At 68.8% G+C, this 55953-nt stretch carries 57 protein-coding genes and 1 tRNA gene (2 of these 58 cut by a window edge); 24 read left to right on the top strand and 34 right to left on the bottom strand.

The window, feature by feature from the left end; translation table 11 throughout:
* From ACIA5H_RS02950 to ACIA5H_RS02970, 5 genes are all read left to right on the top strand, one after another.
* Position 1, top strand: partial view of a hypothetical protein gene (locus tag ACIA5H_RS02950; protein ID WP_397073524.1) — a 1-nt sliver only. The gene continues 425 nt to the left of window position 1, outside the view; just 1 of its 426 coding nucleotides falls inside the window; the start codon falls outside the window, past its left edge; only part of the stop codon is in view: it crosses the left edge, with 1 base visible at position 1.
* A gap of 77 nt (positions 2-78) precedes the next feature.
* Complete coding sequence (locus ACIA5H_RS02955) at positions 79-1719, top strand: replication initiator (RefSeq protein ID WP_397073526.1); 1641 nt, start codon at positions 79-81, stop codon at positions 1717-1719.
* A 14-nt stretch (positions 1720-1733) separates the two neighbouring features.
* Positions 1734-1940 (top strand): AlpA family transcriptional regulator, encoded by a 207-nt coding sequence (locus ACIA5H_RS02960; protein ID WP_062971012.1) that lies wholly within the window; start codon positions 1734-1736, stop codon positions 1938-1940.
* A gap of 59 nt (positions 1941-1999) precedes the next feature.
* On the top strand, positions 2000-2182 hold the full coding sequence (locus ACIA5H_RS02965; protein WP_397073529.1) for a hypothetical protein: 183 nt from the start codon (positions 2000-2002) through the stop codon (positions 2180-2182).
* The gene (locus tag ACIA5H_RS02970; RefSeq protein ID WP_397073531.1) at positions 2179-3153 is read left to right on the top strand and encodes a tyrosine-type recombinase/integrase; all 975 of its coding nucleotides are present in this window, start codon (positions 2179-2181) and stop codon (positions 3151-3153) included. Before ACIA5H_RS02965 ends, ACIA5H_RS02970 begins: the two co-directional genes overlap by 4 nt.
* 44 nt (positions 3154-3197) lie before the next feature.
* Here the strand turns inward: ACIA5H_RS02970 and ACIA5H_RS02975 are convergent.
* Positions 3198-3269: transfer RNA gene (locus tag ACIA5H_RS02975), tRNA-Cys, on the bottom strand.
* A gap of 113 nt (positions 3270-3382) precedes the next feature.
* On the opposite strand from ACIA5H_RS02975, the gene ACIA5H_RS02980 reads away from it, so the two are divergent.
* Positions 3383-3934, top strand: coding sequence for a MarR family transcriptional regulator (locus tag ACIA5H_RS02980; RefSeq protein ID WP_355073651.1), 552 nt, complete (start codon positions 3383-3385; stop codon positions 3932-3934).
* A gap of 125 nt (positions 3935-4059) precedes the next feature.
* Positions 4060-5091 (top strand): Hsp70 family protein, encoded by a 1032-nt coding sequence (locus ACIA5H_RS02985; protein ID WP_397073533.1) that lies wholly within the window; start codon positions 4060-4062, stop codon positions 5089-5091.
* A 38-nt stretch (positions 5092-5129) separates the two neighbouring features.
* On the opposite strand, the gene ACIA5H_RS02990 is transcribed toward ACIA5H_RS02985, so the two are convergent.
* The 6 genes from ACIA5H_RS02990 to ACIA5H_RS03015 all read right to left on the bottom strand — a co-directional run bounded on the left by ACIA5H_RS02990 (position 5130) and on the right by ACIA5H_RS03015 (position 11730).
* Positions 5130-5903, bottom strand: a complete 774-nt coding sequence (locus tag ACIA5H_RS02990) for an enoyl-CoA hydratase (protein WP_379252154.1) — start codon at positions 5901-5903, stop codon at positions 5130-5132.
* Positions 5900-6796 (bottom strand): 3-hydroxyisobutyrate dehydrogenase, encoded by an 897-nt coding sequence (gene mmsB, locus ACIA5H_RS02995; protein ID WP_397073536.1) that lies wholly within the window; start codon positions 6794-6796, stop codon positions 5900-5902. Before mmsB ends, ACIA5H_RS02990 begins: the two co-directional genes overlap by 4 nt.
* Entirely contained in the window at positions 6796-7860 is a 1065-nt protein-coding gene (locus ACIA5H_RS03000; RefSeq protein WP_397073538.1) for an enoyl-CoA hydratase/isomerase family protein, read from the bottom strand. Before ACIA5H_RS03000 ends, mmsB begins: the two co-directional genes overlap by 1 nt.
* 70 nt (positions 7861-7930) lie before the next feature.
* The gene (locus ACIA5H_RS03005; protein WP_397073540.1) at positions 7931-9070 is read right to left on the bottom strand and encodes an acyl-CoA dehydrogenase family protein; all 1140 of its coding nucleotides are present in this window, start codon (positions 9068-9070) and stop codon (positions 7931-7933) included.
* A 5-nt stretch (positions 9071-9075) separates the two neighbouring features.
* On the bottom strand, positions 9076-10575 hold the full coding sequence (locus ACIA5H_RS03010; protein WP_397073542.1) for a CoA-acylating methylmalonate-semialdehyde dehydrogenase: 1500 nt from the start codon (positions 10573-10575) through the stop codon (positions 9076-9078).
* 177 nt (positions 10576-10752) lie between these two features.
* Entirely contained in the window at positions 10753-11730 is a 978-nt protein-coding gene (locus tag ACIA5H_RS03015; protein WP_397073544.1) for a DUF2157 domain-containing protein, read from the bottom strand.
* 193 nt (positions 11731-11923) lie between these two features.
* Here ACIA5H_RS03015 and icmF point away from each other — a divergent pair, with 193 nt between their 5' ends.
* From icmF to ACIA5H_RS03030, 3 genes are all read left to right on the top strand, one after another.
* A complete protein-coding gene (gene icmF / locus ACIA5H_RS03020) occupies positions 11924-15142 on the top strand; it encodes a fused isobutyryl-CoA mutase/GTPase IcmF (RefSeq protein ID WP_397073546.1) in 3219 nt (1072 codons plus the stop codon).
* A 207-nt stretch (positions 15143-15349) separates the two neighbouring features.
* Positions 15350-16420, top strand: coding sequence for an amidohydrolase family protein (locus ACIA5H_RS03025; protein WP_397073548.1), 1071 nt, complete (start codon positions 15350-15352; stop codon positions 16418-16420).
* A 46-nt stretch (positions 16421-16466) separates the two neighbouring features.
* Complete coding sequence (locus ACIA5H_RS03030) at positions 16467-16580, top strand: DUF3224 domain-containing protein (protein WP_379252146.1); 114 nt, start codon at positions 16467-16469, stop codon at positions 16578-16580.
* Here ACIA5H_RS03030 and ACIA5H_RS03035 read toward each other — a convergent pair.
* From ACIA5H_RS03035 to ACIA5H_RS03045, 3 genes are all read right to left on the bottom strand, one after another.
* A complete protein-coding gene (locus tag ACIA5H_RS03035) occupies positions 16565-17362 on the bottom strand; it encodes a helical backbone metal receptor (RefSeq protein WP_397073551.1) in 798 nt (265 codons plus the stop codon). The two genes, ACIA5H_RS03030 and ACIA5H_RS03035, sit on opposite strands and share 16 nt — an antisense overlap.
* 281 nt (positions 17363-17643) lie before the next feature.
* Positions 17644-18411, bottom strand: coding sequence for an SWIM zinc finger family protein (locus tag ACIA5H_RS03040; RefSeq protein WP_397073553.1), 768 nt, complete (start codon positions 18409-18411; stop codon positions 17644-17646).
* Complete coding sequence (locus ACIA5H_RS03045) at positions 18408-21224, bottom strand: DEAD/DEAH box helicase (protein WP_397073555.1); 2817 nt, start codon at positions 21222-21224, stop codon at positions 18408-18410. Before ACIA5H_RS03045 ends, ACIA5H_RS03040 begins: the two co-directional genes overlap by 4 nt.
* Positions 21225-21373: 149 nt before the next feature.
* Here ACIA5H_RS03045 and ACIA5H_RS03050 point away from each other — a divergent pair, with 149 nt between their 5' ends.
* On the top strand, positions 21374-21736 hold the full coding sequence (locus ACIA5H_RS03050) for a hypothetical protein (RefSeq protein WP_355073623.1): 363 nt from the start codon (positions 21374-21376) through the stop codon (positions 21734-21736).
* Positions 21737-21740: 4 nt separating this feature from the next.
* On the opposite strand, the gene ACIA5H_RS03055 is transcribed toward ACIA5H_RS03050, so the two are convergent.
* A complete protein-coding gene (locus tag ACIA5H_RS03055; RefSeq protein ID WP_379252187.1) occupies positions 21741-22547 on the bottom strand; it encodes a sulfurtransferase in 807 nt (268 codons plus the stop codon).
* Between the two features lie 248 nt (positions 22548-22795).
* Between ACIA5H_RS03055 and ACIA5H_RS03060 the strand changes: the two genes are divergently transcribed.
* The gene (locus ACIA5H_RS03060) at positions 22796-23944 is read left to right on the top strand and encodes a benzoate/H(+) symporter BenE family transporter (RefSeq protein ID WP_397073979.1); all 1149 of its coding nucleotides are present in this window, start codon (positions 22796-22798) and stop codon (positions 23942-23944) included.
* A 326-nt stretch (positions 23945-24270) separates the two neighbouring features.
* Here the strand turns inward: ACIA5H_RS03060 and ACIA5H_RS03065 are convergent, their stop codons facing one another.
* Genes ACIA5H_RS03065 through ACIA5H_RS03075 form a run of 3 tightly spaced genes read right to left on the bottom strand, consistent with a single transcriptional unit; the run spans position 24271 to position 26271 of the window.
* Positions 24271-25077 carry an SDR family oxidoreductase gene (locus ACIA5H_RS03065; RefSeq protein ID WP_397073557.1) on the bottom strand — a complete coding sequence of 269 codons (807 nt, stop codon included), beginning with the start codon at positions 25075-25077 and terminating at the stop codon, positions 24271-24273.
* Positions 25078-25097: 20 nt separating this feature from the next.
* A complete protein-coding gene (locus tag ACIA5H_RS03070; RefSeq protein ID WP_397073559.1) occupies positions 25098-25736 on the bottom strand; it encodes an antibiotic biosynthesis monooxygenase family protein in 639 nt (212 codons plus the stop codon).
* Positions 25737-25779: 43 nt separating this feature from the next.
* Complete coding sequence (locus ACIA5H_RS03075) at positions 25780-26271, bottom strand: Lrp/AsnC family transcriptional regulator (protein WP_355073615.1); 492 nt, start codon at positions 26269-26271, stop codon at positions 25780-25782.
* Positions 26272-26419: 148 nt separating this feature from the next.
* Between ACIA5H_RS03075 and pdhA the strand changes: the two genes are divergently transcribed.
* Genes pdhA through ACIA5H_RS03090 form a run of 3 tightly spaced genes read left to right on the top strand, consistent with a single transcriptional unit; the run spans position 26420 to position 29924 of the window.
* Positions 26420-27532, top strand: coding sequence for a pyruvate dehydrogenase (acetyl-transferring) E1 component subunit alpha (pdhA, locus tag ACIA5H_RS03080; protein ID WP_397073562.1), 1113 nt, complete (start codon positions 26420-26422; stop codon positions 27530-27532).
* Positions 27529-28512: an alpha-ketoacid dehydrogenase subunit beta gene (locus ACIA5H_RS03085; RefSeq protein WP_379252137.1), complete on the top strand. Its 984-nt coding sequence runs from the start codon at positions 27529-27531 to the stop codon at positions 28510-28512. The genes pdhA and ACIA5H_RS03085 overlap by 4 nt, the downstream gene beginning before the upstream one ends.
* A 29-nt stretch (positions 28513-28541) precedes the next feature.
* Positions 28542-29924 carry a dihydrolipoamide acetyltransferase family protein gene (locus tag ACIA5H_RS03090; protein WP_397073564.1) on the top strand — a complete coding sequence of 461 codons (1383 nt, stop codon included), beginning with the start codon at positions 28542-28544 and terminating at the stop codon, positions 29922-29924.
* A gap of 12 nt (positions 29925-29936) precedes the next feature.
* Here the strand turns inward: ACIA5H_RS03090 and ACIA5H_RS03095 are convergent, their stop codons facing one another.
* Together ACIA5H_RS03095 and ACIA5H_RS03100 are read right to left on the bottom strand one after the other, a co-directional pair.
* Positions 29937-30359, bottom strand: a complete 423-nt coding sequence (locus tag ACIA5H_RS03095) for a thioesterase family protein (RefSeq protein WP_355073607.1) — start codon at positions 30357-30359, stop codon at positions 29937-29939.
* On the bottom strand, positions 30356-31309 hold the full coding sequence (locus tag ACIA5H_RS03100) for an AraC family transcriptional regulator (protein ID WP_397073566.1): 954 nt from the start codon (positions 31307-31309) through the stop codon (positions 30356-30358). The genes ACIA5H_RS03095 and ACIA5H_RS03100 overlap by 4 nt, the downstream gene beginning before the upstream one ends.
* Positions 31310-31695: 386 nt before the next feature.
* Here ACIA5H_RS03100 and ACIA5H_RS03105 point away from each other — a divergent pair, with 386 nt between their 5' ends.
* Complete coding sequence (locus tag ACIA5H_RS03105; protein ID WP_397073568.1) at positions 31696-33048, top strand: MFS transporter; 1353 nt, start codon at positions 31696-31698, stop codon at positions 33046-33048.
* A 71-nt stretch (positions 33049-33119) separates the two neighbouring features.
* Here the strand turns inward: ACIA5H_RS03105 and ACIA5H_RS03110 are convergent, their stop codons facing one another.
* From ACIA5H_RS03110 to ACIA5H_RS03130, 5 genes are all read right to left on the bottom strand, one after another.
* Positions 33120-33869 (bottom strand): hypothetical protein, encoded by a 750-nt coding sequence (locus tag ACIA5H_RS03110; RefSeq protein ID WP_379252133.1) that lies wholly within the window; start codon positions 33867-33869, stop codon positions 33120-33122.
* Between the two features lie 64 nt (positions 33870-33933).
* On the bottom strand, positions 33934-34338 hold the full coding sequence (locus ACIA5H_RS03115; protein WP_397073571.1) for a DUF5925 domain-containing protein: 405 nt from the start codon (positions 34336-34338) through the stop codon (positions 33934-33936).
* 100 nt (positions 34339-34438) lie between these two features.
* A complete protein-coding gene (locus ACIA5H_RS03120) occupies positions 34439-35851 on the bottom strand; it encodes an NAD(P)(+) transhydrogenase (Re/Si-specific) subunit beta (RefSeq protein ID WP_379252186.1) in 1413 nt (470 codons plus the stop codon).
* Between the two features lie 17 nt (positions 35852-35868).
* On the bottom strand, positions 35869-36183 hold the full coding sequence (locus ACIA5H_RS03125) for an NAD(P) transhydrogenase subunit alpha (protein ID WP_063023007.1): 315 nt from the start codon (positions 36181-36183) through the stop codon (positions 35869-35871).
* A complete protein-coding gene (locus ACIA5H_RS03130) occupies positions 36183-37388 on the bottom strand; it encodes a Re/Si-specific NAD(P)(+) transhydrogenase subunit alpha (RefSeq protein WP_397073573.1) in 1206 nt (401 codons plus the stop codon). The genes ACIA5H_RS03125 and ACIA5H_RS03130 overlap by 1 nt, the downstream gene beginning before the upstream one ends.
* A gap of 406 nt (positions 37389-37794) precedes the next feature.
* On the opposite strand from ACIA5H_RS03130, the gene ACIA5H_RS03135 reads away from it, so the two are divergent.
* The 3 genes from ACIA5H_RS03135 to ACIA5H_RS03145 are packed head-to-tail and all read left to right on the top strand — an operon-like array spanning position 37795 to position 39750.
* Positions 37795-38256, top strand: a complete 462-nt coding sequence (locus tag ACIA5H_RS03135) for an HIT family protein (RefSeq protein WP_355073595.1) — start codon at positions 37795-37797, stop codon at positions 38254-38256.
* Positions 38253-39089 (top strand): maleylpyruvate isomerase family mycothiol-dependent enzyme, encoded by an 837-nt coding sequence (locus ACIA5H_RS03140; RefSeq protein ID WP_379252130.1) that lies wholly within the window; start codon positions 38253-38255, stop codon positions 39087-39089. The genes ACIA5H_RS03135 and ACIA5H_RS03140 overlap by 4 nt, the downstream gene beginning before the upstream one ends.
* Before the next feature lie 7 nt (positions 39090-39096).
* On the top strand, positions 39097-39750 hold the full coding sequence (locus ACIA5H_RS03145) for a Type 1 glutamine amidotransferase-like domain-containing protein (protein WP_379252129.1): 654 nt from the start codon (positions 39097-39099) through the stop codon (positions 39748-39750).
* 367 nt (positions 39751-40117) lie between these two features.
* On the opposite strand, the gene ACIA5H_RS03150 is transcribed toward ACIA5H_RS03145, so the two are convergent.
* On the bottom strand, positions 40118-40627 hold the full coding sequence (locus tag ACIA5H_RS03150; protein ID WP_397073577.1) for a GtrA family protein: 510 nt from the start codon (positions 40625-40627) through the stop codon (positions 40118-40120).
* A gap of 60 nt (positions 40628-40687) precedes the next feature.
* On the bottom strand, positions 40688-41017 hold the full coding sequence (locus ACIA5H_RS03155) for a hypothetical protein (RefSeq protein ID WP_379252127.1): 330 nt from the start codon (positions 41015-41017) through the stop codon (positions 40688-40690).
* 225 nt (positions 41018-41242) lie between these two features.
* Between ACIA5H_RS03155 and ACIA5H_RS03160 the strand changes: the two genes are divergently transcribed.
* The 3 genes from ACIA5H_RS03160 (at position 41243) to ACIA5H_RS03170 (ending at position 43507) form a co-directional block, all read left to right on the top strand.
* Positions 41243-42601, top strand: coding sequence for an FAD-binding oxidoreductase (locus ACIA5H_RS03160; protein ID WP_397073579.1), 1359 nt, complete (start codon positions 41243-41245; stop codon positions 42599-42601).
* A gap of 46 nt (positions 42602-42647) precedes the next feature.
* Positions 42648-42932 (top strand): GNAT family N-acetyltransferase, encoded by a 285-nt coding sequence (locus tag ACIA5H_RS03165; RefSeq protein WP_379252125.1) that lies wholly within the window; start codon positions 42648-42650, stop codon positions 42930-42932.
* Positions 42933-43141: 209 nt separating this feature from the next.
* Complete coding sequence (locus ACIA5H_RS03170; RefSeq protein WP_379252124.1) at positions 43142-43507, top strand: hypothetical protein; 366 nt, start codon at positions 43142-43144, stop codon at positions 43505-43507.
* Positions 43508-43552: 45 nt separating this feature from the next.
* Here the strand turns inward: ACIA5H_RS03170 and ACIA5H_RS03175 are convergent, their stop codons facing one another.
* Positions 43553-43759, bottom strand: coding sequence for a DUF397 domain-containing protein (locus ACIA5H_RS03175; protein WP_379252123.1), 207 nt, complete (start codon positions 43757-43759; stop codon positions 43553-43555).
* Positions 43756-44640: a helix-turn-helix domain-containing protein gene (locus ACIA5H_RS03180; protein WP_397073582.1), complete on the bottom strand. Its 885-nt coding sequence runs from the start codon at positions 44638-44640 to the stop codon at positions 43756-43758. Before ACIA5H_RS03180 ends, ACIA5H_RS03175 begins: the two co-directional genes overlap by 4 nt.
* A gap of 296 nt (positions 44641-44936) precedes the next feature.
* Here ACIA5H_RS03180 and ACIA5H_RS03185 point away from each other — a divergent pair, with 296 nt between their 5' ends.
* A complete protein-coding gene (locus ACIA5H_RS03185; protein WP_397073584.1) occupies positions 44937-45395 on the top strand; it encodes a DNA-directed RNA polymerase subunit beta in 459 nt (152 codons plus the stop codon).
* 537 nt (positions 45396-45932) lie between these two features.
* Here the strand turns inward: ACIA5H_RS03185 and ACIA5H_RS03190 are convergent.
* The 7 genes from ACIA5H_RS03190 to ACIA5H_RS03220 all read right to left on the bottom strand — a co-directional run bounded on the left by ACIA5H_RS03190 (position 45933) and on the right by ACIA5H_RS03220 (position 53616).
* Positions 45933-47090, bottom strand: coding sequence for an acyl-CoA dehydrogenase (locus ACIA5H_RS03190; protein ID WP_355073573.1), 1158 nt, complete (start codon positions 47088-47090; stop codon positions 45933-45935).
* Between the two features lie 166 nt (positions 47091-47256).
* Positions 47257-47943, bottom strand: coding sequence for a TetR family transcriptional regulator (locus ACIA5H_RS03195; protein ID WP_355073571.1), 687 nt, complete (start codon positions 47941-47943; stop codon positions 47257-47259).
* Positions 47944-48179: 236 nt separating this feature from the next.
* A complete protein-coding gene (locus ACIA5H_RS03200; protein WP_397073587.1) occupies positions 48180-49223 on the bottom strand; it encodes a hypothetical protein in 1044 nt (347 codons plus the stop codon).
* 29 nt (positions 49224-49252) lie between these two features.
* A complete protein-coding gene (locus ACIA5H_RS03205) occupies positions 49253-50212 on the bottom strand; it encodes an RNA polymerase sigma-70 factor (protein WP_397073589.1) in 960 nt (319 codons plus the stop codon).
* 190 nt (positions 50213-50402) lie between these two features.
* Complete coding sequence (locus tag ACIA5H_RS03210; protein WP_397073591.1) at positions 50403-51602, bottom strand: NAD(P)/FAD-dependent oxidoreductase; 1200 nt, start codon at positions 51600-51602, stop codon at positions 50403-50405.
* 285 nt (positions 51603-51887) lie between these two features.
* A complete protein-coding gene (gene purE, locus ACIA5H_RS03215) occupies positions 51888-52403 on the bottom strand; it encodes a 5-(carboxyamino)imidazole ribonucleotide mutase (RefSeq protein ID WP_379252115.1) in 516 nt (171 codons plus the stop codon).
* Entirely contained in the window at positions 52396-53616 is a 1221-nt protein-coding gene (locus tag ACIA5H_RS03220) for a 5-(carboxyamino)imidazole ribonucleotide synthase (RefSeq protein ID WP_397073594.1), read from the bottom strand. Before ACIA5H_RS03220 ends, purE begins: the two co-directional genes overlap by 8 nt.
* A gap of 39 nt (positions 53617-53655) precedes the next feature.
* Between ACIA5H_RS03220 and ACIA5H_RS03225 the strand changes: the two genes are divergently transcribed.
* Positions 53656-54195 carry a GtrA family protein gene (locus ACIA5H_RS03225; protein WP_355073560.1) on the top strand — a complete coding sequence of 180 codons (540 nt, stop codon included), beginning with the start codon at positions 53656-53658 and terminating at the stop codon, positions 54193-54195.
* Between the two features lies 1 nt (position 54196).
* On the opposite strand, the gene ACIA5H_RS03230 is transcribed toward ACIA5H_RS03225, so the two are convergent.
* Positions 54197-55498 (bottom strand): HAMP domain-containing sensor histidine kinase, encoded by a 1302-nt coding sequence (locus ACIA5H_RS03230; protein WP_355073558.1) that lies wholly within the window; start codon positions 55496-55498, stop codon positions 54197-54199.
* Position 55499: 1 nt separating this feature from the next.
* Positions 55500-55953 carry the 3' portion of a response regulator transcription factor gene (locus ACIA5H_RS03235; protein ID WP_040865082.1) on the bottom strand. The gene runs 224 nt beyond the window's last position, so 454 of the gene's 678 nt are visible here — the last part of the coding sequence; its start codon lies beyond the right edge, outside the window — the gene reads right to left on this strand; the stop codon is at positions 55500-55502.

The following is a 55953-nucleotide window of genomic DNA, read 5'->3' on the forward strand; positions in this document are numbered from 1 at the left end:
ACCACACCCCAGCCCATCGGCACGGCACCGGTCGGTGCTGTCGCGCCGAATCGCCAAACCGCCGCCGAGCGTCGGGCAATGCCGGACCTGCGGGATATCGCCGAAGCTGTCGCCGAACAGCACGGCGTGTGCGCTCGCGTGGTGCCGATGCGCGCGTTCGACACCAACACCGGCCGCGTCTCCTACGTCGGTGCTCCATGCAAGGCCACCGTGGCATCAACCTGCCCGGCGTGCGCGAAGGCGAACAAGTACGTGCGCGTGACCCAGCTGCGGGAGGGCTGGTGCGCCGAACACGAACCCGTGCAACCGGAACCGGTGGTCACCGAAGCACAAGCCGAAGTGCTGGCCACGCGGGCCGATCAGTTCAACCTGTACCACGACGCTCGCCGCGAGGGCGATGACGAACTCGCTGAGGCCATCAAGGATTTGGTGGCCGACCTCGACGCCGAGCTTCGGGAACTCGGTGTGCGTGATCGTCTGCCGCCGTTGGATGCCAAGCCGCGTCGCAAGGCCAAGTCCACCCGTCGCCGTGACGACCTGCCGGACCTTCCTCGCAAGAAGGTCGCGCGCACCACGATCGGCACCGCCTACGCGGGCGGCAAGTATCGGCCATCGACGTTCTTCACCCTCACCGTGGGCTCCTATGGGCGTATCAACCGTGTCCGTGACGAAGAGACCGGGAAGATGGTGCCGGACGGCTCCCCGGTCGATCCGGACTCCTACGACTACGCTCGCGCTGCCCGCGACATCATGCATATCAAGCGGTTGTTCGACCGGTGGGTGCAGAACCTGCGTCGCGCGGTGGGCTGGAACGTGCAGTACTGGGGCAGCGTGGAACCGCAGAAGCGCGGGGCTCCGCATCTGCACCTGGCTATCCGGGGCTCGGTCCCGACCCAGCTGCTGTATCAGGTGACTGCGGCGACCTACGTCAACATCTGGTGGCCCCACTTCGACCGCGAGGTCTACACGGGTGACAACATGCCGGTCTGGGATCACGCGGCCGGCACCTTCGTAGACCCGAAGACGAAGCGGGCGCTGACCTATTGGGATGACGCCCTGGCGGTCATGGACGAGGTTGACGAACTCGATCCCGCGTACACGCTGCGGTTCGGTGGCCAGTCCAAGGCGGTTCAAATCCTCGCGGGCACACCGGAAATGGATCGCAAGGTCGGCTATCTTACGAAGTACCTCACCAAGTCCGTGGCCGAAGTCCTGGACTCCGACAGTCCGCGCGTGAACCGTCACTACGACCGGTTGCACGCGGAGCTCCAGCGCACCCCGTGCTCACCAACCTGCGCAGTATGGCTGCGCTACGGCATCGTCCCGAAGGGCGCCACCGAGAAGACCCAGCCGGGCCACTGCCGGGGCCGCAACCATCGCCGTGACCTGCTCGGCGTTCCTGGTAAGCGCTGCGTGACCTCCACGAAGTGGAGCGGCAAGACCCTCCCCGACCACAAGGCCGAACGCCTGGAGTTCGTACGCAACGAACTCGCCGCGATCGGCATCATCCCGCCGGACACCTCGCACCTGCGTATCACCCCGGTCCGCCCCGGCGACCAGGACGCGCCGCCGCGTTCGCATCTGGTCATGGCGCTGGTCTCGGCGCGGATCAGCCAGCACGCGCAATACACGATGGCCCGGCTCGCAACGACCGGAGGTCCACCGGGTGATGACGTTGCGGCACAACCAAATTCGTTCACACACCGAGTGGCGGCATAGGGAGGAACTGACCAATGAGTGAGAACGACACCTTTCTCCGGGCGAAGCAGTGCGAGGAGCTGACCGGCATCCCGGAGGCGACGTGGCGGTGGTGGGCGCACGTCGGTCGCGGCCCGGAATCGTTCAAGCTGGGTCCGCGTCGGCGGGTGTGGCGCAAGTCCGTCGTGCTGGCCTGGATCGCGGAGCAGGAACGGCTGACCGGCACGGGTGAGGCTGCCTGATGGCTACTCGGCGTAACCCGCGTTCCGGGATCGAGGATCGCTGGTATCCGACTGTGGTTGTGACTGACCCGGTAACCGGCGCGAAGTCCAAGAAGAAGGAGAAGTCAGCCGAACGGTTCGGCAAGGGCAAGCGGTGGCGGGCTCGCTATGTCGACCCGAACGGCGTCGAGCGCTCCCAGTCGTTTGACACCAAGGCCGAGGCCCAACGCTGGCTGGACAGCGACGTGACGACCAGGTCGTGACCGGGACGTGGGTCGACCCCGACCGTAGTGGCGTCCTGTTCTCGGTGGTCGCGGAGAAGTGGTTCGCGACGAAGAAGTTCCGCAAGCCGAAGACGGTCGCGGGCTACCGGTCCCTGCTGGATACGCTCGTGCTGCCGCAGTGGGGCTCGGTACCGCTGCGGGATATCGACTTCGAGGACATACAGGACTGGGTGGTGAACCTGTCGGAGTCGGGTAGTGCCCGGTTCAAGGGACAGGGCCTGTCGGCGTCACGGGTGATCCAGGCGTATCAGGTGCTCGGCCAGGTGCTGCGGTTCGCGGTGAAGTCCAAGCGGCTCGCGAGCAACCCTGCGGTCGGCGTCGAGCTTCCTTCGATGCTGGCCGGTGAGCGGCGGTACCTCACTCACCTGGAGGTCATGCGGCTCGCCTTAGCGGCGGGCCGGTTGCGTCCGCTAGTGTTCACCCTCGCCTACACCGGTATCCGCATCGGTGAGGCATCGGCCCTGCGGGTGATGGACGTGGACCTGGCGAATCGGCGGCTCCGGATAACCCGTTCAGCAACTCCGGTCGCTGGGAAGGGGACCGTGGTGACGGACACGAAGAACCACAATTCGCGGGCGGTGCCGATCCCGGAAACGTTGGCAAAGGATCTCCGAGACCTCATGGAGGGCCGCGCGTTGACTGCGCAGCTGTTCCCGAGCGAGAAGGACGGCGGGCTGCTGGAATACAACGAGTTTCGTCGGGTGTTCAACGAGGCCGCGAACTCGGTCGGGCTCCGTGGCCTGGTGCCGCACGGCCTGCGTCATACCGCGGCGTCGCTGGCGATCAGTGCCGGGGCCAACATCAAGGTCGTCCAGCGGATGCTCGGTCACAAGACCGCGATGCTCACGCTCGATTTGTACGGCCACCTATTCCCTGACGACCTGGATGTCGTCGCGGCGGGGATGGAGGCCGGTGCCAGGGCTGCTGCGGACGAATTGCGGACCGCATGACGCAAAACCTGGCTCCGACCTCCCAAAAACAGCCCTGACCATTGAGCGAGCGGCGGGAATTGAACCCGCGTAAACGGCTTTGCAGACCGTTGCCTAAACCACTCAGCCACGCCCGCCTCGCCCTAGATAGTGCCCGTGGGCGACGGGCCGGCCCACCATTGCGCTCACGGTGATCCGAAGCCTGGCCGGATGCCCCCGCCCTCCTGTGGTGGCATGGAATGATCGGAACATGTCTCGGCCACGCCCGCTTCCGAACGATCCGATCGAGGAAGCCCACCGCCAGTGGGTCGGCCACGGCTGGGGGGATGTCGCCGACGGCATGGCCGCGGTGACGTCGCTGGTTCGGGCTCAGCAAATCGTGATGGCACGGGTGGACGAGGCGCTGAAACCCACGGGATTGACCTTCTCTCGCTATGAGTTGCTCCGGCTGCTCAGTTTCAGCAAAACCGGCGCGCTGCCGATGGCGAAGGCCAGCGCTCGCTTGCAGGTGCACCCAACCAGCGTCACCAACACCGTCGACCGGCTGGAGGCGGCGAAGCTCGTCGAGCGGGTACCGCATCCCAGCGACCGGCGCGCTACCTTGATCGAAATCACCGACGCCGGACGCGAATTGGTGGCGAAGGCGACCGAGGAGCTCAACGCGAAAGTCTTCGCGCTCCCCGGACTCCCACCGGAACGACTGCACACCCTCCTGCAACTGCTCGCCGAATTCCGACATGCCGCGGGCGACTTCGAGACCGCGGAGGGAACGGCGCGCTGGTCGGCCACGGCCACAGACTGATTCGGCGTACCGGTCGGTCGCATACCGCTGCCGACCGACCGAGGGATGACATTCCGGCATCCAACCGGCGAATTACCGGGCACGCCGTCTTGGCAGCGGAACGGAAAAGGTCCACCATGGAGATCATGGTGCTGGTCTTGGGTGTATCGGCGGGCGCTGGCGGCGCTCACGCGATGCTGACACACTCCGATCAGCCACACCTACCCCCGATCGATAGCTGCGAAGTGCCGCGGCGGGCGGGCGGCGGCGTCGAGGAATCGGTCCTCGAGGCGATCCGCCGGATGAACGGCGCCGCCGACCGGCGCGACGAGCTGATCTCGGGCACGGCGGTGACGTGCCGCTGTCCGCTGCACGCCGACGCCATCCGCGCAGGCGTCGGCGGCCGTGACGTGACCATCATCGACGAACCGCTCGCCCAGCTGCGCTACCTGCGCTTCACCGGGCAACTGCCGGACAGCGGCACGGTGATCCTCTACGACCTGGGCAGCTCGGGACTGACCATCACCCACGCCGATTGCCGCACCGACACGATTCTGTCCAGCAAACGCAGCACGGTACTCGGCGGCGACGGCTACGACGCGCTGTTGCGCTGGCGCCTGGCCCGCGACGGCGTGCTCACCGACACGCCGACCATCCGGCGTCATCGCGAAGAACTGAGCGAGGCAAGGGTGGTCACCGCGATCGACGACGGCACCGGCGACCGGGCCGTTCTCACCCGCAGCGACCTGGCCGAACTGTGCGCGGCGGGCATTCATCACTCGGTGTCGTTCGTGCGGCAGATCATCGACGAGACCGGCGTGCGACCGGAGGCCATGGTGCTGCTCGGCGGCTGCACCCGCAGTCCCAGCATTCGCGCCGAGCTGGCCGAACACATCGACCTGCCGATCGTCTACGACCCCGAACCCGACTTCGTCTCCGCGCGCGGCGCCGTGCTGCTCGCCGCGGAACGACGAGGCGGAGACGTCCGGATGGCGCGGCTACGCGCCGGAGCCACCCTGGTCCCGGCCACCGTCGACCGGCGCAAACTCATCGCGGCGGCGGCGGTCACCATCGCGCTGGGCGCCACCATCGCCGGACTGCTCGCCACGAACGAGGACGCGCCCCCGCCGGAAGGGAACAAGGTGCCCGCGAAGATCGTCGCGCCCCCCACCGGATAGCCGCCCGGCCGAGCGATACGGCCGGGCGGAAACCGGTGTCAGCGGTTGGTGAACTTCGCCGGACGCTTCTCGACGAAGGCGCTCATGCCTTCCTTCTGATCCTCGATCGCGAACAGCGAGTGGAAGACTCGCCGTTCGAAGCGCAGCCCCTCGGCGAGCGTGGTCTCGAACGAGCGGTTCACCGCTTCCTTGGCGATCATGGTGACCGGCAGCGACATCCCCGCGATGGTCTCGGCGACCTCGAGGGCGGTGTCGAGCAGTTCCGCGGCGGGCACGATACGCGAGACCAATCCCGCCCGCTCGGCCTCATCCGCGTCCATGTTGCGGCCGGTGAGCACCAGATCCATGGCCTTGGCCTTGCCGATCGCGCGGGTCAGGCGCTGCGAGCCGCCGATGCCGGGGATGACGCCCAGCTTGATCTCCGGCTGCCCGAACTTGGCGGTGTCGGCCGCGAGCAGGATGTCGCAGATCATGGCCAGCTCACAACCGCCGCCCAGCGCGTAGCCCGCCACCGCCGCGATGGTGGGCTTGCGGAACTGCGCCAGCCGGTCCCAGCGGGCGAAGTAGTCGTTCAGGAACATGTCCATGTACGACTTGGGCTGCATCTCCTTGATGTCGGCGCCCGCCGCGAAGGCGCGCTCCGAACCGGTGATCACGATGGCCCCGATCTCGTCGTCGTGCTCGAGCTCGTCGAGCGCGGCGATGACGTCGTCGAGGACCTGCGCGTTCAGCGCGTTCAGCGCCTTCGGTCGGTTCAGCGTGATCCAGCCGACCCGGCCCTTGCGTTCCAGCAGAATCGTCTCGAAGCTCACTCGGCACCCTCTTGGTCGGAACGGTCACGGATATCGGTGACGATAGCCGAGAAGTCCCGTCCGGCATCCGTCTGGTTGAAACGGTCGTAGATCGTGGCGGCGAGCAATCCGAGCTGCCCGTCGACGTTGTTGTCGCGCAACGCGTTCGCGGCAAGGCCCAGGTCCTTCGACATGAGCGCCGTCGCGAAGCCGGGCTGGTAGTCGTTGTTGGCCGGACTGGTCGGCACCGGGCCGGGGACCGGGCAGTAGCTGGTCAGCGCCCAGCTCTGGCCGGAAGCCGTGGAGACCACGTCGAAGAAGGACTGATGGCTCAGGCCCAGCTTCTCGCCCAGCACCAGCGACTCCGACAGCGCGATCATGGACACGCCGAGCAGCATGTTGTTGCAGATCTTCGCCGCCTGGCCCACGCCGGAGCCGCCGCAGTGCACGACCTTGCCGCCCATCACCTCGAGCACCGGCAGCGCGTCGGCGAAGTCCGCGGCGGCGCCGCCGACCATGAAGGTCAGCGTGCCCGCCGCCGCGCCGCCGACACCACCGGAGACCGGTGCGTCCAGCGCGCGGTGCCCGGCGGCGGCGGCGCGTTCGGCCGCGACCTTGGCATCGGCCACGTCGATGGTGGAGCAGTCGATGAACAGCGTGCCCGGTGCTGCGACCGGAAGCAGCTCGGCGTACACGTCCAGGACGAGTTTGCCGTTGGGCAGCATGGTGATCACGGTCTCGGCCGCGGCGGCCTCGGTGGCCGCGTCCACCACGATCGCGCCGTCACGCCCGGCCTGCTCCCGCGCCGCGGGCACCGGGTCGAAGGCGAGCACCTCGTAGCCCGCCCGCACCAGGTTGGCCGCCATCGGCGCGCCCATGTGGCCGAGGCCGAGGAAACCGATTCGCTTGCTCATCACGCCACCTCCGGGGTCCGCAGACCCAGCTCTCGATCGCCCAACTCGGCGAAGTACGCGTCCACCTGCGCGTCCGTGACCGCATCGAGGGTCGCGGGCGACCATCGCGGATCACGATCCTTGTCGATCACCTGGGCACGAATGCCCTCGACCAGATCGTGCGACGACAGCGACGCGATGGACACCCGGTACTCCTCGTTCAGCACCGCCTCGAGACTCGGCGCGCTGCGCGCCGCCCGCAGCGAGCGCAGCGTCACCTTCAGCGCCACCGGGGATTTCGCCAGAATCTCGGTGGCCGCCGCCCGCGCGTCCGGCGCGTCGTGCGCTTGCAGCCGCGCGACGATCTCCTCCACGGAATCGGCTCCGTAGCAGACGTCGATCCAGTCCTGCCCGGCGGCCAGCGCGGATTCCGGTGCGTCCGTGGCGAATTTGGCGATCGCGATGTCGGCGCTCTCCGTGCGCAACGTCTCCAGCAGGGCGGGCAGATGCTCGGAGGCGACGAAGTAGTCCGCGAAGCCCGCGGCGATGGCATCGCCCGCGCTCATGCGGGCGGTGGTCAGCGCGACGTGCGTGCCGATCTCGCCCGGCGTCCGCGCGAGCAGGTAGGTGCCGCCGACGTCCGGGACGAACCCGATGCCCACCTCGGGCATGCCGATCTTGGACCGCTCGGTCACGACGCGGTGGCTGCCGTGGCCCGAGAGCCCGACACCGCCGCCCATCACGATGCCGTCCATGATCACCACGTACGGCTTCGGGTAGCGGCCGATCAAGGCGTTGAGGACGTACTCGTCGCGCCAGAACCGTCCGGTGGCCGAATCCGCCGTGTTAGCGCCGCTTTTCGCGTCGGCGTGGATGGCGACGATATCGCCGCCCGCGCACAGGCCGCGCTCCCCCGCACCGGTGACCACGACGGTGCGCACCGCGTCGTCCTCGGCCCACTCGCGCAACGCGTCGGTGATGGCGAGAGCCATCGAGTGGTTCAGCGCGTTGATGGCCTTCGGCCGGTTCAGCGTGATCAGGCCGAGCCCGTCGCGCTGTTCGAGCAATACTTCTGGTTCGCTCATGCTCTGTCCTTTCCGGCATGCGCGGGTCGTTGCGTGGTCACGCCGCGCTGCCTCTTCCAGGCCTGGCCGTTCATGCCGCTCCTACCAATGAGCGGGCGACGACCACCCGCATGATTTCGTTGGTGCCCTCGAGGATCTGGTGCACCCGCAGATCCCGGACGATCTTCTCCACGCCGTATTCGGTCAGGTAGCCGTAGCCGCCGTGCAGTTGCAGGGCCTTGTTGGCCACCTCGAAGCCCGCGTCGGTGGCGAAGCGCTTCGCCATGGCGCACAGCTCCACCTTGTCCGGCGCGTCGGCGTCCAGTGCCGCGGCGGCCCGCCACAGCAGCGTGCGGGCGGCCTCCAATTCGATGCGCATATCGGCGAGTTCGAATTGCAGCGCCGGATTCCGCAGCAGCGGCTTGCCGAACGCGTGCCGCTCGGCGAGATACGGCACCGTCTTGTCCAGCGCCGCCTGCGCGCCGCCGACCGAGCACGCGGCGATGTTGAGCCTGCCGCCGTTGAGCCCGTTCATCGCGATGCGGAAGCCGTCGCCCTCCGCGCCGAGCCGGTTGGCGGCCGGGACCCTGGCGTCGGAGAAGATCACCTGACGGGTCGGCTGCGCGTTCCAGCCCATCTTCTTCTCGTTGGCTCCGACGGAGATGCCGGGAGTGTCGGCGGGCACGATGAACGCCGAGATCCCGCGCGCTCCCGCGTCACTGGTCCGCGCCATGACGACGTAGACGTGCGTGGCGCCCGCGCCGGAGATGAACTGCTTGGCGCCGTTGAAGACGTAGTCGTCACCGTCGCGCACGGCCTTGGTGCTCAACGCCGCCGCGTCGGAGCCGACGCCGGGCTCGGTGAGCGCGTAGCTGGCCAGCAGTTCCATCGCGGTCAGCCGGGGCAGCCAGCGGTGACGCTGTTCGTCGTCGCCGTAGCGGTCGATCATCCACGTCGCCATGTTGTGGATGGAGATGTAGGCGGCGATGGCCGGGCAGCCGGTGGCCAGCTGCTCGAAGATGCGCACGGCGTCGAGCCTGCGCAGGCCCGAACCGCCCACGTCCTCGCGCACGTAGATACCGCCGAGGCCCAGCGGCCCCGCCTTGCGCAGCACGTCCACGGGAAAATGCTTCTGCTCGTCCCATTCCAGCGCGTTCGGGGCGAGGAATTCGTCGGCGAAGCCGCGCGCGGTGTCGCGGATCGCCTTCTCGTCGTCGTCGAGTGCGAACATCCGCGTCAGTCCATCGTCGGGATGACGAACGCGTTGCTCTCCTTCAGGCCCGCGGGCCAGCGCTGCGTCACCGTCTTGGTCTTGGTGTAGAAGCGGATCGAATCCGGACCGTGCTGGTTCAGGTCGCCGAAGCCGGAACGCTTCCAGCCGCCAAAGGTGTAGTAGGCGATCGGCACCGGGATCGGCACGTTGACGCCGACCATGCCGACCTGCACGCGCGCGGCGAAGTCGCGCGCGGTGTCGCCGTCCCGGGTGAAGATCGCGACGCCGTTGCCGTACTCGTGCTCGTTGGCCAGCCGCAACCCCTCCTCGTAGTCCTTGGCGCGGACCACGCTGAGCACCGGGCCGAAGATCTCCTCGCGGTAGATCCGCATCTCCGGGGTCACCTTGTCGAACAGCGTCGCGCCGACGAAGTAGCCGTTCTCGGCTCCCTCCACGACCAGGCCGCGGCCGTCCACCACCAGTTCGGCGCCCTCATCGACGCCGATCTGGACATAGTTGTTCACCCGGTTCACGCCGTCCTGACCGACCAGCGGGCCGTAGTCGGCGCCGGGATCGTCGGAGCGGCCGACGTTGAGCTTGTGCACCCGCTCGGTCAGCTTGGCCACCAGGCGGTCGGCGGTCTCCTCGCCGACCGGGACGGCCACCGAGATGGCCATGCAGCGCTCGCCCGCGGAACCGTAGCCCGCGCCGATCAGCTGATCGGCCACGTCGTCGAGGTCGGCGTCGGGCATGACGATCGCGTGGTTCTTCGCGCCGCCGAAGCACTGGGCGCGCTTGCCGTTCGCGGTGGCGGTCTCGTAGATGTACTGCGCGATGGGGGTGGAGCCGACGAAGCCGACGGCCTTGATGCGCGGATCGTGCAGCAGCGTGTCGACGGCTTCCTTGTCGCCGTTGACCACGTTGAACACACCGGCGGGCAGACCGGCCTCGAGGAACAGCTCCGCCAGCCGCAGCGGCACCGAGGGGTCCCGCTCGGAGGGCTTGAGCACGAACGCGTTGCCGGTGGCCAGCGCGGGACCGGCCTTCCACAGCGGGATCATGGCCGGGAAGTTGAAGGGCGTGATGCCCGCGACGACGCCGAGCGGCTGACGCATCGAGTACACGTCGATGCCGGTGCCCGCGCCCTGGGTGTATTCGCCTTTGAGCAGGTGTGGGATGCCGGTGGCGAACTCGATGACCTCCAGGCCGCGCTGGATGTCGCCCTTCGCGTCGGCGATGGTCTTGCCGTGCTCGGACGACAGCAGGGTGGCCAGCGAGTCCATCTCGTCCTGCACCAGGGTCAGGAACTTCATCAGCACACGCGCCCGCTTCTGCGGGTTGAACGCGGCCCATTGCGGCTGCGCCGCCTCGGCGTTCGCGATGGCCGCCTCGACCTCGGACTTGCTCGCCAGCGGCACCCGCGCCTGCACCCGGCCGAGGTTGGGATCGAAGACGTCGCCGAAGTTGCCGGAGGTGCCCGGCGCATGCTGTCCGCCGATGAAATGGGTGAGTTCGCGAACCATGCCAGTCCTGTTCTCGTAGCGATCGGGACACCGCGGAGCGGTATGCGGTCATCCTATAGTTGGACGTCCAAGTATTGACAGAGCGTCGGGCGTGATGTGATTCATCCCACGTGTCGACGGACGACCGGCGCGGGAGCCGCAGCCTTTTCGCCTTCTTCCCCACCGCGCGCGGATGGCCTACGCCTGCGATACCGGAACCGCGGGGTCGGCTTCCTTTTCCCGCCGTGGCCGCGCCAACCGGAACGCGCCCACCGCGAGCGTGATCGCGCCGATCGCCACGACCACCGCCGCGGCGCCGAGCGAGTCACCGGTCCATTCCGAGACCGCCTCCCCCGCCGCCACCGCGATGGCCACACCACCCCCGATGACGAGCACGGCCGAGCGCTGGGTCGCGTACAACGCGAAGCAGACCACCGCAATCACCGCGGTGATCCCGTAGGCCCAAGTCCGGCCGTCGATATCGAGACTCTGCGCGGCCGCGACGGAGGTGACGATCGCGATCAGGTATCCGACCCGGATATCGACCAGGGCGCCGATCCTGGTCAGCGCGAACCACCCCGCACCGAGCAGCAACACCGCCACGCAGGCCCACGTGTCGTCGAGACCGAACACCTCGGTCAGCATCCCCGCGACGGCCGCGGGCACGAAGCAGGCGCAGACGAGCATGCCGAGGACGGAGGGCAGCGCGAGATAACCGAGTACCGCGATCACCGCCCCCGCCGCGCATGCGAAAACCCAAGCGGCATCGGCCGCGTCGAGCGCGGTGCCGACGGATCCGGCCAGCGCGACCGAACCCAGCGCGAACAGCACGGCCGCCAACCTGTCGCGGGCGCTCAGCGCGCTCCTGCGGCCGGACGGCACCCCGGCGAGCACTACTCCGCCGAGCAGCAGGCCGGCCGCCACGACGGCGAGCACGCCGACCCGGACCGGCCGGTCGAGCGCGTCCCAGGACGAGGCCGCCACCAGGGCGATCCCGCCGAACACCAGACCGGCGCCGACGTACGCGGCGATCTCGGCGAGCACCTTCCCGCGCGCGGTCGCCGCGGCCCGCTCGACGGCCAGCGCCGCGAGCACCGCGTCGGCCTGGTCGCGAGTCAGCACGCCGTCGGCGACCAGCCGTCCGATCGCGGCTTCCGCTTTGCCGTCGCTCACCATGCGCCCAGTATGTCCGAGTCCGCCGCCATGACAACACGATCGGCCACGCGCACCGGTCGGCGCGGGGCCCGTCGTTCGAGGAAACCGAGCGCGCACGACCCGCCGCCATCGGCTGGCGGTGTGATCACAGTCACCGTAGAATTAGTTTGACGTCCTAGTATCGGGCGACAATGGAATCCCCGGAGGAATCCCAGTGGCCGACAGCAGCGCGCTCTACACGCCCACCCATCCCGTTCGCTTCGTCACCTCGGCGGCCCTGTTCGACGGGCACGACGCGGCGATCAACATCATGCGCCGCATCCTGCAGAGCCAGGGGGCGGAGGTGATCCATCTCGGTCACAACCGCTCGGTCAGCGAGGTGGTCGACGCCGTGCTCACCGAAGACGCCCAAGGCGTCGCCGTCAGCTCCTATCAGGGCGGCCACGTCGAGTACTTCGAATATCTCGCGGACGCCCTGCGGAAAGCCGGAGCCCAGCACGTGCGGATCTTCGGCGGTGGCGGTGGCGTGATCGTGGCGGAGGAGATCGCCCGACTGGCCGCGTCCGGCGTGACCATCTTCTCCCCCGAGGACGGACAGCGACTCGGCCTGCCCGGCATGATCAATCAGCTCATCCGCGCCTGCGACGTCGACCTCGCGGCCGAGCCGCCGGTGCTCGACGCGGTGCTCGCGGGCGAGCGCGCCGCCCTGGCGCGCGTCATCACCTGTCTGCAAGCGGACGCGCTGCCGGAGGCCGACCGGCGGAAACTGGCCGAGACCGCGGCGGCGCGAACCGTGCCGGTGCTCGGCATCACCGGCACGGGCGGCTCCGGAAAGTCCTCGCTCACCGACGAATTGGTGCGCAGGCTGCGCTCGGACCAGCAGGACAAGGTGCGGGTCGCGATCCTCGCGGTCGACCCGACCCGGCGGCGCGGGGGCGGCGCGCTGCTCGGCGACCGCATCCGCATGAACGCCCTCGACGGCGAACACGTCTTCTTCCGGTCGCTGGCCACCCGCGGCGGACACGAACTGCCCGACAACATCGATCTCATCGTGGCCGCCTGCAAGGCAGCGGGATACGACCTGGTCATCCTCGAAACGCCCGGCATCGGCCAGGGCGACGCCGCGGTGATCGACCACGTCGACGTGTCGATGTACGTGATGACGCCCGAGTTCGGCGCCGCCTCCCAGCTGGAGAAGATCGACATGCTGGACTACGCGGACGTGGTGGCGATCAACAAGTTCGAGCGCCGCGGCGGCGCGGACGCGCTGCGGGACGTGGCCAGGCAGCTGATCCGCAACCGCGAGGAGTTCCACGCCGCGCCGCAGGACATGCCGGTCTTCGGCACCAGCGCGGCGACGTTCAACGACGACGGGGTGACGGCGCTCTACCAGCACCTGACCGGCCTGCTCGCGAACCACGGCCTGCGGCTGGAGCCCGGCGCGCTGCCCCTGGTGGACACCCGCGCGTCCACCAGGTTCGCCCAGCTCATCCCGCCCGCACGGGTGCGCTACCTGGCCGAGATCGCCGAGACCGTGCGCGACTACCACGCCGAGACCGCCGCGCAGGTCGTCGCCGCGCAACGGCTGCAACGACTCGAGCAGGTGGCGCTCGAACTGCCGGACGACACCGCCGTGGCCGAACTGACCGAACGCGCCCGCGCCGACCTCACCTCCGCGAACGCCGCACTGCTGGCCGAGTGGCCCGCCCTCGCCGAGTCCTACCGCGGGGAAGAACAGGTGATCCGGGTGCGGGACCGGGAGATACACACGCCGCTGCGCCGGGAGACCCTGTCGGGCAACTCGATTCCGCGCGTCGCCCTGCCCCGCTTCACCGATCACGGTGAGCTGCTGCGTTTCCTGCGCGCCGAGCATCTGCCGGGGCGCTTCCCCTTCACCGCCGGAGTGTTCCCGTTCAAACGCGACAACGAGGACCCGGCCCGGATGTTCGCGGGTGAGGGCGATCCGTTCCGCACCAACCGCCGGTTCAAGGTGCTCAGCGAGCACTCCGAGGCGAAAAGGCTGTCCACGGCGTTCGATTCGGTCACGCTCTACGGGCACGATCCCGCCGAGCGGCCCGATATCTACGGCAAGGTCGGCACCTCCGGCGTGTCGATCGCCTCGCTCGACGACATGGAAGTGCTCTACGACGGTTTCGACCTGACCGCGCCGACCACCTCGGTCTCGATGACGATCAACGGTCCGGCGCCGACCATCCTGGCCTACTTCCTCAACACCGCGATCGATCAGGCGCTGGAACGCTTCACCGCGCAGCAGGGACGGCCGCCGACCGACGCCGAAGCGGCCGACCTGCGAGCCCGCACGCTGGCCACGGTGCGCGGCACGGTGCAGGCCGACATCCTCAAGGAGGACCAAGGCCAGAACACCTGCATCTTCTCCACCGAATTCAGCCTGCGCATGATGGCCGACATCCAGGAATGGTTCGTGCGCAACGGCGTACGCAATTTCTACTCGGTGTCGATCTCCGGCTACCACATCGCCGAGGCGGGCGCGAACCCGATCAGCCAGCTGGCCTTCACCCTGGCGAACGGATTCACCTATGTGGAGGCGTATCTCGCGCGCGGCATGCATATCGATGACTTCGCGCCGAACCTGTCCTTCTTCTTCTCCAACGGGATGGATCCGGAGTATTCGGTGATCGGCCGGGTGGCCCGCCGCATCTGGGCCGTGGCCATGCGGGACCGTTACGGCGCCAACGAGCGGTCGCAGAAGCTGAAGTACCACATCCAGACCTCCGGCCGGTCGCTGCACGCGCAGGAGATGAACTTCAACGACATCCGCACCACGTTGCAGGCGCTGATCGCGATCTACGACAACTGCAACAGCCTGCACACCAACGCCTACGACGAGGCGGTCACCACCCCGACCGAGGAATCGGTGCGGCGCGCGCTGGCCATCCAGCTGATCATCAACCGGGAGTGGGGCGTCGCGATGAACGAGAACCCGCTACAGGGCAGCTTCCTCATCGATGAGCTCACCGATCTGGTCGAGGAGGCGGTGCTCACCGAGTTCGAGCGGATCAGCGAACGCGGCGGCGTGCTCGGCGCGATGGAAACCGGTTATCAGCGCGGCAAGATCCAGGACGAGTCGATGCGCTACGAACAGCGCAAGCACGACGGGTCGCTGCCCATCATCGGGGTGAACACCTTCCGCAACTCCCACGAGGAGCCGCACCGGGAGCTGGAACTGGCGCGCGGCACCGAAGCGGAGAAGCAGTCGCAGCTGCGCCGGGTGCGCGAGTTCCAGCAGCGCAACCGGGACGCCGCCCATGCCGCGCTCGCCCGGCTCGAAGCGGTCGCCCGCACCGACGACAACATTTTCGAGGTCCTGATGGACGCCGCCCGCGTGTGCACGTTGCAGCAGATCACCGACACGTTCTTCACCGTCGGAGGTCAGTACCGCCGCAACGTGTGAGTCTTTTGCGCGCCGTGTTGAGTCCGCGCGCTCGGATTTCGAGCAGCCGTATGCCGGGTGGCCCGGTTCGCGCTCGCGGACCGGGTTCGCCCGCGGATCCGGCGGAACCCGCCGTGCCGACTCGGCGGGCGCGGATTCCGAACTCACCGCGCGCCGGGCATGTGACAATCGCCGAGCAAACCTTCGGCGCGGTTGGGGACGGCAGACATGGACCTCTCGGGAATCCGGATCATCGACGCACACATCCACCAGTGGGATCCGTTCGGCACACCCCGGGATTTCAGCGCCCTGGCGAAGCTGTTCCGGCTGTTGCCGGTCCCGGTGGACGCCGCGAAGCGCCTCGCGCCGCGCCGGGACCGGGAATTCGTCGGTGACCCGGCCGCCTACCTGCGGCCCTACCTTCCGTTCGACTACCGCGCCGACGCCGGGAACGCGCCGGTGGAGGTGGTCGCGCACATCGAAGTCGAATGGTCGCAACCGGGACCGCTCGGCAAAGCCGGGGAGACCGCCTGGGTGGCCGGGCTGCCGCTGGAAGCGGCGCCACGGCTCGGCGCTATCCTCGCGGGCGGCGATCCGGCCGACCCCCGGTTCGGGGAGCTCCTCGACGCGCACGCGGCCGCCTCGCCGCTGCTGCGCGGTATCCGCACCATGGTCGCCCACCATCCCGATCCCGGTGTTCGGTCGTTCACCGACGCGCCCGGCAAGCTCGCGACCAAGGAATTCCTGGACGGCTTCGCCCGGCTGGCCGAGCGCGGCCTGTCGTTCGAAGCCTGGGTGTATTCGCATGCCATTCCCGACGTCACCGCGCTGGCCGAACGCTATCCCGAAGTGCCGATCGTGCTGAACCACCTCGGCACGCCCGCGGGGATCTTCGGGGCGGTGGGCAAGCACACCGGCACCAATCCCGGGCTGCGCAGGCAGTTGCTGGTGCGGTGGCGCGACGATCTCGCCGCACTGGCCGCGCGCCCGAACGTGGTCGCGAAGGTGAGCGGGCTGATGATGCCGATCCTCGGCCATCCGATCCCGCCGCGCGGCACGCCGACGCCGGTGCCGCAGCTGCTCGACCGGATCGGTCCGCTGGTCGAACACGCCGTGGACGTCTTCGGCGCGGACCGTCTCATCTGGGGGTCGAACTTCCCGGTGGACAAGCCGGTCACCAGCATCGCGAACAGCATCGAGGCCATCGCGACCGCCGTCACCGGCCACGGCGGCGGCCCGACCGAACTCGAGCAGGTCTTCCGGACCACCGCGCAGCGGGTGTACCGGATCGCCGACTGAGCCGGTTGTTGGTGCCCGCCGCGCCGACCGCACGAACGAGTTCTGCGTGATCGTGCCCGCCAGCGGCACCGGTGAACTCGCGGGCATCACGGGCACGGGCGGCCTGCACGTGGACGCCGACGGCACGCACCACATCTGGTTCGACTACGAATTGGGTTGAGCCGCCCGAGCCAGTTGTGCGGTGAGGGTATCGCGGGCGGTCGCCAATGACGGCCCGTACCAGGTGAGGGCGCGGCCTGCCACCAGCGCGACCGGGATGTCCGGAAACGCTTCGGGCCCATCGGTTTCGGTGAAGACATAAGGTTCGTCGGGAAGCACCGCGAGGTCGACGCCTTCGATCAATTCGGCCGGTGTGACGCGGGGATATCGGTCGGGGCGATCGGCGTGCACCAGCCGCAGGCCCAAACGGCGAGCGATGTCCCCGGTGAAGGTGTTCCGTCCGACCACCATCCACGGGTCGCGCCAGACCGGGATGACGGCGGCGCGCGCCGGCTCGGGCGGTGGTGCGGCCCAAACGGATCGGGCCTCGGTGAGCCAGGCGGGCGAGTCGACGCCGAGCGCCTCCACGCAGAGCCGGGTTAGGGAGGCCATGGCCTCGTCGACGGTCTCTATCTCGGTCACCCACACCGGAATTCCCGCCGCGCGCAGGCGTTCGACGTCGAGGCGGCGATTCTCCTCCTTGTTGCACAGCACCAGGTCGGGGGCGAGTTCGACGATTCGGCGGACATCCGGGTTCTTGGTCCCCCGGACGCGCTCGACCGCGAGATCGTCTGGGTGCGTGCACCATCGCGTGGCGGCGACGAGGACTTCCGGACAGGTGCGCGCCACCGCCTCGGTCAGCGACGGAACGAGCGACACCACCCGACGCGGAGGTGTGCGGAGATCCACCGGAGTACCGAGGTCGTCTCGGGGCGACCCGGCCGCTGGGCTCTTTCCTGCCACGCTGTCAGCCTATAACAGATGATTCACGCAGGTCAGTGGCCTTTCTGGACGAAGCGAGACCAGCCGCGACGATCGGGCCACGCCGGGAGATATGCGGCAAGTGCGGTGCAAGGGCAGCATCCGGGCGTGGCTGGGGCAGTTCCGCGCGGGGTTGAGCGGCGCGACACTGAATAACGGCACCCGGCGTCGGGAAGTCTCCGGTCCCTTCGCTCCGCCGGTATCGATCCCGCCCCGACAGACCGGCGGTAACCGACAGCCCCGATGCTGGGTGCCAACCAACGTCAGCGGTCGAACCGCCGATAGAGCGCGGTGAGATCGCGCAGACCGGTCGCGGCAATCGTCTCGTCCGCCGAGGTCATCCGCAGCGCCTTACGGAGCAGCAGCGGATCCAAATCCTCCGGCGCCGCCCGGAATTCGACCGTGGGCAAGTCCGGCAGCGAAACGCGCTCACCGTACGGATCGTCGGAAACGGTGGGTCTCGGCTCGCGTTCGATGCCCCCGATCAGCGTGTCCAGGTCGAGTCCGCGCAGGGTCAGGATCTCGCGCGGGTGTTCGTCGAGCCGCTCGGCCAGCAGGTAGCAGACCGCCGCCACGTGCTTGCACGGCCAGCCCGGGTCCGGGCAGCTGCAGGTGAAATCCAGGTCCGCCGCGGTGCTCGGCAGCAGCAGCGGCCCCAGCCCGGTGGGCAACGCGCCCGAGGCGATCTCGGCGAGCATGCCCGGCGCCGAGCGAATGGTCTCGATGAGCAACTCGAGTTCGTCCTCGCGCAGCGGGCGCACGGTGAACACCGCCGTGAACGGACGCGGTTGGCTGCCCTGCACTTCCGCCGTCACCGCGCCCGGCTCGATCCGGTAGTTCACCACCTGGCCGGATCTGGCGTAGTTGCGACCGCGCGCCAGCCGCCCCGGCTCCGCCATTCGCTCGACCGATTCCACCAGCGCCCTGCCCCACCAGGTGCGCCCGAAACCGCCTCGTCTGCTACGGGCTTCCACTCCGCCGCGCACCGGCAGCTTCTTCCCGTACTCGGAGTAGTCGATGAACGGACTCATTCGCCCACCGCCGCCGCACCCAGGGCGAACAAGTCGCGCAATTCGTCGGTGCTCAGTTCGGTGATCCAGTTCTCCCCCGCGCCGACCGCCAGATCGGCGAGCTGCCGCTTGCCGTTGATCATCTCGTCGATCCGCTCTTCGATCGTGTCCACGCACACCAGCTTGCGCACCTGCACGTTGCGCTGCTGGCCGATCCGGAAGGCACGGTCGGTGGCCTGGTTCTCCACCGCGGGATTCCACCAGCGATCCAGGTGGACCACGTGATTGGCGGCGGTGAGATTGAGCCCGGTGCCACCCGCCTTGAGCGACAACAACATCAGCGGCGGTCCGTCCGGCGCCTGGAAGCCGGTGACCATCGCGTCGCGCTTCTTCTTCGGCACGCCGCCGTGCAGGAACGGGATCGCCGCGCCGAACCGCTCGGCCAGATAGGGCGCGACCAGCTCGCCGAATTCCCGGAATTGGGTGAACAGCAGCGCCTTCTCACCGTCGGCCAGCACCGCGTCCACCACGTCCTCGACGAGAGCGAGCTTGCCGGAGCGATGTGCCCCTCGGTGCAGCACACTCGACCCGTCGCCCAGGAAATGCGCGGGATGGTTGCACACCTGCTTGAGCCGGGTGAGCGCACCGAGCACGGCGCCCTTGCGCGCCATGCCCTTCGCGTCCTTGATCTTGGCCAGCATGTCGTCCACGACCGCCTGGTACAGCGAGGCCTGCTCGACGGTGAGGTTGGCCCGCACGGTCATCTCCAGCTTCTCGGGCAGGTCGCTGATCACCGTGGGGTCGGTCTTCACCCGGCGCAGCACGAACGGCTGGGTCAGCCAGCGCAGGCGACTGATCGCGTTCTGGTCGCGCTCGCGTTCGATCGGCACCGCGAAGCGGGCGCGGAAGGACTGCGGACTGCCGAGGACTTTCGGCATCGCGAAATCCATGATGGAACGCAGCTCTTCCAACCGGTTCTCCACCGGAGTGCCGGTGAGCGCCAATCGATGTCGCGCGCGCAGCGACCGCGCCGCCCGAGCCTGCCGCGTCCCCGCGTTCTTGATGTGCTGCGCTTCGTCCAGTACGACGCGGTCCCAGTGCTGTCTGCCGAGTTCCCCGGCGTCGCGCGCCAGCAGCGCGTAGGTGGTGATCACCAGATCTGCGCCGGCGACCGCCTCGTCGAGTTCGGCGCCCGCCCGCCGGCCCGCGCCGTGATGCACCCACACCCGCAGGTCGGGCGCGAACCGCTCCGCCTCGCGCTGCCAGTTGCCGACCACCGACATCGGGCACACCAGCAAGGTCGGGCCCGGCGGCGGCTCGGACGTCGCGTTCTCGCGCTCGTGCACCAGCAGGGCGAGCACCTGGACAGTCTTGCCGAGTCCCATGTCGTCGGCCAGGATCGCCCCGCAACCCATCCGGCTCATGGTCGCCAGCCAGGCCAGGCCGCGTTCCTGGTAGGGGCGTAGCTCGGCCTTCAACCCGACGGGCGCGGCGACCGCTTCCGGCTGCCGAGCGCGGTCGAGCAGGTCCCCTGCCCAGCCCGAGGCGGTGACTTCGGTGATCGGCACCTGGGGCACCCGGGAGACCGCGATCTCGCCGAGCATGTCCGCGAAAGTGATCGGCGAGTCGTCGGCGTGCGCGGCGACGTACTTGGCCGCGGCGGCCAGCGCCTTGTGATCGGCTTGCACCCACTGACCGCGTAACTGGACGAGATCGGATTTGGCGCGCACCAGGCGTTCCATCTCGGCCGTGGTCAGCACCATGCCGCCGAGCGCGAGTTCCCAGCGGTAGGACACCAGGCCGCGCAGACCGACCGTGCTCTCCGCGGCGGGCACCGCGCTCTCCACCCGCAACCGCATGCTCGGTTCGGCGACACTCCAGGCGCGCGGGAGCAGCAGTTGGACCCCCACCGCATGCAGGGCGTGCACGCCGTGCGCGACCAGGTCGAGCACCACTTCGGTGGGCAACAGCAGATCCATGCTGCGCGGATCGCTCGGCAGGTCACGCAGCCTCGGATACGCCCGCTTGGCCGCGCCGAGTTTGTCCACCGCGATCCGGACCAGATTCGGGTCCTCGTGCAGCGGAACGGTTCTGGGCGCCTCACCGGTGAGCCGCAGGCACACCTCCAGCCGCCACAACGCCACCGACTCGTCGGCGAGGCCGAGTTCGCCGTCCGGTTCCAGCAGACGCAGCACCAATTCCGGCTCGTCACCGGTCAGGCTGGCCCGCCAGCCCTCCAGCACTTCGGCGACCTGATAGCTGCCGTTGTCCAGCGGAATGTCGCCGACCAGGGCGGCCACCAGGGGATGCGGCGAGTCCGGCAGGTCGGCCAGTGACCGCGCGATCGGGTCGGTGAGTTCGGTGACCAGGTCCTCGAGCAGCGCTGCCGGACGGCCGGCCACCCGCAGCGCCTCCGGCATGGCGACCGTCAGCTCGGCCAGCCAAGCCCGCTGCCGCTCCCCGCCGACCAGCCGCCAGCGCACCCACCACTGGCCGTCCTCCCTGCGCAGGGCCGGCACGACACGCCCGGCGCACACCCAACGTTCGATGCCGCTTGCGACATGCGCCAGATACCGCAGATCCCCCGCCACCAGGTCGGCGGGCAACCGCTGCCGGAGGGCCTCCGCTGCCGCGACCGGGGCCAGCGCGTGCGCGCGGACCTGCTCGGTCCCGGCGATCCCGCGCTCGACGACCAGGACCTCGGCCCGGTGCCGGAACTTCGACGCGCGCAGCACGCTGCCCAGCGGATCCGGAAGCTCGGCGGACGTCGCGGCGACCGGCGAGTCGTGCCAGAGCAGCAACCCGGCACCCGGCGACCACAGTCCGTGCAGCATCACCCCATCCAAGCAGGCGGGTGCGACACGGCCGCGCACACCGTGCCCGGACCGTTGTGGATTTCTGCGCCCAACCGGCACATACTGGAATATCCGCAGGTCATCGCAGAACAACCGCAGCTTGGTGTCAAGGAAGCGGAGGAAGCAGCATGACGATTCTGCTCCAGGTTCTCGAGCAGAGCTTCACACCGACGACCACGTGGGAACGGCGCAAATTCACCTTCGTGCATGCCGACAAGATCGTCGGCATGCGGCTCGACGGGCAGTGCGGCGTGTGGCTGGACCTGTCGCGCCCCGGTGAATCCCAGCGGCTGGCCCGCACCACCGACCCGCGCGAGGCGATCACGTTCCTGCTCACCACCTTCGCGAAGATCGCCGAATGCGAGGAGCGCGGCGGCTCGTGGGTGATCGGGCACGACGGATCGCATATCGAGTCGATCGCGGCCACCCGGTTCCCGCCCCGGGCGAGCGAGGTCGTCGACGACGATCTCCTGGCCCGGGCCTGGCTGTAAGGCGTCAGTTACCCGTCGCGACCGGCCGTTTCGGATCGTTCGACCACTGCGACCACGACCCGGGATACAAGGCCGCCTCCACGCCCGCGATGGCGAGCGCGGCGACCTGGTGCGCCGCTGTCACACCGGAACCGCAGTACACGGCCACCGGCCCGGATCCGAAATCGGCGAAGCGGTCGCGCAGTTCCGCGACGGCGCGGAAGCGCCCGTCCGCGTCGAGATTGTCGGCGGTCGGAGCGCTCAGCGCGCCGGGGATGTGCCCGGCGCGGGGGTCGACCGGCTCCACGTCGCCGCGGAAGCGCTCGCCCGCCCTGGCGTCCAGCAGCACGCCCTCCCAGCGGGCCGCCGCGTCGGCGTCGATCACGGGCAGATGACCGGGACGCACTTCGACATCGCCCGGCTCGGGGTCGGGTTCCGCGCCGGTCGCGACGGACCCGCCCGCGTCGATCCAGGCGGGCAGCCCGCCGTCGAGGATGCGCACGTCCGCGACACCCGCCCAGCGCAGCAGCCACCAGGCGCGCGCGGCGGCCATGCCGCCGGTGGCGTCGTAGACCACCACGGGGTCGCCCTCGCACAGGCCCCAGCTGCGCGCGCACTTCTCCAGTTGCGCGGGCTCCGGCAGCGGATGCCTGCCGCGCGCGGGTGACGGCGGCGCGGCCAGCTCGGTTTCCAGGTCGACGAACACCGCGCCGGGAACGTGGCCGGCGAGATAGTGCTGCGGCCCGTCCGGATCGCCCAGCGCCCATCGCACATCCAGCAGGCGAAGCCGCTTGTCCGGCAACGCTTCCCGAAGCTCCTCCGGTGAGATCAGTACCGCGCTCAACTCAGCTCCTCGTCCCGAATCGCGTCCTCGCGCACCGACTCCCCACCCTACGCACCCGAATGTGCCGATGTCGCCGAACACTCCCGCCCCGTGCCGCACACCAGCTCGAGTCAGTCCAGTTTCGGGGCACTGGCAGGCGACACGCGTCCGTGACCAGCGGCAATATCCGACCGGTGTCGAACGTATCCACCACCGAGACCACCGCGACGCGGGAACCCGAACGGGCGCGAGCGGGGCTGGCGCCGCCACTGGGCGCGGGCGTGGTGACGGCCCTGGTCGGATTCACCAGCTCGTTCGCCGTGGTGCTGAGCGGATCGACCGCGGTCGGGGCGAGCGCCGCGCAGGCCGCGTCGGGTCTGCTGGCGCTCTGCGTCACCCAGGCGATCGGCATGATGGCGCTGAGTTACCGCTACCGCATGCCGATCACGCTGGCCTGGTCCACACCTGGCGCGGCGCTGCTGGCCGGGACGGGCGCGGTGGCGGGCGGCTGGCCCGCCGCGATCGGAGCGTTCGTGGTGACGGGGGCGCTGATCGTCGTCACCGGACTCTGGCAACGGCTGGGCGCGCTGGTCGCGGCGATCCCGGTGGAGATAGCGCAGGCCATGCTGGCGGGGGTGTTGCTGCCGTTGTGCCTGGCGCCGGTGCGTGCGGTGCAGACGAGTCCGGCGGTGGTGGCGCCGGTGATCCTGGTCTGGCTCGTGCTGCAACGATATGCCCAGCGTTGGGCGGTAATCGCGGCCTTTGTCACCGCGGCGGTAGCCGCCGGCGTGAGCATCGTCGTGCAGCACCGTCATCTCGACGTCGGCGCGATGGCTCCGCGACTGGAACTGACGCTGCCGCACTGGAGCTGGCAGGCGCTGATCGGCGTCGCGATCCCGCTCTACATCGTCACCATGGCCTCGCAGAACATCCCTGGCACCGCGGTGCTGGCCTCGTTCGACTACCGGGTGCCATGGCGCGCGGCGATGACGGTCACCGGTCTCGGCACCATAGTCGGAGCGCCCGCGGGCGGGCACACGATCAATCTCGCCGCCATCAGCGCCGCGCTCGCGGCGGCCCCCACGGCGCATCCGGACCCGAAGCGGCGCTGGATCGCGGCATTCACCGCGGGCGCGATGTACCTGCTGCTCGCGCTGGGCTCGGCCGCCGTGGTCACGCTGATCGCGACCGCCCCGGCCGGAACCCTGGAAACAGTGGCCGGCCTGGCCCTGCTGGCGACCCTGGGCGCGGCCCTCGGCGCGGCGCTGCGCTCCGAACACCGCGAAGCCGCCGTGGTGACCTTTCTGATCGCCGCCTCCGGGGTCGGCTTCGCGGGGATCGGCGCCGCCTTCTGGGCGCTACTCGCCGGGCTCGTGGTGCGCAAAGTGCTGCGTCAGCCGCGATGAGCGCAGCCGGACGACGCCCACCACCGGCCCCCAGACCGAGCAAAGGCGAGGTAGGCGCGCGATGAGCGCAGCGGACGGACTCTGATCACAGCGCTCACCCGGGCGAGCAACGGTGCGGCAGCCGCCCGATAGACGCAGCCGAACGACGTCCGTCCCCTGCCCACGCTGCGGCGAGCAATGCCGAGCCAGCTGCTCGATGGCAGCCGGACGCAGTCCGTCCACGACCCGCACCGGACCGAGCGAAGGCGAGGCAGCTGCACAATAGGCGCAGCCGGACGCAGTCCGTCCGCAGCCCGCACCGGGCCGAGCGAAGGCGAGGCAGCTGCTCAGGCCTGGAGCGCGGCCTGGAAGCGCCGCATGCCGTCGATCCAGCGGTCGTAGTCGGAGCCCTTGTGGCGGTACATCTTCAGCACCTCGGGGTGCGGCAGGATCAGGAAGTGCTCGTCGGCCACCCCGGCGAGCACGATGTCGGCGACCTCCTCCGGGGACAGCACCTCGCCCGCGCTGGTGACGGCCTTCACCGCGAGTTGCGCCTCGGCGGCGTGCTCCGGCGGAACAAGGCCGCCGCGCAGCAGCCGCGTATCCACACCCATCGGGCACACGCAACTCACCCGCACTCCGCGGTCGCCGTAGGTGACCGACAGCCATTCCGCGAAACCGACGGCCGCGTGCTTGGACACCGCGTAGGGGGCCGAGCCGAGCTGGGTGAGCAACCCTGCCGCCGACGCCGTGCCGACGAAATAACCACCACCACGGGACAGCCACCCGGGGACGAGCAGCCGCGCGGCGCGGACGTGGGCCATCACGTTGACCTCGAGCGCCGCCGCCCATTGCTCGTCGGTGCTGTCCAGACCCGCGCCGCCGCCGATGCCCGCGTTCGCGAAGTACAGGTCGACCCGCCCGAACTGCGCCTCGGCGCGCTCGATCAACGCGCGGATCACCGCCTCGTCGGCCACGTCTCCGCCGACGGCGACGGCATCCGCCCCGAGAGACTCCGCGACCCGCGCCGCGCTCACACCGTCGAGGTCGGCGAGCACCACGCGCGCACCGGCGGCGACGAGCCGGGCGGCCAATGCCGCCCCGATCCCCGCGCCCGCCCCCGTGACAATGGCAACTTTGCCCGAAATCTCCATCCCCGCACCCTAACGGGACATCACCGGTCTTCCGCCGGGAAGCCCGCGACCACCTCGTAGAGCTGCGGATGCGCGGTGGCGAACCCGGGCGCGGCGGCGAGCCGCCGCTGAAACGCCGGATTCTCCGTCGCGCTGCGCCACGCGGCGGCGCTGTCCCAGTGCGCCACGTTCACCGCCGTGTACCGCGCGGCGGGGTCGAGCGCACGGTGCAGGCGATTGTCGCGGAAGCCGGGGGCCGCGCTCATCAGCTCGGCCCTGGTGCGCCAGTGGGCCAGGAATTCCTCGAAGTGTTCGGCGGGCAGTTCGAAGACGTTGACGAAGGTGATGCCGGGTCCGTCCGAGTACACAGCGGAGCGATATTCGGCGGCGACCCGGTACTCGCTGCCGACGACCTCGGCCTTGGCGCCGGCGGCTCGGGCCGACGCGCGGAACGCGGAGTCGCGCAGCGCCGCGTCCCTGGCGGCGACGCTGTCCCACTCCGCAACCATGACCAACGGCAGCGGCGCGTCGGCGGAGGTCGCGCGGTGCATATGGGCGGAACGGAAGCCCGGTGCCCGGCTGACCTTCCCGGCGCGCTCGCGCCACTGCGCGATGTACTCGTTCGCCCCGTCGAGCGGCAGCCGGATGGTATCGATCACGGTCATTCCGTCATGCGTCATGCCGCCATCCTGAAACCTCGATCGCACTCGAGGTCAAGGATATTCAGCCCGATTTCGCCAAGCGGTCGAGCAATGGGGCGGTACGCGGACCGACCAGCTCGCGCATCACCAGCGCCATGTTCGTCCGCTCGACGCCGGGGATCTTGAGGATCTGCCCGGCGATGCGATACAGGTCGTCGGCGTCCTGCGCGACCACCCGCACGGTGAGATCGGTGAGTCCGGTCATGCCGCAGACCTCGGTCACCTCGGGCACCTCGGCCAGTTCGTCCACCACCGAATCCAGCCGGTGCTGGTCCACGACGACCGCGACGAACGCCGCGAGCGGATAGCCGAGCGCGCGCGGCTCGACGCGCCGCTCGAAGCTGCCCAGCACGCCACCGGCCTCCCAGCGGGACAAGCGAGCCTGCACGGTGTTGCGGGACAGGCCGAGCCGAGTAGCCAGCTCGACACCTGTCGCCCGGGGATTGGCGACCAGTTCCAATAACAGCCTGGCGTCGGTGGCGTCCAGGCTCACGCCGGCGGTTTCTCTGGTCATACCACGCAGTATGACACCACGGCGCGGGTCGCAATTGAGCATTCTGCCCATCCCGCGGCCGACCACTTGCGCAGTTCGCATTGGGGTGGATGCTGTGAGATAGGACACAATCCGACCTGTCGAACACCTGGCGAGGAGGCGATCGCTCATGCCGGGCAAATCCGAGTATCCGGTGCAACTGGTACAGCCGGACGGCCGTCGCGTCCTCGATCGCGAGCACGCCGCGCTGGTCGCCGACATCGGGCCGGACGACCTGCGGGCGCTGTACGAGGACATGGTGGTGGCCCGTCGGATCGACATCGAGGCCACCGCGCTGCAACGGCAAGGTCAGCTCGGCCTGTGGGCCCCCATGCTCGGGCAGGAGGCCGCCCAGGTCGGCTCCGCGCACGCGCTGCATCCCGACGACTACGTGTTCTGCAGCTACCGCGAAACGGCGGTCGCCTACTGCCGTGGCGTGCCGCCCACCGATCTCACCCGGCTGTGGCGCGGCGCCGCCCATCATTGCTGGGATCCGCACGCGGTGAACATGACCAACCCCAACATCGTCGTCGGCTCCCAGGGGCTGCACGCCACCGGCTACGCGTTCGCGGCGCACATGGACGGCGCGGAGACAGCCACCATCGCCTACTTCGGCGACGGCGCCAGCAGCCAGGGCGATCTGGCCGAAGCGCTCGGGTTCGCCGCGACCTGGAGCGCGCCCGTGGTGTTCTTCTGCCAGAACAACCAGTGGGCGATCAGCGCACCGGTGCGGGTGCAGAGCGCGACGCCGATCGCTCGCCGCGCGTACGGCTACGGCATGCCGGGCAGGCAGGTCGACGGCAACGACGTGCTCGCCGTCCTCGCCGTGACCAGGCAGGCGATCGCCAGGGCGCGCACCGGCGGCGGCCCGTCGTTCATCGAGGCGCTCACCTACCGGATGGGTCCGCACACCACGGCGGACGATCCCACCCGCTACCGTTCGGCCGCCGAGACCGAGCAATGGGCGCGGCGCGATCCGATCGACCGGATCCGCAGGTTGCTCGAGCGCGAGGGCCACTGGGACGACGCGTTCGGCACGCGGGTTGCCCAGCAGTCGGACGACATGGCGGCAGTGGTGCGCCGCGCGACCATCGACATGCCCGATCCCGCGCCGAGCGAACTGTTCGAGCACGTCTACACCACCCCGCATCCGCTGATCACCGAACAGCGGAGGGCGTACGCGGAGTACCTGGCCGGCGATCCCGGCGGGCCCTCCGCACGAGGAGAAGGAGTCCCGCGATGATCACCACCTTCGCCGCCGCGCTCAACACCGGCCTGCGCCGCGCGCTGGAGGACGATCCGAAGGTCTTGCTGATGGGCGAGGACATCGGGCGCCTCGGCGGAGTGTTCCGGGTGACCGACACGTTGCAGAAGGACTTCGGCGACAATCGCGTCATCGATACGCCGCTGGCCGAATCCGGGATCATCGGAACGGCTTTCGGCATGGCGCTGCGCGGCTACCGGCCGGTGTGCGAGATCCAGTTCGACGGATTCGTCTATCCCGCGTTCGACCAGATCGTCTCGCACGTGGCCAAGATCAACTACCGTACCCAGGGAAAGGTCAACGCGCCGTTGACCATTCGCATCCCGTTCGGCGGCGGCATCGGTTCGGTCGAGCACCACTCCGAATCACCCGAGGCGTATTTCGCGCACACCGCCGGGCTGCGCGTCGTGACACCGAGCAACCCGGCCGACGCGTACTCGATGATTCGCGCGGCGATCGCGCTGAACGATCCGGTGATCTTCTTCGAACCCAAACGCAGGTACTGGGACAAGGCCGACGTCGATTTCGCCGCGCTCGACCGCGACAGCGGCCTGCCGCTGGATCGCGCGCGCGTGTGCACGACAGGCGCGGACGCGACCGTCGTCGCCTACGGCGGGACCGTGGCGACCGCGCTGACGGCCGCGAAGATCGCCGCGCGGGAGGGACACGCACTCGAGGTGATCGACCTGCGCAGCCTCTCGCCGATCGACTTCGACACCGTCGAGGAGTCGGTCGCGAAGACCGGGCGGCTGATCGTCACGCACGAGGCGCCGGTATTCGCCGGGCTCGGCGCGGAGATCGCCGCCCGCGTCACCGAGCGCTGCTTCTATCACCTGGAAGCGCCCGTGTTGCGCGTCGGCGGATTCGACATCCCCTACCCCCCGGCTAAGCTCGAAAAGCACCATCTGCCCGACCCCGACCGCATTCTCGACGCGGTCGACCGTTCCCTCGCCGCGTGAGGCGGGCTCGCCGTAGTGAGAGGTGCCGCGTGGAAAACTCGGTCGGCCCTGATCTTCCGGCGTCCGTGCTGGAATTCCGGCTGCCGGACCTCGGCGAAGGGCTGACCGACGCCGAACTGGTGTCGTGGACGGTGGCCGTGGGCGACACGGTCGAGCTGAACCAGGCCATCGCCGACGTGGAGACGGCCAAGGCGGTCGTCTCGTTGCCGTCGCCGTTCGCGGGCCGCGTGGTCGAATTGCTGGCGCGGCCGGGCGACACCGTCGCGGTCGGGTCTCCGCTCATTCGCATACAGGCGGCCGGAGCGGAAGAGACGCCGAGCGACACGGGGCGCACGTCGGTCTTGGTCGGCTACGGCCCTGAGGCGGAGGCGACGTCTCGGCGGCGTCCTCCCGCACAGCCCGGCGTTTCGCGGTCCGACCGCGCGGACGGCCAGGCGGAGGCGCAGGGCGTTTCGCGGTCCGACCACGCGGACAGCCTGGCGGAGGAGGTTCACGAGCAGCCACCGGGCACCGTACTCGGCGCGCCGCGGGCGGCGGCGACACCCGCCGCGCGGAAACTGGCTCGCGAACTCGGCCTGGACCTGTGGTTCATCGCGGGTTCCGGCCCAGGCGGCGCGGTCACCGTCGAGGACGTGCGCGGCGCGGTGCCCGTCTCGCAGCCGGGTCCGGCCACCGCGCCCGCCGTCGCGGACGCCGGAGCGCGCCCGTCCGCCCGCGAGGAGCGCACCCCGATCAGCGGCATCCGCAAACGCACGGCGGCGGCGATGCTGACCAGTGCGCGCGCCATCCCACAGGCCAGCACGTTCGTCACCGCGGACTGCACCGCCTCGATGGAAGTACTCGATCATCTACGCAGTACGAAATCCTTCGCGGGCCTGGCCTTGACGCCGCTGCCGCTGGTCGCCGAGGCGGCGCTCGCCGCGCTCGCCGACTTCCCCGGCATGAACGCCTGCTGGGACGAAGCCGCTCAGGAAATCGTCACCAAGCACTACGTCAACCTGGGTATCGCGGTGGCCACCGAGCGCGGGCTGCTGGTACCGAACATCAAAGAGGCGCAGACCCTGAGCCTGCGCGACCTGACCCGCGAGATCGGCTGGCTGGCCGACACCGCGCGCGCGGGCAGCGCGACGCCCGCCGAGCTGCGCGGCGGCACGTTCACCATCACCAACGTCGGCGTCTTCGGCGTGGACGCCGGAGTTCCGCTGGTCAATCCAGGCGAGGCCGCCATCCTGTGTCTCGGCTCGATTCGCAAGCGGCCGTGGGTGGTGCGCGACGAGATCGCGATCCGGTGGGTGACCACCCTGGGCGTCAGCTTCGACCATCGCATGGTCGACGGCGAACTCGCCGCCCGCTTCCTGGCCACTGTCGCGGGATTCCTGGAGGACCCGCTGACCTTGCTCAGCCGCGTGTGACGCGCCCGTCGGTCAGTCCGTGACGAGTTCCGCCGCGGCGGTGCGGATGACCTCCGGGATCTCCACCGGCTTGCGGGTCTCGGCGTCCACGTAGACGTGCACGAAGACACCGGTGGCGGCCAGTTCCAGCGCACCGTCGGCCTCGCGGAAGATGGCCAGGTCGTAGGTGATGCTGGAGCGGCCGAGCCGGGAGATGCGCAGGCCGACCCGCAACTGATCCGGGAAGCTGATCGAGCCGAGGTACTGGCAGGAGGTCTGCGCGACCACGCCGAGCGCGGGCAGGTCACGGATGTCGGTTCCGGTGGCGTGCATCAACCACGCGTTGACCGCGGTGTCGAAGTACGAGTAGTAGGTCACGTTGTTCACGTGCCCGTAGTGGTCGTTGTCGGCCCACCGGGTCGGCACCGGCCAGAGCACCGGATACTGCTGCGTCACCCGGCCGACGATAGCTCAGTGGGCGTCACGCCCAGCCGGTGGTCGCGCGGGGAGATCCCGAAGTGCCGTTTGAACGCGGTGCTCAGCGCGAAGGCGCTGCCGTATCCGACCTGACGGGCGATGGCCTCGATGGTGGCATCGGATTCCTGCAACAGGTCCGCGGCCAGCGCCAGCCGCCATTCGGTGAGGAACGCCATCGGCGGCTCACCCACCAGATCGGTGAACCGGCGCGCCAGCGCCGCCCGCGACATCCCCACCGCCTCGGCCAGGCCCGCGACCGTCCACCCGTGCGCCGGATTGTGCTGCAACAGGCGCAGAGCCTTGCCGACCAGCGGGTCGCCGTAGGCGTGGTACCAGCCGGGCGCGTCGGCGCGGGAGAACCAGGCGCGCAACGCGGCGATCAGCACCAGATCCAGCAGGCGGTCCAGCACCGCGCTCTGCGCGGGCTCGTCCTTGATCACCTCGTCGACCAGTAGGTCGAGCACCCGACTGTCGAACTCGCCGCGCCGCAACACCAGCACCGGCGGGAGCGCGCGCAGCAGGCGACGGCTGGCCGCGCCCGCGGACTCGTAGGTTCCGGTGACCATCAAGGTCGCGCCGTCCGGGTCGGTTCCCCACTGCCGGACGCCGAGGCTCAGTGTCTCGCAGAGGACCTCACCCCGCGGCGTCTTCGTCACCTGACCGGGATGGATGATGATCTGCGGTTCGGTCGCCGGGTCGTCGGCCACCGTGTACGGCGCGGGCCCGCGGAGGATCGCGACGTCCCCCGCGCCGAGCTGCCGCGGTGCGCCCTCGTCGGTGACGATCCACGCGCCGCCGCGAATCATCGACAGCACGGTGAGCGGAGCCTCGTCCTGGATACGCAGCGACCACGGCGGATCCAGCAGCGAACACATCAGGAACGCGCCGCGAGCGCGAGGGCCTTCGAGCAGACTGGCGAGCGCATCCACCCGCCCACAGTAGACGATCACGCATGGTCACAAGCCACTGCGCCAGGTTCCGTCTCGACTGCGCCGGATATACCGGGCTACCCGCCGCCATGACGTGTCTGTTCGGCACCGGCGCTCGACGTTCGCAACGCCGAGCCCGCCGAGGAGTGCGGCGGCGCTCGGCCGGAGCCCGAAGGATTTCGCCGACTACGTCATGGCGACGGCTGGCAGCGGAATCCGGAATGTCCCGGCATCGTGACGCGTTTCACATGGAGAAAAGGACTCGCTCGCGGACGTGACGCGCAGTGTCGAGCGTCCCGCACGGCCGCACGACCAGGTCAACGGCGCCCTGGGCCGGTTCCGCGAGCGAGTCCGGTCGGGGTGGGGATTTTCTCGGTACCGTCGAAATGGTGTTGAGCCCGACGGTCGATCGTCAGTTCCGTGTGGCGCGCGCCGCGGTATTCACGGTTTTCGCGTTGAACGGCTTCCTGCTCGCCATGTGGGTGGTGCACATTCCGGTCGTCACCGACCGCACCGGGGTCGCCAAATCGACGCTGGGCATGTTCATCCTGCTGATGTCGGGCGCGGGCATCGTCGGGATGCGACTGGCGGGTCCGCTCGCCGATCGGTTCGGCAGCAGGACATTGGTCGGCGCCGCGGCGTGCTTCGGATCGCTCGCGGTGGTCGGCCCCGGCTTCGCCACCGGGCCGTTCACCTTGGCGCTCGCGCTGGCCTGCTTCGGTTTCGGCAACGGAGCGCTGGACGTGTCGATGAACACCCAAGCGGTGCATGTGGAACGGGCCTACCGGCGTCCGATCATGGCCGCCTTCCACGCGTTGTTCTCCGGCGGTGGACTGCTCGGGTCCCTGCTCGGAGCCGCCGCGCTCCGGGCGGGCTGGGATGTGCGGGTGACCCTGGTCGTCGCCGCGGTGGGCTGCGTCGCTCTGGTCCTGACGCTGGTGCCGCGTTTGCTGCGGGAGACGGCATCGGAAACGGCGGAGTCCCCCGGCGTCGTGGCGTCCGTCCACGCGACCGAACTCGACGCCGCACCACTGGAACACGACGCGAAGGTGTCGCTGGGCATGGGCGATTCCTCCGGGCACGACGTCATGCCGACAGGGTCCGATGCGGCGTCCACCGCACAGTCGCCGGACCGGCTCGACCGAGACCGATCATCGCGCGCTCCCGCCACGACCTCCCTCGATGCTCGCGCTCGCGGCCGAAAGGTGCTCGCGCTGGCCGTGCTCGCCTTTTCCCTGCTCTTGGCCGAAGGCGTGGCCGCCGACTGGAGCGCACTGCAGCTGCGCGACCATCTGGACGCCGACGCTGCTACCGCGGCACTGGCCTTCGGCGCCTTCTCCACCACGATGACGGTCGGGCGGTTCGCCACCGACCGGGTCAGCCACGTCTTCGGCGGGGTCGCGGTGGTGCGCTACGGCTCGCTCCTCGCGGCCATCGGCCTGGCCGTGATCGTCGTCTCGCCGCGGATTCCGCTGACGCTGCTCGGCTGGGCCTTGACCGGCCTCGGACTCGCCGGGGGCATCCCGCAGATCTTCAGCGCGGCGGGGAATCTGGGCTCCCGCACGGCCGCGACCGACATGTCACGGGTGTTCAGCGTCGGCTACCTCGGCTTGCTCGCCGGGCCCACGGTCATCGGCTGGCTCACCGCCGTGATGTCGCTGACCACGGCGATGGTCGTGCCGATCCTCGCCGTACTGCTGTGCTGCGCGTACGCGAGCGTCGTCACCACGCCACGCTGACCGGATCACGAATTCCAAGCCAACTCGACCATCGGCACCTGGTCGACGGCCGTGCTCGTGGCTTCTTACCGCTACTTGGGCGGCACCAGGCACATGGTGATCGGCTCGGGCTTGGGGTAGACGATGGTGTCGTTCTCGGTCGCCTTCGCTCCGCACGCGGACTTGTCCGCGGTGCCGCGCACGATCCGGCCGATCTTGAAGTCCGCCGTCGACCCGCAGGCCACCTTGGTGCTGGCGCCGAGGAAACCGCCGTCGATGCAGTCGCCCTCCTTGACGTTCAGTCGCAGGCACAGCGTGTACTCGTTGCCGCCGGTCTGGTAGTAGCTGGCGTAATCCTTGGTGGCGCAGTCCGCGTTCGCCCCGTCGAGCCGTTGCGCCACCACGTAATTGGCTTCGGCGTCGGAGCATTCCTTGGTTTCGAACTCGGCCTTGACGGTGGTGCCCGACAGCTTCGCGCACTGACCGATCTCGATCTTCTCGCCGTCCGAGCGGAACACGGTGCGAGCGCCCACGACCAGCAACCCGATCACCACGACGACGCCGAGTATGCCGAGGATCTTGCCGATACCGCTCCCGCCTCGATTCTGTCGGGGCGGGGGTCCGGGCGGCGGGAACCCGCCGCCGGGGTAACCCGGCTGCTGCGGGAAACCACCCTGCGGCGGGTAGCCCGGCTGCGGCTGACCGGGATAGCCGGGCTGGGGATAACCCTGCGGCTGACCGGGATTTCCCGGCTGGCCCGGAAAGCCTTGCGGCGCACCGGCAGGCGGCTGCTGCGGATAGCCGGGCTGGCCTGGATACGGTTGATTCGGTGGTGTGGTCATGGATCCCCTCCCCGGGTCTCGCTAGATTCCGTGCGCACAGAAGCGACGGGCGAACCCATGGAATCTAGCCGATCGGTGCGCGTACCGCCGTGTGGGATACCGCCCGGTTCGCCGCACCGACTCGCCAACCGGCGCAATGGCTTCGGTTCGAGCCGCCCGACCAGCGCACCGACCGCAGCGACCAGCTGGGGCCCACGACCAGCGCGGCCCCGCTGTCGTTGTCGCGTACGGTGCGCGCCACGCGGCCGCGGGCGGGACGCAACGGTGCGTCCGGTCGCACCCGTTCCAGCTGCGCGGTGCGCGCGCATGGATGATCACCGCGCAGGAACGGACCGAGCGCGAGGGCATCGATCGCGTCGCGGATGGAGTAGGTGGAATCGACTACGACGGCCCACGGCAGCCGCTCGGCCGGATCGGCCGAGGGCTCCCCGGGACCGATCAACCGAAGAGACTCATGACGTGCGGACACTTCGAGAATGATCCGGGGCGGCGGGGCACGGTGTCCATCGAATTACGACAGTGCCCCCTCCGCACCACGGCGAAGGGGGCACTGCGCGGAAATGCTCGGCTTACAAGGCCTTGAGTTCTTCGGTGACTGCCCCGACGGATTTCTTGGCGTCGCCGAACAGCATGGAGGTGTGGTCGGCGTAGAACAGCGGGTTGTCGATTCCGGCGAAGCCGGAGTTCATCGAGCGCTTGAGCACGATCACCGACTTGGCCTGGTCGACGTTGAGCACGGGCATGCCGTAGATCGGGCTCGAGGAGTCCTCACGGGCAGCCGGGTTGGTGACGTCGTTGGCGCCGATCACCAGGGCGACGTCGGTGCGATTGAATTCGCCGTTGATGTCGTCCATTTCCTTGAGCGCGTCATAGGACACCTCGGCCTCGGCCAACAGCACGTTCATGTGGCCGGGCATGCGACCGGCGACCGGGTGGATGGCGTACTTGACCTCCACACCCTTGGCCTCCAGCAGCGAAGCCATCTCCTTGACCGCGTGCTGCGCCTGCGCGACCGCCATACCGTAGCCGGGGACCACGATCACCTGGTTGGCGTACGCCATCTGGATCGCGGCGTCCGCGGCGGAGGTGGCCTTGGCCTGCTTCTGCTCACCATCACCGGCGCCCGGCGCGGTCCCGCCGCCACCGAAGCCGCCCGCGACGATCGCCGGAATGGACCGGTTCATCGCCTTGGCCATCAGGTTGGTCAGGATGGTGCCCGACGCGCCGACGATCATGCCCGCCACGATCATCGCGGTGTTGTTCAACGCCAAACCCGCCGCGGCGGCCGACAGACCGGTCAACGCGTTCAACAGCGAGATCACCACCGGCATGTCCGCGCCACCGATCGGCAGCACGACCATCAACCCCAGCACACCCGCGAGCACCAGCACCGCGATCATCCACAGCTGCGACACCCCCTCACCCGTGGCGCCGACACCGATCACCACCGCCGCGGCCACCGCACCCAGCAGCAGCAACAAGTTCAACGGCTGCTGCAACCTCCCGATCCCGATCGGGCGGCCGGGCAGGATCTCCTGCAACTTGCCGAACGCGATCAACGAACCCCAGAACGACACCGAACCGATGATCGCCGCGAACAGCGACCCGATCACGATGTGCACCGTCGGCTCCTCGTCGAAATGCGAGAAACCCTGGGAGTTGATGAATTCCGACCACGCGATGAGCGCGACCGTGCCACCACCGACACCGTTGAACGCGGCCACCAGCTGCGGCATCGCGGTCATCTTCGTGTACTTCGCCGGCGGCACACCCAGCACGACGCCGACCACCAGACCGGCGACGATCAGAATCCAGTTGCTGGTGTGGCGGATCGAGATCAACGTCGCGATCACCGCGATCACCATGCCCACCGCGGCGATCAAGTTGCCGCGCACCGCGGTCTTCGGGCCGGTCAAACCCATCAGACCGTAGATGAACAGCGAGAACGCCACGATGTAGAGACCGTTGACCAGATAGGTCACGTTGTCGAAGGTATGCATCATTCACCGGCCTTCTGAGCAGCGGGCTTCTTGCTCTTGAACATGCCCAGCATGCGGTCGGTGACCACGAAACCACCGATGACGTTCAGGGTTCCGAACACCACCGCGACGAACAGGATGATCTGAGTCAGAATCGAGGGATCCTGCACGTTGCCCAAGGTGACCAGCGCACCGAGCACCACGATGCCGTGAATAGCGTTGGTGCCCGACATCAACGGCGTGTGCAACGTGTTCGGGACCTTGGAGATCACGGCGAAACCCACGAACCCCGACAACACCAGGATCGCGATATTCGCCAGAAGTTCGGTATACATCAGTTCTCCACCTTCGCCTCGGTCGGCTCCGACACAGCCGCTGCCTCGGCGGACTCCGCTGCCCCCGTCGCCTCGGCAGGCGCCTCGGGGGCGTCCGGCTCACGGGTGACGCAGGAATCCGCCAGCACCTGGTCGCTGAAGTCGGGCGCGAGCTTGCCGTCCACCAGCATCAACTCCAGCAACGCCGCGATGTTCTTCGAATACAACTCCGAAGCGTGCTCGGGCATGGTCGCGGGCAGATTCAACGGCGAGGCGATGGTCACCTCGTGCTTCACCACGACCTCACCCGGCTCGGTCAGCTCGCAGTTGCCGCCGGTCTCTCCCGCCAGGTCCACGATCACACTGCCGGGCTTCATACCCTCCACCGCGGCCGCGGTCACCAACCGGGGCGCGGGACGGCCCGGCACCAACGCGGTCGTGATCACCACGTCGAAGCCCTTGATCGCGTCCTCGAGCGCCTGCTGCTGCTTCGCCTTCTCCTCGTCGGTGAGCTCACGGGCGTACCCGCCCTCACCGGCGGCATCGATGCCCAGATCCAGCCACTGCGCACCCACCGACCGCACCTGATCGGCCACCTCGGGGCGCACGTCGTAACCGGTGGTCCGTCCACCAAGACGCTTCGCGGTGGCCAGCGCTTGCAGACCGGCCACACCCACACCGAGCACCAGCACCGTCGCCGGCTTCACCGTGCCCGCCGCCGTGGTCAACATGGGGAAGAACCGCGTCGACTCCGACGCAGCCAGCAACACCGCCTTGTAACCCGCCACATTCGCCTGCGAGGACAACGCGTCCATCACCTGCGCACGCGAGATCCGCGGAATCGCCTCCACCGCGAACGCCTGCACCCCCGCCGACTTCAGCGCACCGATCTGATTCTCGGCATTGCGCGGCGCGAGGAAACCGATCAGCGTCTGCCCCGACGACAGCTTGCCCACCTCGGCGTCACTGGGCGGGGCGACCTTCACCACCACATCCGCCGACCACGGATCGCCGATCGACGCACCCGCCTGGACATAGGCTTCGTCGGGAATCAGCGCGCCTTTCCCGGCCCCGGGCTCGACGACAACTTCCACACCCTGTTTCACCAGGCTCGGAATGATTTTCGGCACCAAAGCGACACGTCGCTCGCCCGCGTTGGATTCGCGAACGACACCGACACGCGCGCCGCGCGGCGACAGATCGCCTACGCTCTGCGTTGTCTCCACTTGTCAGACTTCCTTCTCTTACTGAGCTTCAGGCAACGGGCAGACGACCGGACGATGTTACCGATGAGTAAGTTCGCCCAAATCTTCGCAACTGTACCTGGCCCGCCGTGAGCCTAGCTGAGATGCCCATCACACACGCCGGACGGATCGCGCTAGGACGCCGGAGTTCCTCGGTCGCCACCGAGGGAGCCGCCGACCGCCGAGCGGCGTCCACCGTTTTTCCTTTTCGCTGTGTGATCGTGGTCTCCGCAGGTGAACACGGCAAGACCGTACGGAGAAGTTCGTTACCAACCTCGAGGTTGGGCACCTGGTGGGACGCCCGGCCCACAGCGGCATAGTGACGTGCGTCATGCCGATCGGCGATCCGGGGTGTTCCGCTCGGCTCGTACGCCGTATGGTCCAGCGTGTGAACGACTGCGTCTTCTGCCGCATCGTGGCAGGCGAGGCACCGGCGGCGAAAGTGTACGAGGACGACACGCTGTGCGCGTTTCTCGATGTCCGACCGGTCGCCCGCGGGCACACGCTGGTCATACCGAAGCGGCACGCCGCCGAGTTGGAGGACCTCGACGCCGAACTCGGTGCGCAGATCTTCCGGACCGGTCATCGGCTCGCCCTGGCCATCCGGCGCAGCCGCCTCGCCGCCGACGGCGCCAATCTGGTGCTCAACGATGGAACGGCGGCGTTCCAGACCGTCCCGCACGTCCACCTGCACGTGATCCCGCGCAGACACGGCGACACGCTGCGATTCGCGAAGGGCTTTCTCCTGCGCCGCCCGCACGATCCGATATCCACCGCCGCGGCAATCCGGGAAGGCATCGCGGCATTGGACAACGAGGGCACAAGCCCGGAAAAGGAAACCGAGGGATGACCGAGACGTTCGATCGGGCCACGCTGATCGACCTGCTGTCACGGCAGTGGGAGGCGATCGACGCGCTGATCGCTCCGCTGGACGAGGATCGCTGGCGCACCCCGTCGTCGCTGCCGGGCTGGACCGTATTCGACGTCGTCGCCCACATCATCGGCACCGAATCCTTCCTGCTGGGTGACCGGCCGCCCGCGCACGATCCGACCAAGGCCAAGACCGACGTGCGCACGCTGCCCTACGTGCGCAACGAGACCGCGGTGCTCAACGAGATCTGGGTCGACCGGCTGCGCCCGCTGTCCGGCGCCCGCCTGCTCGCGTTCTATCGCGACGTCGTCGACCGCAGGCGCGCGGCGCTCGCGGCCATGGGCGACGCCGAATGGGAGAAGGAGACGGTCACGCCGATCGGGCAGGTGACCTACGGCAGGTTCATGCGAGTGCGGTTGTTCGACTGCTGGATGCACGAACTCGACATCGCCGACGCGCTCGGGGTCCGGGTCGAGGAAGGCGGTCCCCGCGGCGAGTTGGCGTTCGACGAGTTCGCGGCCGGCATTCCGCGTGTGGTGGCGAAGAAGGGCGAAGCGCCGGAGGGCGCGCGGATCGCCTTCGCGCTGACCGGTCCGCTGGCCAGAACCCTGCGCATTCAGGTGGCGGGCCGGGCGAACTACGTGGACGCGTTCGACGGACCCGCCACCGTCGAGGTCGGCTTGGACTCTCGGCTTTTCGTGCGTCTCGGCGGCGGTCGGACCAGCGCCGAGGAGCACTCGAGCGAGATCACCGTCGAGGGCGACGACGAGCTCGGGCAGCGCCTCGTCCGCCACCTGGCCTTCACCATCTGAGCCGCCGGTGCGACTGTTCCTGTCCAGCTACCGGTTCGGCGCGCACTACGACCGGCTCGTCACGCTCGCGGGGCCGCCCGGCCGGGTCGCGCTGATCCCCAATGCCTGCGACGCCTGGCCGCAGGCGTGGGCGGGTGCGGTGACCAGCGACCTGGCGCCGCTGCGCAAACTCGGCTACCAGCCCGAGGTGCTCGACCTGCGCGAGTACGTCGGCCGGGAAGCCGAGCTGGAACGGAAGCTGGCGGAGTTCCCGCTCGTGTGGGTGCGCGGCGGAAACACGTTCGTGTTGCGCGCGCAGTTCGCCCGCAGCGGCGCGGATCGCGTTCTGCCCCGGCTACTCGCCGCCGACGCGCTCGTCTACGCCGGTTACAGCGCCGGGGCCTGCGTGCTGACCCCGGACCTGCACGGCCTGGATGCGGTGGACGATCCGGCCGAGGTCGCTCCCGCCTGCGGCGTCGAACCGCAGTGGGACGGACTGGGTCTGGTGAACCGCAGGATCGTGCCGCACATCGATTCGGCCACCGACCCCGAAGGCGACTGCACTCGCCTCGCGGCTCGCTACCGCGCCGAAGGCGTCGCGCACTGGGCGCTGACCGACGACGACGTGATCGTCGTCGACGGGGCGCGCACCGAAGTGCTGATCAGTCCGGTGGCGTCGTGAACTCCCGCCTCTGTTCGGGATCGCCATCCACCACGACGATGGACATCCTCTCCCTGCGGGCTGCCGAGTGTCGAGGTCGAGTGCCACGATCGCGGCGCTGAGATCGCCCGTCACGTCAGGGGCAACGCCGATTCCGTTATCGAGACGGCTCGGCGCTCGTCGTCGCACGGACCCCCTGGCGACCGGTAGCGGTGGCGACCCATGGATTGACCCACAGCCGTTGTCCGACAGCCGAGCGGCGATCGATCTCGCCGATCGATGTCCGTCGATTCAGGGCGAGCCGTCCGGACCGGCGGCCACTCAGCCGGGTCGCGGCCTCCTCATGGCGCGATACAGGTGTCCGCAGCACCTCTCCACCGCCGACACCTCACATCGCGTCGGGAGTCAGCTCCGGTTCCGGCTCGACCACGCGGCGGAAGACCACCCAGCGCATGGCGCTGTACATGTAGACGGCCTCGCACGCGCCCGCCAGCAACCGGGACACGTGGTACTCCACGCCGAGCGCGGTGAGCCCGCTGCCGATGCCCAGGATGAACGCGAGGTAGTTGACCACCACCACCACGATGTACACCGCGGCCTGCCTGCCGACCGGCGCGTGGGAATGGAAGTTGAACGTGCGGTTGAGCACGAAGCTGAGCCCGAACGCGCACACGTATGCCACCGTCACCGACGACCACACCGGCAGTTCGAACCAGCCGTGCAGGACGGTGAGCAGCGCCAAGTCGGCGGCGAAGGTGCCGCTGTTGATCAGCGCGAAGCCGAGGAAGGTCGGCGGGACGAGACGGTTCAGCCCGAACGGCATCCGGTGCACGACCGACTCGCACCAGCGGGTGAACCGGTCGGCGATGGTGTCGGCGGTCTCGGACAGCTCGTGCACGCGACCAGCGTGCCAGCGGCAGATGTCCGGCAGATGAGCGGGCGGCGACCGCGGGGTGGCTCAGCCGATCTGCGCCTGGCCCGGGTCTCCCGCGGCGTGGTCCAGGCTCGCCCATGCCGCCAGGCATCGCCGTCGCGCGACATCGTCCGCGTCCGCCAGCAGCGCCTCCAGCAACTCGCGGGGCTCGCGCTGCCAGAGGTCGGCCAGCTCGGCGCGGGTCTCCTTGTCGAAGACACCGGAGCGGTCCAGCGCGGTCAGCCATTCCTCGTGCTCGCCCGCGTGCACCCGGCGCAGCACGTCGGGGTCTATACCGTCCTCGACGAACTCGCTGGAGAACATCGCGGCGACCAGTTCCCGGCGACTCGGTTGCTCGCCCTGCATCCGTTCCATCCCTCCAAGTGCTCCGCGGCGAACCGCATGGACTGCCGGCGCCACGACGTGGCGGCGCCAGGAGAACTCGATGCCCCGAACAGTCAAGCCCCTGTCGGCATTCTGGTCTCCCGTAGGCGGTAATACCACTGTGGCGGCTGACATCACATTCCAGGCCTTCCGTTCGCCACACACGCACGGTCGACCGATCAGCAAATTTCGGGCACGGGGAGCTAGCGTGAGGTGGTGGACCTGCATGACTTGATCGCCGCCCTCCCCGACGGCGCGGTGCTCACCGACGCCGACCTGCTGGCGAGCTACCGCCAGGACTGGGCGCGCGATCCCGGCGCGGGCACCGCCCTGGCCGTGGTGCGTGCCACCAGCACCGACGACGTGGCCGCGACGCTGCGGTGGGCCAGCGCGCATCGCGTCCCGGTGATTCCACGCGGTGCCGGATCCGGGTTGTCCGGCGGCGCGACGGCCGTCGACGGAGCGATCGTGCTGACCACCGAGCGGATGCGGGAAATCTCCGTCGACCCGGTGACCCGGACCGCCGTGGTGCAGCCCGGCCTGCTGAACGCCGAGGTCAAGCGCGCGGTCGCGGAGCACGGGCTGTGGTACCCGCCGGACCCGTCGTCGTTCGAGATCTGCTCGATCGGCGGCAACGCCGCGACCAACGCGGGTGGCCTGTGCTGTGTGAAGTACGGCGTCACCACCGACTACGTGCTCGGCATGCAGGTCGTGCTCGCCGACGGCACCGCCGTGCGGCTCGGCGGTCCGCGTTTGAAGGACTCGGCCGGGCTGTCGCTGACCAAGCTGTTCGTCGGCAGCGAGGGCACGCTGGGCGTGATCACCGAGCTGACCCTTCGGCTGCTGCCCGCCCAACCGCCGCAGAGCACGGTCGTCGCCAGTTTCGCCACGCTCACCGCCGCCACCGAGGCCATCCTGACCATCACCGGCGAACTGCGGCCGTCGATGCTCGAGTTCATGGACTCGGTGTCGATCAACGCCGTGGAGGACGAGCTGCGGATGGGGTTGGACCGGAAGGCGGCCGCGCTGCTGGTCGCGCGCTCCGACGCCCCCGGCGAATTCGCCCACCGCGAGGCCGAGATCATGGCGGCGGCCTGCGAGAAAGCGGGCGCGACAGAGGTTTTCCACACCGAGGACCCGGCCGAAGGTGAAGCGTTCACGGCCGCCCGGCGTCTGGCGATCCCGGCCGTGGAGAAGCTCGGGCCGCTGCTGCTCGAGGACGTCGGCGTTCCGCTGCCCCGGCTCGGCGACTTGGTGAGCGGCGTCGCCGAAATCGCCGAGCGCAACGAGGTCACAGTGTCGGTGATCGCGCACGCGGGTGACGGCAACACCCACCCGCTGATCGTGCACGACCCCACCGACGCCGACCACACCGCGCGAGCGAACCGCGCCTTCGGCGAGATCATGGACCTCGCCATCGCCCTCGGCGGCACCATCACCGGTGAACACGGCGTCGGACGATTGAAGAAGGCATGGCTGCCCGACCAACTCGGCCCCGACGTCATGGCCCTGACCCGCCGCATCAAGGACGCACTCGACCCCGACGGCATCCTCAACCCCGGCACGATCCTGTAACCACCGCGACGGAACATTCCCCACGCACAAGGAGTTCTACCCCGACATGACGACCAGGCTCGAACACAACGTCGCCGATACCCGTTTCGAGATCTACATCGACGACACCCTAGCCGGGTACGCCGACTACGCCGAACGCGAGGACACCAAGACCCGCGACTTCCACCACACGCTGACCTTCCCCGAATTCCGGGGCCGAGGCGTAGCCGCCCAAGTCGTCGAATACGCCCTCAACGACTCCCGCACGGCCGGTTTCTCGGTCATCCCCACCTGCTGGTACGTGGAGCAGTACATCACCCAACACAGCGAGTACGCCGACTTGGTGAAGTAGAACCTCAGATCCCGTGGCGAGTGGCACACCACCGAGAGGTCTACTCGGGTTTTGCCACAGCCATGTGCCACTCGCGGATTTGTTCCTGGCGCGGATGGGGGTGGCCGGAGGGGTGGCGGCGGTTGGGTCGCCGAGCACGGCCGTTGCCCCGGTCGTAACGGCTCGGAGTCCTTACCGATTGCCGAACAACATCTTTGGAAGAACATGGAATGAACGGGAAAGTCACCGCCACACGAATCACGGTCGCCGCAGTGTCCGCGCTGGGCTTTGTGGCGGCAATCGGTTCCGGCACCGCCCAAGCCGCACCCGAGGACTGCACCATCACCCGTGACCTGACCAGCGCGACCGCGGCCTGCCACGACACCGACGCACCCGCAGGCAGGGAGTACACCCTGGTCATCGAGTGCTTCGGCCTGGCCCCCGTCCCGTACTCCTTCCCGCTGATGACCATCGGTCCTTACCGGGGTAGGTGGAGCGGTTCCTTCAGCCCGGCCGGTGGCGGCACAGCGTCGTGCCTGGACTCCATGAGCTTCGGTACCGTCACCAACGCTTACGTCAGGATCTACCGCGACTGATCCGATCGCGGCAGTCGTAGCGCGATGACACAACCGCTGTTCGGTTCAAAGGCGCTTGAAGTCGCCGTCGGAGATGCCAGCGGTGAAGGTGTCCCACTCGCCGGGCGTGAAGACCAGCGCCGGGCCGGTCGGGTTCTTCGAGTCGCGTACGCCGACACCGCCTTCCACGAGGAAAGCGACCTCAACACATGCTTTGTCGCCACCGCTTCGGCTGCTTTTGAACCACTTCGCCTCGGAGAAGTCGATATTCACAGTGCGTACTCCCTTGCGATCTGCCTGAGCAGATTCCTGCTCTGATCCGGGTCCAGCGCCGCTCGCTCGAGCTGCCGGTAGGCATCGACATACCGGTTCACAGCGCCGAGCTTCTCCAGGTACAGATCGCCTGTGAAGCTCTCGACGTAGACAACAGTAGGCTCCTTCGGCTGTCGTTTGCCGTCTCCCCCGGACTTCAAGATCACGAACGGACCGACGGCCACACCCATGGGGAATCCGGCCGAGAAGGGAAGCACCCGGATCATGACGTTGGGCAAACCCATGAGATCCACCAGATGACGGAGCTGGGCGGACATGACTCGGTCGTCACCGACCATCCCGCGCAGCACGGACTCGCGAAGTATTGCGTTCACGCTGACGGGGTTTGTTTTGCGCGTTATCAGCGCTTGGCGTTTGCGCCTGAGATGGACCCGACGCTCGTGTTCCAGCGCAGTGTCATCCGGGTAGACAGCGCGAATCAATCCGCTCGCGTACGCGGGGGTCTGGAAGATCCCCGGAACCAGTTCCGGTTCGTACCAGGTCAGCGACCGTGAAGTGGCTTCCAGGTCCACGAAGACATCGAAGTTCTCGGGGATCAGGTCGCCGAACTCATGCCACCACGACTTCACGCTCGCCTGCTTCGCCAGCCCGACCAGTGCGTTCGTGTACTCCTCGGTGAAGTCGTAGATCTTGCACAGCGCCTCCACATCGACGGTGCGAATGCGCTCGGTCTTGCCGACTTCCATCCGCTGAACGGTGCTGACGCTCCACTGCATCCGTTCGCCGACGTCGGCCAACGTCAATCCCGCCGCTTCCCGTCCGTTTCGCAGATGCCTGCCCAGCTGACGGCGAGGCAGGGTGGAGCCACCACTTTCGGCCATGCGATTCCTGTCCACTCCGGGCGACCCGGGTTTCTCATCTCCGGGCCGATTCTCATTGCAGAATGAAAAACGTGCTGGTCGAGCTGATGAGATCTCATCTTTACCTAGTTCGTCGGATAGGTCCAGTGGTTCTCTGATCGTGCGCCCGGCAGTGGACGACGGAAACACCCGCACCGCAGAGTAATTCGCTCCCCTTACGGCTACCGACCAGGGATTACCAGAGCTACGGGCGCACCCTGAACCCCTTCGATGAAGCAGAGGTCTCGTTGCGCCACATAGCGTTTGGAGACACGCCGTTGTCTCGCTGTCACTACTACCGGCAGGTGTGCGGTCTCCCCGCGATCGTGGACCCGCCACAGATCGGGCGGATCATCGTCCGAACTGGGATGGTCTGGGCGATAACCATGCCCGCCGTGCTGGGGCACCACGTGAAGGTGTGGATGCAGGACCAGGACCACGAGCTGGGGCCGATCCTGTCGCATCCGCGGTCGAAGCGGTGGACGTTCATCATCCGGCCGGACCTACCGGACGACGTGCCGCTGTTCGCCGAGATGTTCCGCTTGAACGTCTCCATCATCCGCTACGGCGGCATGATCGCGCTGCCGAGCCCCGCCGACCAGGGAACCAAGTTTCGCGCATGGATAACCCGCCCGGACACGGCATTTCGCCCATCGGGCCGCGTGGTCGTCGCGGCGATCCGCCATTGCGTGGCCGCGAAGGTCGCGCGCGGTCGGCGGGTGATCACATATGTCTGACCGCGCGAAATCCCCGATTCCATCCGAGCCGGATGTCCACCTGTCGGTGTTCTGGCACGGAGCCCGCCTCGACTTCGTCGCCTGCGTAACGGCCGCATGCCTTTTCGTCCAGGAATGGCGCGCCCGACACTGGCACGACGCAGTGGAAGTATCCACAGACACCACCGACGACTACCCGAGACTCCCGTGCGAACGCCTCTACCTGGAGCCTTGACACGAGTGGCACACCAGCGAGAAGGCACTCGCGTTTTGCCGCAACCGTGTGCCACTCATGGCCGCGTCTCATTGGGAGAGCGGGAACGTTCGAGCACGCCCGGAATCGCGCTGACTCCGGGCACTGACGAAGCGCAGGCACCCGCACGTCCCGGCAATTCGGGTTTCAGGTTGCGCACGTACGCCCATATCGTGCCGCCGCGCTACGAGCGGGAGCGGAATGCGATCGACGGAATGTGCGGGCGGCCTGTGCTCCTCGACGGCCTGGAGACGGCCCGAGATGCGTTGCCAGGCGCGCCCGACATCCGGCGATCTACAACAAAATCACTTCAGCAGCGCGCGGCTCATCACCAGGCGCTGGATCTGGTTGGTGCCCTCGTAGATCTGGGTGATCTTGGCGTCGCGCATCATCCGCTCCACCGGGAAGTCGGTGGTGTAGCCGGCGCCGCCGAACAGCTGGACGGCGTTGGTGGTGACTTCCATGGCGACGTCGGAGGCGAAGCACTTGGCGGCGGCGGAGATGAAGCCGAGGTTCTTCTCGCCGCGCTCGGCGCGGGCGGCCGAGGTGTACACCATGAGGCGGGCGGCCTCGATCTTCATCGCCATGTCGGCGAGCATGAACTGGGTGTTCTGGAAGTCGGCGATCGACTTGCCGAACTGCTTACGGTCCTTGGTGTAGGCGATGGCCGCGTCCAGCGCGCCCTGGGCCAGGCCGACGGCCTGCGCGCCGATGGTGGGGCGAGTGTGGTCGAGGGTCTGCAGCGCGGTCTTGAAACCGGTGCCCGGCTCGCCGACGATGCGGTCACCCGGCACCCGGCAGTTCTCGAAGTACAGTTCGGCGGTGGGCGAGCCCTTGATGCCGAGCTTGTGCTCCAGCGGGCCGACCACGAAGCCCTCGTCGTCCTTGTGCACCAGGAAGGCCGAGATGCCGTTGGCGCCCTTGTCCGCGTCGGTCACCGCCATCACGGTGTACCAGGAGGACTTGCCGCCGTTGGTGATCCAGCACTTGGAGCCGTTGATGATCCAGTCGTCACCCTCCTGCTTGGCCCGGGTGCGCATACCGGCCGCGTCGGAGCCCGCCTCGCGCTCGGACAGCGCGTAGGAGGCCATCTCGCCGTTGACGATGTCCGGCAGCACCTTCTGCTTCAGCTCCTCGGAGCCGTTCAGGATGAGGCCCATGGTGCCGAGCTTGTTGACGGCGGGGATCAGCGAGGACGAACCGCAGACGCGCGCGACCTCTTCGATCACGATGCAGGTGGCCACCGAGTCGGCGCCCTGGCCGCCGTAGGCCTCGGGCACGTGCACGGCGTTGAAGCCGGAGGCGTTGAGCGCGGTCAGCGCCTCCTCCGGGAAGCGGGAGTTGCCGTCGACGTCCTTCGCGTGCGGGGCGATCTCCTTCTCCGCGAGGGCGCGGATCGCTTCGCGTAGTTCGTCGTGGAAGTCCTCGAGCTTGAACAGGTCGAAATCGGGGTTTCCCGCCATGGGGCCTTCACTCCTGATCGTCGGTGGTCGGCGCCGCTTTCCGTCGAACAAAAGCAGCATCTCGGCACTCAGTGCCATCTATGAGTCAGTATACCCATATTGATGCGGCTTACGTGGGGAGATGACGTGGCACTCAGTGTCAGATAAGTCGCACTTCGATCCGGGTTCACAGGTTGCCGAGCTTGCGGACCAGCAGGTCCGCGATCTGCTTCGGCGCGACGTCACGGGGAAACACCGCCACGACCAGCTCGTCCGCGCTCGCGGTACGCCCGGCGCCGCGCGGGATGGCGGCCAGCTCCATCCGCAGGTCCGCGGCGCCCGCGTCCGACTCGCCGCGCACCATGCGGCGCAGCAGGTAGTTGTGCGTCGCCGTCACCGCGGCGGTGAACTGCACCCGAGCCAGATCGGGAACGTCGGGCAGCCGCTCACGCAGGTAGTCGGTGAACAACCGTTCATAGCGGAACACCGTGACGATCTCGCGCTCCCGCAGCGCGGGCACCCGCCGGACCACCTGGTAACGCCGCGCCGCGATCTCCCGCCACTGCGTGAACCGCTCGAACACCTGCACCACCGCCGAGCACACCGCCTCCCACGGGTCCTCTCGCGACGCGGCCAGAAACTCCTCCGCTTGCGCCAGCTGGGACTCGTGGTCGGCGAAGATCACATCCTCTTTCGACCGGAACTGCCGGAAGAACGTGCGCCGGGAGATACCCGCCGCCTCCGCGATCTCGTCGACGGTCGTCGCCTCATACCCCTTCTCGGCGAACAACCGCAGCGCCTGATCCACCACCGTGAGCCGAAAATGCGCGGTGTCGTCGCCTCCCCGCGTTCGAGCGATATCCCCTGTAGTCACGACCTCACACCGTAGTCAGCGGCCGAGAGCGCGAGTCCCCGACACCGGAAGCTTTCGCGGTCCGACGCCGTATCACCAGGTCGACGGGGCTCGACCGCAGTGGCCGCGGCTCGGCGAGACCGACCGTGCTCCCAACCGGCGTCGCCGCGATCGTCGCGGTGACCGGGGCGCGCGCCGACACTCTGTTCGTCCGCGCACAGCCCGACCAGCGTGCACAAGCACGCCCCTTCGTCCCGTCAGCTGCCGAGGGTCGCCGACATGCCGGCCGGTGTTGCGGTACCCCGAAGTCCCGCCGCGCCGGTGGCGGAACGGCGTGCGCGCAGCCCGCTGACCAGGCACAGCGTGACGCCGAGCGCGAGCCAGGCCAGCAGGACGAGGACGGCGTGGGTGGCCCCTCGACCGTCGAAGAAGGCAGTGGAACGCAGCAACCGGCCACCGGCACCGGGCGGCAGCAGCTGGCCGAGCGCGCCCGACCAGCCGGGCAGCATTTCTGGTGCGGTCGCGGTACCCGAGAGCGGGTTACCGATCAGCATCATGAGCACGGCGCCGATTCCGATCCCGGCGTATCCGAGCAGCGCCTCCAGCCCGAGGACGGCCGCAGCGGTGGCCGCGATGGACAGCGCGACGGCGCCGGAGTTGGCGAGGTAGGAGCCGCTGAGCGAGCCGAGCCAGAACTGCAGGATCGCGGCGACGGCCAGGCCGCCGGTGATCGCGAAGGCGAGCGCTCCGGTGACCCGACGGGCGGTGCCGCGCACGAGCCGGGTCAGCAGCACCGCGGCCAGCAGACCGCCCATGACCAGGGGCAGGGCGCCTGCCGACAAGCCGGCGCCGCGCGGGTCGTCGGCAGGCAGGGCGGCGAGGTCGCGGGCCGCCGTGCCGGGCTTGCCCTCCTGCGCGAGGCCGCTCGCGATGCCCTGCAAGGTCTGGGCGACCGCAGTGCTCGCGGCGGAGGCGACGATGACCTCGGGAGCACCGGAGCCGACGGCGATCGCCCCGTACACCCGCCGGTCGCGAATCAGCGTTTCCGCGGCCGCGGTGTCGGGGACCTCGGTGATCTCGAAGCCTCCCGGCAGCCGTTGCTCGAGTGCCGTGCGGACCTGAGCGACCGCGGTGGCCGGACCGGCGACGGCGATCGGCACATCGTGTACCGACGACCGCGCCGACGGCCAGGCGAAGGCGACGAGCAGCACGCTGACGATCGCCGTGAGCAGGGCAACCGCTCCGGCCACCGTCGGCCATCGCGACGGGAAAGTGTCGGCGAGCGGTGCCAGCGTGGTCATGTCTACTCCTCGAACGGTGGGGTCGGTGTTCATCGCAGGGTGAGCGGGGTCTGCGAATCGACGTGGGTCAGTTTCTGCGGGTTGCGCACGTAGTAGAGGCCGGTGATACGGGTGTCCTCGACGCGCATCGCGAGGACGCCGTCCAGTTCGCCGTCCATGCGCAGAGCCAGTGCGGGGCTGCCGTTGACCGTGGTCGATTCGACGGTGACCGCGACATCGTGCTTGGTGAGGCCGCCGACGATGAACCGCGCCACCTTTTCGGCACCGAAGACCGGCCGTGGCGTGGCCTGTTTGATACCTCCGCCGTCGCTGATGGCGACGACGTCGGGGGCGAGCACGTCGAGCAGTCCTTGCAGGTCGCGAGTCTCGAGCGCGCGCCGGAACGCCTCGGCGGCCGCTTCGGCCTGGCGCGCGGTGACCGAGCGACGTGGACGGCGGGCTTCGACGTGGCGGCGGGCGCGGTGGGCGATCTGGTGGACGGCGGCGGGCGTCTTGTCGACCGCGGCCGCGATCTCGTCGTAGCCGAACCCGAAAGCTTCGCGCAGCACGAACACCGCCCGTTCGATCGGGGTCAATGTCTCGAGCACGAGCATCAGCGCCATCGACACGCTTTCGGCGAGTTCGACGTCGGCGGCCACATCCGGTGTGGTGAGCAGCGGCTCCGGCAGCCAGGAGCCCACGTATGCCTCCCTGCGGCGCTTCACCGAGCGCAACCGGTTGAGCGCTTGCCGAGTGGTGATCCGGACCAGGTAGGCGCGCGGCTCGGTGACGTGCGCCGCGTCGACGCCGACCCAGCGCAACCAGGTCTCCTGCAAGACGTCGTCGGCGTCGGCCACCGATCCCAGCATTTCGTAGGCGACGGTGAACAGCAGGTTGCGGTGGGCGAGGAACGTCTCGGTCGCCGCCGCGGCGGTGTGGTCGCCGCCGTCCCGGCCTTCTGCCTTCTGGCCGGTCCCCCGTTTCTCATCGGCTCCACTGGCTGCTTCCATGAGGTCCTCTTCTGTTGCTCAGACGTTCGATCCGACTCGCTGGATCGTCGATGCCCAGTCCGGCGCACACCGGACGATGCGCTCGCATCCGGCGATGCGCCGACGGCCGGGCGGGTGCGGCGGCGACGGCGAGAACAGCGCTGCCACACCCGGTGCGGGCGAAGTAGTCGACCGGAGACCACCGGCGCTGCTACACAGCCCGTTCGGCGGCGACCGGCGCGCCGCCGCGCTGCTCCCGCAGCAGCTGGGGCCGGTGCTTGCCGTCCTTGGGCCAGTGATGCGAGCCGGGCTTGCGCGCTTCGTTCACCAGGTGCTCGACGCTGGCGGCGCAGGAGAACTCCTTCAACTTCTTGCCCGCGAGTCCGCTGAAGTAGAGCGGCATCGCGGTGTCGTCCTTGTGGCCGAGCTGGAAGATTCCCGCGCCCCGGCCGAAACTGATGCACATCGCGGGGAAAGACAGGTCGATCGGCGCAGGCCTTTCACCCGCGATCCGGTTCAGCACCGTGTCGGCGGCATGGGCGCCAAGGCACCCCGCGGCATAGGCGCTCATCCGGAACGGCAGATCGGACGGCGCCGCCGAATCCCCGGCCGCGACGATGCGCTCGTCGTCGACGCTGGTCAACGTCTCGTCGGTGCGCAGTCGTCCCGTAGCGTCGGTGCTCAGTCCGCTGGTGACGGCCAGATCCGGCACACCGAACCCGGTGGCCCAGATGGTCACCCGACTCGCCAATGTGCGGCCGTCACCGAGTTCCACGGCATCCCGCGTCACCGCCGTGACCGCCGCATCAGGGCCTTCGAGCACGGTGATCCCCAACTTGGCGAGGTACTTGCGGGCAGTCCGCCGGGCCCTCGGGTGCAGGTACGGGCCGACCACGCCGCCGCACACCAACGTGACCGCGCGACCCCGCTCCGCCAGCTCCGTAGCGGTCTCGATGCCCGTCGGACCACCCCCGACGACCGTCACCGCCGCCGACATCGGCGTGTCGTAAAGCACCGACCGCAACCGCTGCGCCGCCTCCAAAGTGGCGATCGGATAAGCGAACTCGTCCACGCCCGGCACCCGCGAGCCCGCGCTGCCGCTACCCACCGCGTAGACCAGGTAGTCATAGCCGACCGTGCCCCCCTCGGCCAACGTCACGCTGCGCCCGGGCGCGTCGATCCGTGTCACGCTGTCGACCACCAGCCGGACCCCCTCGGCCAGCACTTCGGTGTAGTCGACGACCGCATCGTGCGTCCCGCCCACCAGCTGATGCAGACGCAACCGCGGAACGAACGCCGAGCGCGGATTGATCACGGTCACCGCGACGTCATCGCGCTGCGTCAGCCGGTTCGCCGCCATCACACCGGCATACCCGCCACCGATCACGACCACGTCGATCTTCTTGCTCATGGTGTCTCCTTCGCTCCGAGAGGCTCGAAAACAAGACACCGCAGCCCCGAACATTCCTGACACCATGTGACGTAGATCACTACTCGGGTCACGTCGGGGTGGATCGCAGCCATCTCCGGAGTACTTGTCCAGATCGACCGCGTGGTCTGGGCGTGCATTCAGCAAATCGCCGACTCACGTACCAACCCAGCGGAAACCGCTGGAGACGTGCTGAACGCTCTGGAGAAAGCCGGATTTGTGGAAGCGGTCGCGAGTGGGCGCGCGCGACCGCTGACCGTGCGTCGCTCAGCCCAGAAGTTTGGTGCGCAGCGCGTCGTCCTTTTCCAGCACCATCTGCTCGAGCCCGGCTTGGAACTGTTCCATGCGGGTGCGCAGGGACGGGTCGTGGGCGGCGAGGATGCGGGCGGCGAGCAGGCCCGCGTTGCGGGCGCCGCCGATGGAGACGGTGGCGACCGGCACGCCGGCGGGCATCTGGACGATGGACAGCAGCGAGTCCATGCCGTCGAGGTATTTGAGCGGCACCGGCACGCCGATCACCGGCAGCGGAGTGGCCGAGGCGACCATGCCGGGCAGGTGGGCAGCGCCGCCCGCGCCGGCGACGATGACCTTCAACCCGCGCCCCGCCGCGGAACGCGCGTAGTCGAGCATGCGCTGCGGCGTGCGGTGCGCCGAGACGACGCCCACCTCGAAACGGATCCCGAATTCGGCCAGCGCCTCCGCGGCGGCCTCCATCGTCGGCCAGTCCGAGTCGCTGCCCATGATCAGGCCGACCGCGGGGGCGATGGCCAGTTCCTCACTCATGCGGATCCCATCCGTCGGTCCAGATCGCGTGCGACATCCAGTGCGCCGCCCGCTCGGCCTTCTCCCTGACCTCGGCCACGTCGTCGCCGAGGATGTTGACGTGCCCGATCTTGCGGTCGGGACGCTCGCCCTTTCCGTACAGGTGCACCTTCGCCTCAGGGATCCTGGCGAACAGGTGGTGCAGCCGCTCGTCCATCGACATCGCCGGGGCCTGCGGCGCGCCGAGAATGTTCGCCATCACGGTCACCGGAGCCAGCGGCGCGGTGTCGCCGAGCGGGTAGTCGAGCACGGCGCGCAAATGCTGCTCGAACTGCCCGGTGCGGGCGCCGTCCATGCCCCAGTGCCCGGAGTTGTGCGGGCGCATGGCCAGCTCGTTCACCAGCAGCTCGCCGTCGGTGGTCTCGAACAGCTCCACCGCCATGACGCCGACGACGCCGAGTTCCTTGGCGAGATTCAGCGCCATCGTCTCCGCTGCGGCGGCCGTGTCCTCCGGCAGCTCGGGCGCGGGCGCGATGACGACCGCGCACTGCCCTTTGCGCTGCACGGTCTCCACCACCGGCCACGTCGCCGCCTGCCCGAACGGCGAACGGGCCACCATCGCCGACAGCTCCCGCTTCAGTTCGATCTTCGCCTCCGCCAGCAGCTGGACGCCGCGGGCGAGCTGATCGGCGACGATCGCCGCTGCCGCGTCGGCGGACTCCGGCATCCAGACGCCGCGCCCGTCGTAGCCGCCGCGCACCGCTTTCAGCACGATCCGCCAGCCGTGCTCGTCGCCGAAGCGCACCGCGTCCTCGACCGAGGTCACCGGCGTGAACGCGGGCACGGGCAGCCCCAGCGCGCTCAGCTTGGTGCGCATCGCCAACTTGTCCTGCGCGTAGACCAGCGCCCGCGGCGGCGGCTGCACGTTGACGCCCTCGGCGACCAGCGCCTCCAGGTGCTCGGTCGGCACGTGCTCGTGGTCGAAGGTCAGCGCGTGCGAGCCGACCGCCGCTTTGCGCAGTGCGGTCAGGTCGGTATGGCTGCCGAGCACCACCTCGGGGCTGACCTGCGCGGCCGGGTCCTCGGGGTTCTCGGCGAGCACGCGCAGCCGCTGGCCAAGCGCGATCGCCGCCTGGTGGGTCATGCGCGCCAACTGGCCGCCGCCGATCATGGTGACGGTGGGCATGGCCGAAGGATCGAAGGAACGTGCGCTCACGTCGGACAATATTGTCATGTCCGGCGCAAATGACAGCTACCGGTACACTCCGGTCTTGTGTCATTCGTCGACGACGTGGTCAGCGTCCTCCCCAAGCCGCTGCAAGATATCGCGTACCGGCAGCGGGAATTGATCAAGTTCGCGATCGTCGGCGCGACCACGTTCGTGATCGACAGCGGCATCTTCTACATACTCAAGTGGACGGTGCTCGCGGAGAAACCGGTCACGGCCAAGATCATTTCCGGCGTCATCGCCGTGATCGCGTCCTACATCCTGAACCGGGAATGGTCGTTCAAGAATCGCGGCGGGCGGGAACGTCATCACGAAGCGCTGCTGTTCTTCGCCGTCAGCGGCGTCGGCGTCGTCCTCGCCTTCACCCCGCTGTGGATTTCCAGCTACGTCTTCGACCTGCGCCAGCCCAACGTGAGCTTCACGGTCGAGAACGTCGCCGACTTCATCAGCGCGTTCATCATCGGCAATCTGCTGCAGATGGCGTTCCGTTTCTGGTCGATGCGCCGCTGGGTCTTCCCCGACGAAATGAGCGAACTCGAAGCGGAATTCGTCGACCTCGTGGAAGAGGAACTCGGCCGCGGCTGAGTCACCTCGGCTCGGGCACCACCGAGTTGGCCGGACGGGCCTTCGACCCGAGGAACACCGCGAACAGCGCGGGCCTGCGCCGCTGTAATTCCAGCCGTCCGCCGTCGGCCTCGACCAGCGCCCGCGCGAGCGCCAGCCCGACACCGGTGGAACCGCCCGCGGAGAAACCGCGGTCGAAGATGTGCGGCGCCAGCTCGTCGCGCACTCCGTGGCCCTCGTCGGCCACCTCGACACACACCAGCGGCTCGCGATCGGCTCCCGGCCGCACCGAGCGCACCGACACCGTGCAGGTCCCGCCGCCGTGCATGAGCGCGTTGTCCACCAGCACCGTCACCGCCTCACGCAACCGCGAACCCGTGATCGGGGCGCGCAACGACTCGTCGCCGGTGAGCGTCAGCGACCGTCCCGCCTCGGTGAACGGGTGTTTCCATTCGGCGACGACACCGCGCAGTTCGTCCATCACGGGCACCGGATCGCGGTCGGCCGCGTCCTCGTCGCGGGAGGCGCGGACCAGGTCGTCGATCGCGTCGGTGAGCCGGTCGACCTGAGCCATCGCCTCCTCGGCCTCGTGCACCACCTCCGGGTCGGCGTGCGCGGACAACTCGTCCAGGCGCAACCGCACGGCGGTCAGCCTGCTGCGCAGCTGATGCGAGACGTCCGCCACCAGGGCGTGTTCGCGCTGGAGTCGTCCGGCGATCTCCACCGTCGCCGAGTCGAGCACGTCGGATACGCGATCCAGTTCCGCGATGCCGTGCCTGCGCGGATCGGGCCGGAAATCGCCCATGGCAAGCCGCGCCGCGCGCGCCGCGACGTCCCGCAGCGGATCGGCCACCCGCCGGGCGGTGACCACCGCGACCGAGACCGCCGCGCCGAGCGAGGCGAGCACCGCCAGCGCGACCACCGCGACCGCCTGGCGCTGCATGGCGTGCATCGGCGCGGACGGCACCTCCAGGCGCAGCGAAGCGGACTTGCCCATCGAAAGCGACTCGACCAGCGGGTCGGACACGTCGGCCACCCCCACGTCGCGGCGGACGGCGTTGTCCCGCTGCGACGGGTAGACGATGGTGAGCCTGCCGTTCTCCGGCACCAACGGCGCCACGGACCGGATGTCCAGCTCGCCGGACACCGTGCCGTCGCGTTCCTGCGCGATGATCTCCGTCGCGATCCGGTCCAGCCGGTTCTGCAGGTCGTTGCGCGTGATGTCCTCCACCCACAACCACGCCGTGTAGATCAGGGGCACGCCGAGCACCACCGTGGTGAGGGTCAGCACGGTGAGCATGGAACGCAAGATCCGGCGGCGCACGTCAGTCGGTGTTCAGCCGGAATCCGACACCGCGGACGGTGACGATGCGCCGCTCGGCCATGGGGCCCTCGTCCCCGATCTTGCGGCGCAGCCAGGACATGTGCATGTCCAACGTCTTGGAACCGCGCAACTCCGCGTCGCCCCACACCTCGCGCAGGATGGTCTCGCGCGCCACCACCTGACCGGCCCGGTCGATCAACACCTTGAGCAGCTCGTATTCCTTGTTGGCCAAACCGATTTCGACGCCGTTGACCAGTACGCGCCGGGCGGCCGGCTCCAGGCGGATGCCGCCCACCTCGACCGTGTCGTCGCCGATTCCGCTGCGCCGCAACAGCGCTCGCACCCGGGCGAGCAACTCGGCGAGCCGGAACGGCTTGCCGACGTAGTCGTCGGCGCCCGCGTCCAGCCCCACCACGAAATCCACCTCGTCGGTGCGCGCGGTGAGCATCAGCACG

This window comes from Nocardia sp. NPDC051900 (assembly GCF_044452545.1).
GTDB classification, from domain to species: Bacteria; Actinomycetota; Actinomycetes; order Mycobacteriales; family Mycobacteriaceae; genus Nocardia; species Nocardia sichangensis.

What these genes read in the sequence shown, in the direction of transcription:
- ACIA5H_RS03070 (WP_397073559.1), bottom strand. Translation starts at nt 25,736, where the DNA reads ATGACGCATGACGGAATGACCGTGATCGATACCATCCGGCTGCCGCTC.
- ACIA5H_RS03210 (WP_397073591.1), bottom strand. Translation starts at nt 51,602, where the DNA reads ATGAGCAAGAAGATCGACGTGGTCGTGATCGGTGGCGGGTATGCCGGT.
- ACIA5H_RS03040 (WP_397073553.1), bottom strand. Translation starts at nt 18,411, where the DNA reads ATGAGTCCGTTCATCGACTACTCCGAGTACGGGAAGAAGCTGCCGGTG.
- ACIA5H_RS03220 (WP_397073594.1), bottom strand. Translation starts at nt 53,616, where the DNA reads ATGACAATATTGTCCGACGTGAGCGCACGTTCCTTCGATCCTTCGGCC.
- mmsB (WP_397073536.1), bottom strand. Translation starts at nt 6,796, where the DNA reads ATGAGCAAGCGAATCGGTTTCCTCGGCCTCGGCCACATGGGCGCGCCG.
- ACIA5H_RS03000 (WP_397073538.1), bottom strand. Translation starts at nt 7,860, where the DNA reads ATGAGCGAACCAGAAGTATTGCTCGAACAGCGCGACGGGCTCGGCCTG.
- ACIA5H_RS03140 (WP_379252130.1), top strand. Translation starts at nt 38,253, where the DNA reads ATGACCGAGACGTTCGATCGGGCCACGCTGATCGACCTGCTGTCACGG.
- purE (WP_379252115.1), bottom strand. Translation starts at nt 52,403, where the DNA reads ATGAGTGAGGAACTGGCCATCGCCCCCGCGGTCGGCCTGATCATGGGC.
- ACIA5H_RS03110 (WP_379252133.1), bottom strand. Translation starts at nt 33,869, where the DNA reads ATGACCACACCACCGAATCAACCGTATCCAGGCCAGCCCGGCTATCCG.
- ACIA5H_RS03165 (WP_379252125.1), top strand. Translation starts at nt 42,648, where the DNA reads ATGACGACCAGGCTCGAACACAACGTCGCCGATACCCGTTTCGAGATC.
- ACIA5H_RS03170 (WP_379252124.1), top strand. Translation starts at nt 43,142, where the DNA reads ATGAACGGGAAAGTCACCGCCACACGAATCACGGTCGCCGCAGTGTCC.
- pdhA (WP_397073562.1), top strand. Translation starts at nt 26,420, where the DNA reads ATGCCGGGCAAATCCGAGTATCCGGTGCAACTGGTACAGCCGGACGGC.
- ACIA5H_RS03180 (WP_397073582.1), bottom strand. Translation starts at nt 44,640, where the DNA reads ATGGCCGAAAGTGGTGGCTCCACCCTGCCTCGCCGTCAGCTGGGCAGG.
- ACIA5H_RS02985 (WP_397073533.1), top strand. Translation starts at nt 4,060, where the DNA reads ATGGTGCTGGTCTTGGGTGTATCGGCGGGCGCTGGCGGCGCTCACGCG.
- ACIA5H_RS02980 (WP_355073651.1), top strand. Translation starts at nt 3,383, where the DNA reads ATGTCTCGGCCACGCCCGCTTCCGAACGATCCGATCGAGGAAGCCCAC.
- ACIA5H_RS03085 (WP_379252137.1), top strand. Translation starts at nt 27,529, where the DNA reads ATGATCACCACCTTCGCCGCCGCGCTCAACACCGGCCTGCGCCGCGCG.
- ACIA5H_RS03200 (WP_397073587.1), bottom strand. Translation starts at nt 49,223, where the DNA reads ATGACCACGCTGGCACCGCTCGCCGACACTTTCCCGTCGCGATGGCCG.
- ACIA5H_RS02960 (WP_062971012.1), top strand. Translation starts at nt 1,734, where the DNA reads ATGAGTGAGAACGACACCTTTCTCCGGGCGAAGCAGTGCGAGGAGCTG.
- ACIA5H_RS03045 (WP_397073555.1), bottom strand. Translation starts at nt 21,224, where the DNA reads ATGCTGCACGGACTGTGGTCGCCGGGTGCCGGGTTGCTGCTCTGGCAC.
- ACIA5H_RS03005 (WP_397073540.1), bottom strand. Translation starts at nt 9,070, where the DNA reads ATGTTCGCACTCGACGACGACGAGAAGGCGATCCGCGACACCGCGCGC.
- ACIA5H_RS03125 (WP_063023007.1), bottom strand. Translation starts at nt 36,183, where the DNA reads ATGTATACCGAACTTCTGGCGAATATCGCGATCCTGGTGTTGTCGGGG.
- ACIA5H_RS03065 (WP_397073557.1), bottom strand. Translation starts at nt 25,077, where the DNA reads ATGGAGATTTCGGGCAAAGTTGCCATTGTCACGGGGGCGGGCGCGGGG.
- ACIA5H_RS02955 (WP_397073526.1), top strand. Translation starts at nt 79, where the DNA reads ATGCCGGACCTGCGGGATATCGCCGAAGCTGTCGCCGAACAGCACGGC.
- ACIA5H_RS03025 (WP_397073548.1), top strand. Translation starts at nt 15,350, where the DNA reads ATGGACCTCTCGGGAATCCGGATCATCGACGCACACATCCACCAGTGG.
- ACIA5H_RS03050 (WP_355073623.1), top strand. Translation starts at nt 21,374, where the DNA reads ATGACGATTCTGCTCCAGGTTCTCGAGCAGAGCTTCACACCGACGACC.
- ACIA5H_RS03010 (WP_397073542.1), bottom strand. Translation starts at nt 10,575, where the DNA reads ATGGTTCGCGAACTCACCCATTTCATCGGCGGACAGCATGCGCCGGGC.
- ACIA5H_RS03015 (WP_397073544.1), bottom strand. Translation starts at nt 11,730, where the DNA reads ATGGTGAGCGACGGCAAAGCGGAAGCCGCGATCGGACGGCTGGTCGCC.
- ACIA5H_RS03105 (WP_397073568.1), top strand. Translation starts at nt 31,696, where the DNA reads ATGGTGTTGAGCCCGACGGTCGATCGTCAGTTCCGTGTGGCGCGCGCC.
- ACIA5H_RS03155 (WP_379252127.1), bottom strand. Translation starts at nt 41,017, where the DNA reads ATGGAACGGATGCAGGGCGAGCAACCGAGTCGCCGGGAACTGGTCGCC.
- ACIA5H_RS03190 (WP_355073573.1), bottom strand. Translation starts at nt 47,090, where the DNA reads ATGGCGGGAAACCCCGATTTCGACCTGTTCAAGCTCGAGGACTTCCAC.
- ACIA5H_RS03205 (WP_397073589.1), bottom strand. Translation starts at nt 50,212, where the DNA reads ATGGAAGCAGCCAGTGGAGCCGATGAGAAACGGGGGACCGGCCAGAAG.
- ACIA5H_RS03075 (WP_355073615.1), bottom strand. Translation starts at nt 26,271, where the DNA reads ATGACCAGAGAAACCGCCGGCGTGAGCCTGGACGCCACCGACGCCAGG.